The organism is Bacillus sp. FSL K6-3176 (genome assembly GCF_038003325.1).
Lineage (GTDB): Bacteria > Bacillota > Bacilli > Bacillales > Bacillaceae > Bacillus > Bacillus altitudinis.
The window spans coordinates 1-57,671 of the sequence record NZ_JBBOOX010000001.1; the positions used below are offsets into that span (position 1 = coordinate 1).

48 protein-coding genes, 5 tRNA genes, 6 rRNA genes, 1 other RNA gene, 1 pseudogene and 1 other annotated feature are annotated in these 57,671 nt (G+C 42.5%); of the genes and pseudogenes, 54 read left to right on the forward strand and 7 right to left on the reverse strand.

Annotated features, from left to right (window positions below; genetic code table 11):
- The 12 genes from dnaA (at position 1) to rrf (MHB38_RS00060) (ending at position 14,528) form a co-directional block, all read left to right on the forward strand.
- Positions 1-1,341, forward strand: a complete 1,341-nt coding sequence (dnaA, locus tag MHB38_RS00005; RefSeq protein ID WP_008347594.1) for a chromosomal replication initiator protein DnaA — start codon at positions 1-3, stop codon at positions 1,339-1,341.
- A 196-nt stretch (positions 1,342-1,537) separates the two neighbouring features.
- The gene (gene dnaN / locus MHB38_RS00010) at positions 1,538-2,674 is read left to right on the forward strand and encodes a DNA polymerase III subunit beta (protein WP_008347596.1); all 1,137 of its coding nucleotides are present in this window, start codon (positions 1,538-1,540) and stop codon (positions 2,672-2,674) included.
- A gap of 150 nt (positions 2,675-2,824) precedes the next feature.
- Entirely contained in the window at positions 2,825-3,040 is a 216-nt protein-coding gene (yaaA, locus tag MHB38_RS00015) for a S4 domain-containing protein YaaA (protein WP_008347598.1), read from the forward strand.
- Between the two features lie 16 nt (positions 3,041-3,056).
- The gene (gene recF / locus MHB38_RS00020; protein ID WP_007497487.1) at positions 3,057-4,169 is read left to right on the forward strand and encodes a DNA replication/repair protein RecF; all 1,113 of its coding nucleotides are present in this window, start codon (positions 3,057-3,059) and stop codon (positions 4,167-4,169) included.
- Positions 4,170-4,186: 17 nt separating this feature from the next.
- Positions 4,187-4,432, forward strand: a complete 246-nt coding sequence (gene remB, locus MHB38_RS00025) for an extracellular matrix regulator RemB (RefSeq protein WP_008360920.1) — start codon at positions 4,187-4,189, stop codon at positions 4,430-4,432.
- A 57-nt stretch (positions 4,433-4,489) separates the two neighbouring features.
- Positions 4,490-6,406: a DNA topoisomerase (ATP-hydrolyzing) subunit B gene (gyrB, locus tag MHB38_RS00030; RefSeq protein ID WP_026050185.1), complete on the forward strand. Its 1,917-nt coding sequence runs from the start codon at positions 4,490-4,492 to the stop codon at positions 6,404-6,406.
- A gap of 233 nt (positions 6,407-6,639) precedes the next feature.
- Entirely contained in the window at positions 6,640-9,144 is a 2,505-nt protein-coding gene (gyrA, locus tag MHB38_RS00035) for a DNA gyrase subunit A (RefSeq protein WP_046526899.1), read from the forward strand.
- A gap of 366 nt (positions 9,145-9,510) precedes the next feature.
- A 16S ribosomal RNA gene (locus tag MHB38_RS00040) occupies positions 9,511-11,059 on the forward strand.
- Positions 11,060-11,155: 96 nt separating this feature from the next.
- Positions 11,156-11,232, forward strand: a tRNA-Ile gene (locus tag MHB38_RS00045).
- A 14-nt stretch (positions 11,233-11,246) separates the two neighbouring features.
- Positions 11,247-11,322 (forward strand) — tRNA-Ala (locus MHB38_RS00050).
- A 98-nt stretch (positions 11,323-11,420) separates the two neighbouring features.
- A 23S ribosomal RNA gene (locus MHB38_RS00055) occupies positions 11,421-14,351 on the forward strand.
- A gap of 61 nt (positions 14,352-14,412) precedes the next feature.
- Positions 14,413-14,528: ribosomal RNA gene (gene rrf / locus MHB38_RS00060) — 5S ribosomal RNA — on the forward strand.
- The 16S, 23S and 5S rRNA genes sit together here with 2 tRNA genes alongside, the layout of an rRNA operon.
- An 11-nt stretch (positions 14,529-14,539) precedes the next feature.
- On the opposite strand, the gene MHB38_RS00065 is transcribed toward rrf (MHB38_RS00060), so the two are convergent.
- On the reverse strand, positions 14,540-15,508 hold the full coding sequence (locus MHB38_RS00065) for a YaaC family protein (RefSeq protein ID WP_072368517.1): 969 nt from the start codon (positions 15,506-15,508) through the stop codon (positions 14,540-14,542).
- Between the two features lie 121 nt (positions 15,509-15,629).
- On the opposite strand from MHB38_RS00065, the gene guaB reads away from it, so the two are divergent.
- Both guaB and MHB38_RS00075 read left to right on the forward strand, forming a co-directional pair.
- Entirely contained in the window at positions 15,630-17,096 is a 1,467-nt protein-coding gene (gene guaB, locus MHB38_RS00070; RefSeq protein ID WP_008342039.1) for an IMP dehydrogenase, read from the forward strand.
- A gap of 160 nt (positions 17,097-17,256) precedes the next feature.
- A complete protein-coding gene (locus tag MHB38_RS00075; protein ID WP_008342036.1) occupies positions 17,257-18,582 on the forward strand; it encodes a D-alanyl-D-alanine carboxypeptidase family protein in 1,326 nt (441 codons plus the stop codon).
- A gap of 41 nt (positions 18,583-18,623) precedes the next feature.
- On the opposite strand, the gene pdxR is transcribed toward MHB38_RS00075, so the two are convergent.
- Positions 18,624-20,102 (reverse strand): MocR-like pyridoxine biosynthesis transcription factor PdxR, encoded by a 1,479-nt coding sequence (gene pdxR / locus MHB38_RS00080; protein WP_202734072.1) that lies wholly within the window; start codon positions 20,100-20,102, stop codon positions 18,624-18,626.
- A gap of 246 nt (positions 20,103-20,348) precedes the next feature.
- On the opposite strand from pdxR, the gene pdxS reads away from it, so the two are divergent.
- The 5 genes and pseudogenes from pdxS (at position 20,349) to MHB38_RS00105 (ending at position 24,750) form a co-directional block, all read left to right on the forward strand.
- A complete protein-coding gene (gene pdxS, locus MHB38_RS00085) occupies positions 20,349-21,233 on the forward strand; it encodes a pyridoxal 5'-phosphate synthase lyase subunit PdxS (protein WP_008342033.1) in 885 nt (294 codons plus the stop codon).
- A gap of 20 nt (positions 21,234-21,253) precedes the next feature.
- Positions 21,254-21,844 (forward strand): pyridoxal 5'-phosphate synthase glutaminase subunit PdxT, encoded by a 591-nt coding sequence (gene pdxT / locus MHB38_RS00090; protein WP_008342030.1) that lies wholly within the window; start codon positions 21,254-21,256, stop codon positions 21,842-21,844.
- Positions 21,845-21,897: 53 nt separating this feature from the next.
- Positions 21,898-22,113 (forward strand) — a binding site (T-box leader).
- 48 nt (positions 22,114-22,161) lie between these two features.
- Positions 22,162-23,436, forward strand: coding sequence for a serine--tRNA ligase (gene serS / locus MHB38_RS00095; RefSeq protein ID WP_008342028.1), 1,275 nt, complete (start codon positions 22,162-22,164; stop codon positions 23,434-23,436).
- 596 nt (positions 23,437-24,032) lie between these two features.
- A pseudogene (locus MHB38_RS19530) lies at positions 24,033-24,365 on the forward strand (methyl-accepting chemotaxis protein); the annotation flags it as partial.
- A gap of 292 nt (positions 24,366-24,657) precedes the next feature.
- Positions 24,658-24,750: transfer RNA gene (locus MHB38_RS00105), tRNA-Ser, on the forward strand.
- A gap of 84 nt (positions 24,751-24,834) precedes the next feature.
- On the opposite strand, the gene MHB38_RS00110 is transcribed toward MHB38_RS00105, so the two are convergent.
- The 4 genes from MHB38_RS00110 to MHB38_RS00125 form a co-directional block, all read right to left on the reverse strand.
- Positions 24,835-25,494, reverse strand: a complete 660-nt coding sequence (locus MHB38_RS00110) for a deoxynucleoside kinase (RefSeq protein WP_024719578.1) — start codon at positions 25,492-25,494, stop codon at positions 24,835-24,837.
- Positions 25,491-26,114, reverse strand: coding sequence for a deoxynucleoside kinase (locus tag MHB38_RS00115; protein ID WP_017366700.1), 624 nt, complete (start codon positions 26,112-26,114; stop codon positions 25,491-25,493). The genes MHB38_RS00110 and MHB38_RS00115 overlap by 4 nt, the downstream gene beginning before the upstream one ends.
- 79 nt (positions 26,115-26,193) lie before the next feature.
- Complete coding sequence (locus MHB38_RS00120; RefSeq protein WP_231947239.1) at positions 26,194-27,441, reverse strand: glycoside hydrolase family 18 protein; 1,248 nt, start codon at positions 27,439-27,441, stop codon at positions 26,194-26,196.
- Positions 27,442-27,540: 99 nt separating this feature from the next.
- Positions 27,541-28,095 carry an isochorismatase family cysteine hydrolase gene (locus tag MHB38_RS00125; RefSeq protein ID WP_017359012.1) on the reverse strand — a complete coding sequence of 185 codons (555 nt, stop codon included), beginning with the start codon at positions 28,093-28,095 and terminating at the stop codon, positions 27,541-27,543.
- 79 nt (positions 28,096-28,174) lie between these two features.
- Here MHB38_RS00125 and tadA point away from each other — a divergent pair, with 79 nt between their 5' ends.
- The 25 genes from tadA (at position 28,175) to rsmI (ending at position 47,172) form a co-directional block, all read left to right on the forward strand.
- Positions 28,175-28,651, forward strand: coding sequence for a tRNA adenosine(34) deaminase TadA (gene tadA, locus MHB38_RS00130; protein WP_008342015.1), 477 nt, complete (start codon positions 28,175-28,177; stop codon positions 28,649-28,651).
- 76 nt (positions 28,652-28,727) lie between these two features.
- Positions 28,728-28,992, forward strand: an RNA gene (gene ffs, locus MHB38_RS00135) — signal recognition particle sRNA large type.
- Positions 28,993-29,322: 330 nt separating this feature from the next.
- Positions 29,323-31,035, forward strand: coding sequence for a DNA polymerase III subunit gamma/tau (dnaX, locus tag MHB38_RS00140; protein ID WP_135227204.1), 1,713 nt, complete (start codon positions 29,323-29,325; stop codon positions 31,033-31,035).
- Positions 31,036-31,060: 25 nt separating this feature from the next.
- Positions 31,061-31,384 (forward strand): YbaB/EbfC family nucleoid-associated protein, encoded by a 324-nt coding sequence (locus tag MHB38_RS00145; RefSeq protein WP_008342011.1) that lies wholly within the window; start codon positions 31,061-31,063, stop codon positions 31,382-31,384.
- A 15-nt stretch (positions 31,385-31,399) separates the two neighbouring features.
- Positions 31,400-31,996: a recombination protein RecR gene (gene recR, locus MHB38_RS00150; protein WP_003218094.1), complete on the forward strand. Its 597-nt coding sequence runs from the start codon at positions 31,400-31,402 to the stop codon at positions 31,994-31,996.
- An 18-nt stretch (positions 31,997-32,014) separates the two neighbouring features.
- Positions 32,015-32,239, forward strand: a complete 225-nt coding sequence (locus MHB38_RS00155; protein ID WP_008342008.1) for a YaaL family protein — start codon at positions 32,015-32,017, stop codon at positions 32,237-32,239.
- A 66-nt stretch (positions 32,240-32,305) separates the two neighbouring features.
- The gene (locus MHB38_RS00160) at positions 32,306-32,569 is read left to right on the forward strand and encodes a pro-sigmaK processing inhibitor BofA family protein (protein WP_008342006.1); all 264 of its coding nucleotides are present in this window, start codon (positions 32,306-32,308) and stop codon (positions 32,567-32,569) included.
- 274 nt (positions 32,570-32,843) lie between these two features.
- Positions 32,844-34,392, forward strand: a 16S ribosomal RNA gene (locus MHB38_RS00165).
- Between the two features lie 95 nt (positions 34,393-34,487).
- Positions 34,488-34,564 (forward strand) — tRNA-Ile (locus MHB38_RS00170).
- 14 nt (positions 34,565-34,578) lie between these two features.
- A tRNA-Ala gene (locus tag MHB38_RS00175) sits at positions 34,579-34,654 on the forward strand.
- A 98-nt stretch (positions 34,655-34,752) separates the two neighbouring features.
- Positions 34,753-37,683: ribosomal RNA gene (locus tag MHB38_RS00180) — 23S ribosomal RNA — on the forward strand.
- A 61-nt stretch (positions 37,684-37,744) separates the two neighbouring features.
- Positions 37,745-37,860, forward strand: a 5S ribosomal RNA gene (rrf, locus tag MHB38_RS00185).
- A gap of 170 nt (positions 37,861-38,030) precedes the next feature.
- On the forward strand, positions 38,031-38,222 hold the full coding sequence (locus MHB38_RS00190; RefSeq protein WP_017359334.1) for a sigma factor G inhibitor Gin: 192 nt from the start codon (positions 38,031-38,033) through the stop codon (positions 38,220-38,222).
- A gap of 128 nt (positions 38,223-38,350) precedes the next feature.
- On the forward strand, positions 38,351-38,965 hold the full coding sequence (locus MHB38_RS00195) for a 5-bromo-4-chloroindolyl phosphate hydrolysis family protein (protein WP_046342403.1): 615 nt from the start codon (positions 38,351-38,353) through the stop codon (positions 38,963-38,965).
- A 21-nt stretch (positions 38,966-38,986) separates the two neighbouring features.
- Positions 38,987-40,051 carry a toxic anion resistance protein gene (locus MHB38_RS00200; protein WP_081114840.1) on the forward strand — a complete coding sequence of 355 codons (1,065 nt, stop codon included), beginning with the start codon at positions 38,987-38,989 and terminating at the stop codon, positions 40,049-40,051.
- Between the two features lie 77 nt (positions 40,052-40,128).
- On the forward strand, positions 40,129-41,535 hold the full coding sequence (locus MHB38_RS00205) for an aminotransferase class I/II-fold pyridoxal phosphate-dependent enzyme (RefSeq protein WP_341002018.1): 1,407 nt from the start codon (positions 40,129-40,131) through the stop codon (positions 41,533-41,535).
- Positions 41,532-42,170 (forward strand): dTMP kinase, encoded by a 639-nt coding sequence (gene tmk, locus MHB38_RS00210; RefSeq protein ID WP_017366431.1) that lies wholly within the window; start codon positions 41,532-41,534, stop codon positions 42,168-42,170. The genes MHB38_RS00205 and tmk overlap by 4 nt, the downstream gene beginning before the upstream one ends.
- A 79-nt stretch (positions 42,171-42,249) precedes the next feature.
- Positions 42,250-42,579 (forward strand): cyclic-di-AMP receptor, encoded by a 330-nt coding sequence (locus MHB38_RS00215; RefSeq protein WP_012008640.1) that lies wholly within the window; start codon positions 42,250-42,252, stop codon positions 42,577-42,579.
- Between the two features lie 12 nt (positions 42,580-42,591).
- Positions 42,592-43,032, forward strand: a complete 441-nt coding sequence (locus tag MHB38_RS00220; RefSeq protein ID WP_008341898.1) for a YaaR family protein — start codon at positions 42,592-42,594, stop codon at positions 43,030-43,032.
- A gap of 11 nt (positions 43,033-43,043) precedes the next feature.
- A complete protein-coding gene (gene holB / locus MHB38_RS00225) occupies positions 43,044-44,033 on the forward strand; it encodes a DNA polymerase III subunit delta' (RefSeq protein ID WP_017359329.1) in 990 nt (329 codons plus the stop codon).
- A 2-nt stretch (positions 44,034-44,035) separates the two neighbouring features.
- Positions 44,036-44,863, forward strand: coding sequence for a PSP1 domain-containing protein (locus MHB38_RS00230; RefSeq protein WP_007496230.1), 828 nt, complete (start codon positions 44,036-44,038; stop codon positions 44,861-44,863).
- A 14-nt stretch (positions 44,864-44,877) separates the two neighbouring features.
- Entirely contained in the window at positions 44,878-45,231 is a 354-nt protein-coding gene (gene yabA / locus MHB38_RS00235; protein WP_341002022.1) for a DNA replication initiation control protein YabA, read from the forward strand.
- A 55-nt stretch (positions 45,232-45,286) separates the two neighbouring features.
- A complete protein-coding gene (locus tag MHB38_RS00240; protein WP_046527641.1) occupies positions 45,287-46,030 on the forward strand; it encodes a tRNA1(Val) (adenine(37)-N6)-methyltransferase in 744 nt (247 codons plus the stop codon).
- On the forward strand, positions 46,017-46,316 hold the full coding sequence (locus MHB38_RS00245; RefSeq protein WP_017359327.1) for a GIY-YIG nuclease family protein: 300 nt from the start codon (positions 46,017-46,019) through the stop codon (positions 46,314-46,316). The genes MHB38_RS00240 and MHB38_RS00245 overlap by 14 nt, the downstream gene beginning before the upstream one ends.
- On the forward strand, positions 46,291-47,172 hold the full coding sequence (gene rsmI, locus MHB38_RS00250; protein WP_008341890.1) for a 16S rRNA (cytidine(1402)-2'-O)-methyltransferase: 882 nt from the start codon (positions 46,291-46,293) through the stop codon (positions 47,170-47,172). Before MHB38_RS00245 ends, rsmI begins: the two co-directional genes overlap by 26 nt.
- A 44-nt stretch (positions 47,173-47,216) precedes the next feature.
- Here the strand turns inward: rsmI and MHB38_RS00255 are convergent, their stop codons facing one another.
- Positions 47,217-47,507: an AbrB/MazE/SpoVT family DNA-binding domain-containing protein gene (locus MHB38_RS00255; RefSeq protein ID WP_087975202.1), complete on the reverse strand. Its 291-nt coding sequence runs from the start codon at positions 47,505-47,507 to the stop codon at positions 47,217-47,219.
- A gap of 519 nt (positions 47,508-48,026) precedes the next feature.
- Between MHB38_RS00255 and metG the strand changes: the two genes are divergently transcribed.
- From metG to purR, 10 genes are all read left to right on the forward strand, one after another.
- Positions 48,027-50,027 (forward strand): methionine--tRNA ligase, encoded by a 2,001-nt coding sequence (gene metG, locus MHB38_RS00260; RefSeq protein WP_008341884.1) that lies wholly within the window; start codon positions 48,027-48,029, stop codon positions 50,025-50,027.
- A gap of 81 nt (positions 50,028-50,108) precedes the next feature.
- Positions 50,109-50,876: a TatD family hydrolase gene (locus MHB38_RS00265; protein WP_341002023.1), complete on the forward strand. Its 768-nt coding sequence runs from the start codon at positions 50,109-50,111 to the stop codon at positions 50,874-50,876.
- Positions 50,877-51,120: 244 nt separating this feature from the next.
- The gene (locus MHB38_RS00270) at positions 51,121-52,323 is read left to right on the forward strand and encodes a G5 and 3D domain-containing protein (RefSeq protein WP_017359324.1); all 1,203 of its coding nucleotides are present in this window, start codon (positions 51,121-51,123) and stop codon (positions 52,321-52,323) included.
- A 160-nt stretch (positions 52,324-52,483) separates the two neighbouring features.
- On the forward strand, positions 52,484-53,044 hold the full coding sequence (gene rnmV / locus MHB38_RS00275; protein ID WP_008341876.1) for a ribonuclease M5: 561 nt from the start codon (positions 52,484-52,486) through the stop codon (positions 53,042-53,044).
- Positions 53,037-53,915 carry a 16S rRNA (adenine(1518)-N(6)/adenine(1519)-N(6))-dimethyltransferase RsmA gene (gene rsmA / locus MHB38_RS00280; protein ID WP_008341873.1) on the forward strand — a complete coding sequence of 293 codons (879 nt, stop codon included), beginning with the start codon at positions 53,037-53,039 and terminating at the stop codon, positions 53,913-53,915. The genes rnmV and rsmA overlap by 8 nt, the downstream gene beginning before the upstream one ends.
- 134 nt (positions 53,916-54,049) lie before the next feature.
- Positions 54,050-54,934, forward strand: coding sequence for a sporulation peptidase YabG (gene yabG / locus MHB38_RS00285; protein WP_007496216.1), 885 nt, complete (start codon positions 54,050-54,052; stop codon positions 54,932-54,934).
- A 213-nt stretch (positions 54,935-55,147) separates the two neighbouring features.
- Positions 55,148-55,405 (forward strand): biofilm formation stimulator Veg, encoded by a 258-nt coding sequence (gene veg / locus MHB38_RS00290; protein ID WP_003217979.1) that lies wholly within the window; start codon positions 55,148-55,150, stop codon positions 55,403-55,405.
- Between the two features lie 161 nt (positions 55,406-55,566).
- Positions 55,567-55,752 carry a small, acid-soluble spore protein, alpha/beta type gene (locus MHB38_RS00295; protein WP_017366434.1) on the forward strand — a complete coding sequence of 62 codons (186 nt, stop codon included), beginning with the start codon at positions 55,567-55,569 and terminating at the stop codon, positions 55,750-55,752.
- A 147-nt stretch (positions 55,753-55,899) separates the two neighbouring features.
- Positions 55,900-56,769: a 4-(cytidine 5'-diphospho)-2-C-methyl-D-erythritol kinase gene (gene ispE / locus MHB38_RS00300; RefSeq protein WP_017366435.1), complete on the forward strand. Its 870-nt coding sequence runs from the start codon at positions 55,900-55,902 to the stop codon at positions 56,767-56,769.
- Between the two features lie 55 nt (positions 56,770-56,824).
- A complete protein-coding gene (gene purR / locus MHB38_RS00305) occupies positions 56,825-57,658 on the forward strand; it encodes a pur operon repressor (protein ID WP_007496210.1) in 834 nt (277 codons plus the stop codon).
- Positions 57,659-57,671: the final 13 nt, after the last annotated feature.

Here is a 57,671-nt window from a genome sequence, read left to right on the forward strand (position 1 = left end):
ATGGAAAATATTTTGGATCTGTGGAATAAAGCACTTCAAAAAATAGAGACAAAATTGAGCAAACCTAGTTTTGAAACATGGATGAAGTCCACTAAAGCCCATTCTCTTCAAGGAGATACGCTGACTATTACTGCACCTAATGAATTTGCAAGAGACTGGCTCGAGTCAAGATACCTTCACTTAATTGCAGATACCATCTATGAACTGACAGGCGAAGAGCTCAGCATCAAATTTATCATTCCTCAAAATCAGGACGAAGAGGAAGCCATGCCAAAATCTCCAATCAAAAAAATGTCGAAAGAAGAACCCGTTGAAATTCCACAAAATATGCTGAATCCAAAATATACATTTGATACTTTTGTTATTGGTTCAGGCAACCGTTTTGCTCATGCCGCTTCACTTGCAGTCGCAGAAGCACCAGCAAAAGCATATAACCCGCTTTTTATTTATGGGGGCGTTGGTTTAGGAAAGACTCACTTAATGCATGCGATCGGTCATTACGTCATCGACCATAATCCATCAGCCAAAGTGGTCTATCTATCATCTGAAAAATTTACAAATGAATTTATCAACTCAATCCGAGACAACAAAGCAGTCGATTTCCGTAATCGCTATCGGAATGTAGATGTGCTTTTGATAGATGATATTCAATTTTTAGCAGGAAAAGAACAAACACAAGAAGAGTTTTTCCATACATTCAACACACTTCACGAAGAAAGTAAGCAAATCGTCATTTCTAGTGACCGTCCGCCAAAGGAAATTCCGACACTTGAAGACAGATTACGCTCTCGATTCGAATGGGGCTTAATTACAGACATTACCCCGCCAGATCTAGAAACGCGTATTGCGATCTTACGTAAAAAAGCAAAAGCAGAAGGTTTAGACATTCCGAATGAAGTCATGCTTTATATTGCCAATCAAATCGACAGCAACATTCGGGAACTGGAAGGTGCTTTGATTCGTGTTGTTGCTTACTCTTCTTTAATCAATAAAGACATCAATGCTGATCTAGCAGCTGAAGCCCTAAAGGACATCATTCCTTCATCAAAACCTAAGGTAATTACAATTAAAGATATTCAAAGAATTGTAGGGCAGCAATTTAATATTCGATTAGAAGATTTCAAAGCGAAGAAACGTACGAAATCAGTTGCTTATCCAAGACAAATTGCGATGTATCTCTCTAGAGAAATGACAGATTCCTCTCTACCTAAAATCGGAGAAGAATTTGGTGGACGAGATCATACGACCGTCATTCATGCTCATGAGAAAATTTCAAAATTAATCGTTGAAGATGAACAGCTTCAGCAGCATGTCAAAGAGATCAAAGAACAACTAAAATAATCAAGCTGATAAGATAAGTACGGGAAAATGTGAATAACTAGAGCATAGTCATACACAGTCTGTCCACATGTGGATAGGCTGTCTTTCCTTTCTTTCTACTGACTTATCCACATATTCACAGGCCCTACTAGTACTTCTACGATTTTTATTAAATAAATATATATTCATGTCATTAAGAAAAATTAGGAGGACCACTATGAAATTCACGATTCAAAAAGATCGTCTTGTTGAAAGTGTCCAAGATGTATTAAAGGCCGTATCCTCTAGAACAACGATTCCTATTTTGACAGGGATTAAAATTGTTGCATCTGACGAAGGGGTTTCTCTCACAGGGAGCGATTCTGATATCTCAATCGAATCTTTTATTCCTCAAAGAGATGGAGATTTAGAAGTCATTACAATTGATCGACCAGGAAGTATTGTGCTGCAAGCCCGCTTCTTTAGCGAAATCGTTAAGAAACTGCCTATGTCTACTGTCGAAATTGAGGTAGAACAAAATCATCTGACCATCATCCGCTCTGGTTCAGCAGAATTTAATTTAAACGGCTTAGATGCTGAAGAATATCCGCATCTGCCACAAATTGAAGAGCATCATGCTTTTCAAATTCCAACAGATTTGCTTAAAAACCTTATCCGTCAAACGGTTTTCGCAGTGTCCACCTCAGAAACACGACCTATCTTGACAGGTGTAAACTGGAAGGTTGAAAAAGGTGAATTAATATGCACAGCAACGGATAGTCATCGTCTTGCTTTAAGAAAAGCGAAGTTGGATATTAACGAGGAAAGCTCGTACAATGTGGTCATTCCTGGAAAGAGTTTAACAGAGCTAAGTAAAATTCTTGATGATGGACAAGATCTTGTGAGCATCGTCATTACGGAGACACAGGTTCTCTTTAAAGCACAGAACGTGCTGTTCTTCTCAAGATTGCTGGATGGTAATTACCCAGATACAGCTCGCCTCATTCCGCAAGAAAGTAAAACGGATGTAGTGGTGAATACGAAAGAATTCCTTCAAGCGATTGATCGCGCGTCACTTTTAGCAAGAGAAGGGCGTAACAACGTTGTGAAGCTTTCTGCTGATCCTGCGCAAAGCCTTGAAATTTCTTCTAATTCGCCTGAAATCGGTAAAGTAGTTGAAACGGTGCAAGCAGATGACATTAAAGGGGAGGATCTCAAAATCTCTTTCAGTCCGAAATATATGCTTGATGCTTTAAAAGTATTAGAGGGAACAGAGATTCATGTCAGTTTCACTGGCGCAATGAGACCATTCCTATTACGCACGCCAAATGATGATTCCATTTTGCAATTGATTCTTCCAGTTAGAACGTATTAATTTGGTCTAAAATGGCTGCTGTGTGAGCGCACAGCAGCTTTTTTCCTCATTTCCTCAGCTTTCTTTCATCCCAGTTCGCTTTCCCCCTTTCCTTCTTGTCTTGTTTTTTAGTACAATTAGATATTAGTGATATTGAAAGAGGTCGATACAATGCCTAATCTGATAACGATTGAAACAGAAATGATTACATTAGGGCAGTTTTTGAAATTAGCCGAAGTCATTCAATCTGGTGGAATGGCGAAGTGGTTTTTAAGTGAACATGAGGTGTTCATCAATCAAGAGCCAGATAATAGACGGGGACGCAAATTATACCCAGGTGATGTTGTCGAGATAGAAGGTCACGGCACATTTCAAGTTGTGAATTAGAAACGGGTGACAATACATGTACATTCAAAGTCTGGCGTTAACTTCATACCGAAACTATGAACACACCGAGCTTCAATTCGACAATAAGGTGAATGTGATGATTGGTGAGAACGCCCAAGGTAAAACGAACCTGATGGAAGCGATCTATGTATTGTCGATGGCAAAGTCTCATCGTACGTCAAATGATAAAGAACTTATCCGATGGGACGAAGACTATGCTAAAATAGAAGGTAGAGTCATCAAAAAAAATGGTCCACTCCCCATGCAGCTCGTGATCTCAAAAAAAGGAAAAAAGGGCAAGGTCAATCACATTGAACAACAGAAACTCAGTCATTATGTTGGTGCCTTGAACACCATCATGTTTGCACCAGAGGATCTCAGCCTTGTGAAAGGTAGCCCGCAAATCCGCAGAAGATTCCTCGACATGGAGATTGGACAAGTGTCTGCTGTCTACTTGCATGATTTATCGCTCTATCAAAAAATCCTCACTCAGCGAAATCATTACTTGAAACAATTGCAAACAAGAAAGCAAACGGATCAAGCGATGCTGGAGATTTTAACAGAGCAGTTGATTGATGCGGCAGCGAAGGTTGTCAAAAGACGACTGACTTTTACGAAACAGCTCGAAAAATGGGCGCAGCCGCTGCATTTTGGGATTTCAAGAGAGCTGGAAACGCTCACGCTCCAATACCAGACGGCCATAGAGGTATCAGAAGCGTCAGACTTGTCGAAAATAAAAAATAGCTATGAAGAATCGTTTCAGAAACTAAGAGACAGAGAAATAGACCGAGGGGTGACGCTATGGGGGCCTCACAGAGATGATCTTCTTTTCTTTGTGAATGGTCGGGATGTTCAGACATATGGCTCTCAAGGGCAGCAAAGAACAACAGCTCTTTCACTAAAGCTGGCAGAAATTGATCTGATTCATGAAGAAATCGGTGAATACCCAATTCTTCTACTCGATGATGTTTTATCTGAACTTGATGATTACAGACAGTCTCATTTGCTCCATACCATTCAGGGACGTGTACAGACCTTTGTCACCACTACGAGTGTTGAAGGCATCGACCACGCCACCCTGAAAGAAGCGGAAATTTTCAGAGTAGCCAGTGGAAAAGTAATTGACTGATAAATGAGGTGTGAGTCTTGTATATTCATTTAGGTGATGATTGTGTTGTTTCTACACGAGAGATTGTCGCAATTGTTGATTACAAAATGAGGTCATCTTCTGTTGTAGAGGAATTTCTTCAAAAACAAGAAGAACAAATCATTTCGTTGTCACAAGGGACACCCAAATCCATCGTCGTCACAACTGAATCCGTGTATTACTCTCCTCTTTCCTCAAGCACGCTCAAAAAACGTGCTTCATTTGTGATTGAAATTGAAGTCTAAAAGCTCAATTCATATAAATATATCGTTTAAGAAAAGTGTAGGTGAATGTACGTGGCAATGGAACAGCAACATAATAGTTATGATGAAAATCAGATACAGGTGCTCGAAGGACTAGAAGCGGTTAGAAAACGTCCAGGAATGTACATTGGGTCAACCAGTGCAAAAGGACTTCACCATCTTGTATGGGAAATTGTCGACAACAGTATTGATGAGGCTTTAGCTGGTTATTGTACAGACATTACAGTGCAAATTGAAAAAGATAATAGCATCACAGTGAAAGATAACGGCCGCGGAATTCCTGTTGGGATTCACGAAAAAATGGGACGTCCTGCTGTAGAAGTCATTATGACGGTTCTTCACGCTGGTGGTAAATTTGACGGCAGCGGTTATAAAGTATCTGGCGGTCTGCATGGTGTAGGGGCATCTGTTGTTAATGCGTTATCTACGACCTTAGACGTGACCGTATATCGTGATGGGAAAATTCATTATCAACAATTCAAACGCGGTGTTCCAGTTGGAGATTTAGAGGTCATTGGTGAAACAGATGTAACAGGGACAACCACTCATTTTGTGCCAGATCCAGAAATTTTCACTGAAACCATTGAATTTGATTACGACACACTTGCTAACCGTGTACGTGAGTTAGCTTTCTTAACAAAAGGCGTCAACATCATCATTGAAGACTTACGTGAAGGCAAAGAGCGAAGAAACGAATACTGCTATGAAGGCGGTATTAAGAGCTATGTAGAACATTTGAATCGCTCGAAGGAAGTCGTTCATGAAGAACCAGTTTACATCGAGGGTGAAAAAGACGGAATCACCGTTGAAGTTGCACTGCAATACAACGATTCCTATACAAGCAATATTTATTCTTTCGCCAATAACATCAACACATATGAAGGTGGATCACACGAAGCTGGCTTTAAAACCGGTCTGACGCGTGTCATCAATGATTATGCTCGTAAAAATGGCGTATTCAAAGATGGTGACTCGAATTTGAGCGGAGAAGATGTACGAGAAGGCTTAACAGCCATTATCTCTATCAAACATCCAGACCCTCAGTTCGAAGGACAAACGAAGACAAAGCTCGGTAACTCAGAAGCAAGAACCATTACCGACTCCCTCTTCTCCGAAGCACTTGAGAAATTCCTCTTAGAGAACCCTGATGCTGCAAAGAAAATTGTGGAGAAAGGTGTGATGGCAGCTCGTGCAAGAATGGCTGCCAAAAAGGCACGTGAGCTGACAAGACGTAAAAGTGCACTGGAAGTCTCTAGCTTGCCTGGGAAACTGGCAGACTGTTCTTCTAAAGATCCTTCCATCTCTGAGCTTTATATCGTAGAGGGAGATTCTGCGGGCGGATCTGCTAAACAAGGTCGTGATCGACATTTCCAAGCGATCTTACCGTTAAGAGGGAAGATCCTAAACGTTGAAAAAGCCCGACTAGATAAAATTTTATCCAACAACGAGGTTCGTTCAATGATTACAGCGCTAGGGACTGGAATCGGAGAAGACTTCACTTTAGAGAAAGCACGTTATCACAAAATTGTGATCATGACTGATGCTGATGTTGATGGAGCGCATATACGGACGCTACTCCTAACATTCTTCTATCGCTACATGCGTGAAATTATTGAAAATGGTTATGTGTATATTGCACAGCCGCCTTTATATAAAGTGCAGCAAGGAAAACGTGTTGAATACGTGTATAACGATAAACAGCTAGATGAACTGTTAAAAACACTGCCTCAAACACCGAAACCTGGACTTCAGCGTTATAAAGGTCTTGGAGAGATGAATGCTACTCAGCTTTGGGAAACAACAATGGATCCTGATGCGAGAACACTTCTTCAAGTGACACTTGAGGATGCAATCGATGCTGATGAGACTTTTGAAATGCTAATGGGAGATAAAGTAGAGCCGAGACGTAACTTTATCGAAGAAAATGCACAATACGTAAAAAATCTTGATATTTAGATAGGTATCCCCCTTGAGAGCAACCTTATTTCTTGTTTGGAATAAGGTTGTTTTTCAAGAAACAGGGGCGTGAAACGAATGTCCTGGTTTTCTGCGTTTCGTTGATTTTCTAGTAAATAAATGTGTATAAAGGCAAGATTATTGATATAATGGAGAATAGTCTTGTGAAGATAAATACATATTTTACTCCCACATAATTTATTTCATGTGATACGTAAAGGGAGGTTCTTATAGTGAGTGAACAACATACACCAAATGTACGCGAAGTGAATATTAGCCATGAAATGCGTACGTCCTTTTTAGATTATGCAATGAGTGTTATTGTTTCGCGTGCATTACCAGATGTGCGAGACGGATTGAAGCCCGTGCATCGAAGAATTTTGTATGCGATGAATGACCTAGGTATGACAAGTGATAAACCATTTAAGAAATCTGCACGTATCGTTGGGGAAGTTATCGGTAAGTACCACCCTCACGGTGATAGCGCTGTATATGAAGCGATGGTTCGGATGGCGCAAGATTTCAACTATCGTAATATGCTGGTTGAAGGGCACGGGAACTTTGGTTCTGTCGATGGAGACGGTGCAGCAGCCATGCGTTATACCGAGGCACGTCTTTCTAAAATTTCGATGGAGATCCTGCGTGATATCACAAAGGACACCATTGATTATCAAGATAACTACGATGGCAGTGAAAGAGAGCCAGTCGTTATGCCTGCTAGGTTCCCGAACTTATTAGTGAACGGGGCAACTGGAATCGCTGTAGGGATGGCAACGAATATCCCGCCTCACCAACTAGGTGAAGTGATTGATGGGGTATTGGCAATTAGTCAAAATCCTGAAATGACGACACAGGAACTAATGGACATCATTCCAGGTCCAGACTTCCCAACTGCGGGACAAATCATTGGCCGAAGTGGTATTCGTAAAGCGTATGAAACAGGACGAGGCTCTATTACATTACGTGCAAAGTCAAATATCGAAGAAACATCTAGTGGTAAGCAGCGCATTGTCATCAACGAGATTCCTTATCAGGTTAACAAAGCTCGTTTGATCGAAAAAATCGCTGATCTTGTCCGTGATAAAAAGATTGATGGCATTACAGATCTTCGTGATGAATCTGACCGTAATGGAATGAGAATTGTCATTGAACTACGAAGAGACGCAAACGTCCATGTTCTATTAAACAATCTTTATAAACAAACGACACTTCAAACGTCCTTCGGTATTAACTTGCTTGCACTTGTTGATGGACAGCCGAAAGTGTTGTCTCTCAAACAATGTCTCGAATATTACCTTGAGCATCAGAAAGTGATCATTCGTCGAAGAACGGCGTATGAATTGCGTAAAGCGGAAGCAAGAGCTCATATTTTAGAAGGCTTAAGAATTGCGCTTGATCACTTAGATGAGGTCATTGCCTTAATTAGAGGCTCTCAAACTGCTGAAATTGCAAGAAATGGTTTGATGGAAAACTATAGCTTGTCTGAAAAACAAGCACAGGCCATTCTCGATATGCGACTCCAGCGTTTGACTGGTTTAGAAAGAGAGAAAATAGAAGATGAATACAAAGGGCTTGTTGACTTGATTGCTGAATTGAAAGCCATTCTAGCAGACAATGAGAAAGTTCTAGAAATCATTAGAGAAGAATTAACAGAAATCAAAGAACGCTTCAATGATACGCGCCGCACAGAAATTGTGACAGCGGGTATAGAAACAATCGAAGACGAAGATTTGATTCCTGTTGAAAATATTGTGATCACACTGACTCATAATGGTTATATTAAGCGCCTGCCTGCATCAACATACCGCAGTCAAAAAAGAGGCGGTAAAGGTGTACAAGGAATGGGAACCAACGAAGATGATTTCGTTGAACAGCTGATCTCAACATCTACGCACGATACGATTCTCTTCTTCTCTAATAAAGGGAAGGTTTATCGAGCGAAGGGCTATGAGATCCCTGAATTCGGACGAACAGCGAAAGGGATTCCGATTATTAACCTTCTTGAAGTAGAAAAGGGAGAGTGGATAAACGCCATTATTCCAGTCAGCGAATTTGATGAAGATTCGTATCTCTTCTTTACAACAAGACACGGTGTATCGAAACGAACGTCATTGTCTCAATTTGCAAACATCCGAAACAATGGTTTGATTGCACTCAGCCTGCGTGATGAAGATGAATTGATGGCTGTTCGTTTAACCAATGGTGAAAAACAAATCATCATCGGAACGAAAAAAGGAATGCTCATTCGTTTCGACGAGACAGATGTTCGTGAAATGGGACGTACAGCAGCTGGAGTTAAAGGGATCACACTTTCTGAGGATGACATCGTCGTTGGAATGGAAATCCTTGAGCCAGATGCAAACGTATTGATCGTAACTGAAAAAGGTTATGGTAAATTAACGCCTGAAAAAGAATATCGTGTCCAAAGCCGTGGTGGTAAAGGTCTGAAAACATGCAAGATCACTGACAACAACGGTCCGCTTGTTGCAGTGAAGGCGACTAACGCTGAAGCTGAAGAAGACTTGATGATTATTACAGGTAGTGGTGTCATCATCCGTATGGCTGTTTCAGATATCTCCACAACAGGCCGAGTCACTCAAGGTGTCCGCCTGATCCGTCTAGGTGATGATGAACATGTCGCTACAGTGGCATTAGTAGAACAATCACCAGAAGACGATGAAGAGAATAGTGAAGAAAACGTAGAAAATGTAGAGTCAGATCAAGAGCAATCTGAGTAAAGATAAAGCCGGTTTTTCACCGGCTTTATTTTTTTTTGAAAAAACATGATTTTTTTTGAAGTTTATAATGCTTTTTTCATAGATATGTGTTAATCTTTCAAAGGAGCAAAAAGAGGCTCTATTTTTTATCTCTTTCATAACAAAAACTTCTTAAAAAAATAAAATGTTTTTCAAGAAAAATGTTGACTATTGATAGAGATATATGATATATTTAAGTGGTCGCTTTGAGAGAGTGACAAACAAGTTCTTTGAAAACTAAACAAGACAAAACGTACCTGTTAATTCGAGTTTTTATAAAAAAATCCTATGATACTTCATAGGTAGTCAGTCAAACGCTGACGAAAAACAAAACTTCGGTTTTGTACTTTTTCGGAGAGTTTGATCCTGGCTCAGGACGAACGCTGGCGGCGTGCCTAATACATGCAAGTCGAGCGGACAGAAGGGAGCTTGCTCCCGGATGTTAGCGGCGGACGGGTGAGTAACACGTGGGTAACCTGCCTGTAAGACTGGGATAACTCCGGGAAACCGGAGCTAATACCGGATAGTTCCTTGAACCGCATGGTTCAAGGATGAAAGACGGTTTCGGCTGTCACTTACAGATGGACCCGCGGCGCATTAGCTAGTTGGTGAGGTAACGGCTCACCAAGGCGACGATGCGTAGCCGACCTGAGAGGGTGATCGGCCACACTGGGACTGAGACACGGCCCAGACTCCTACGGGAGGCAGCAGTAGGGAATCTTCCGCAATGGACGAAAGTCTGACGGAGCAACGCCGCGTGAGTGATGAAGGTTTTCGGATCGTAAAGCTCTGTTGTTAGGGAAGAACAAGTGCAAGAGTAACTGCTTGCACCTTGACGGTACCTAACCAGAAAGCCACGGCTAACTACGTGCCAGCAGCCGCGGTAATACGTAGGTGGCAAGCGTTGTCCGGAATTATTGGGCGTAAAGGGCTCGCAGGCGGTTTCTTAAGTCTGATGTGAAAGCCCCCGGCTCAACCGGGGAGGGTCATTGGAAACTGGGAAACTTGAGTGCAGAAGAGGAGAGTGGAATTCCACGTGTAGCGGTGAAATGCGTAGAGATGTGGAGGAACACCAGTGGCGAAGGCGACTCTCTGGTCTGTAACTGACGCTGAGGAGCGAAAGCGTGGGGAGCGAACAGGATTAGATACCCTGGTAGTCCACGCCGTAAACGATGAGTGCTAAGTGTTAGGGGGTTTCCGCCCCTTAGTGCTGCAGCTAACGCATTAAGCACTCCGCCTGGGGAGTACGGTCGCAAGACTGAAACTCAAAGGAATTGACGGGGGCCCGCACAAGCGGTGGAGCATGTGGTTTAATTCGAAGCAACGCGAAGAACCTTACCAGGTCTTGACATCCTCTGACAACCCTAGAGATAGGGCTTTCCCTTCGGGGACAGAGTGACAGGTGGTGCATGGTTGTCGTCAGCTCGTGTCGTGAGATGTTGGGTTAAGTCCCGCAACGAGCGCAACCCTTGATCTTAGTTGCCAGCATTCAGTTGGGCACTCTAAGGTGACTGCCGGTGACAAACCGGAGGAAGGTGGGGATGACGTCAAATCATCATGCCCCTTATGACCTGGGCTACACACGTGCTACAATGGACAGAACAAAGGGCTGCGAGACCGCAAGGTTTAGCCAATCCCACAAATCTGTTCTCAGTTCGGATCGCAGTCTGCAACTCGACTGCGTGAAGCTGGAATCGCTAGTAATCGCGGATCAGCATGCCGCGGTGAATACGTTCCCGGGCCTTGTACACACCGCCCGTCACACCACGAGAGTTTGCAACACCCGAAGTCGGTGAGGTAACCTTTATGGAGCCAGCCGCCGAAGGTGGGGCAGATGATTGGGGTGAAGTCGTAACAAGGTAGCCGTATCGGAAGGTGCGGCTGGATCACCTCCTTTCTAAGGATATATGGAGCAGCGTACGTTTTTCGTCTTGTTTAGTTTTGAAGGAACTTGCAAAAGATCCTACAACATCATATCTTCGATATGAAAGATGGGCCTGTAGCTCAGCTGGTTAGAGCGCACGCCTGATAAGCGTGAGGTCGGTGGTTCGAGTCCACTCAGGCCCACCATCTTCTATTAAATCGGGGCCTTAGCTCAGCTGGGAGAGCGCCTGCCTTGCACGCAGGAGGTCAGCGGTTCGATCCCGCTAGGCTCCACCAACGTGTTCTTTGAAAACTAGATAACAATAAGTAATACATTCACATTGAATGCAATGCAAAGTTCATCACACATAGTGATTCTTTCTAAAGTAAGAAATGGTTAAGTTAGAAAGGGCGCACGGTGGATGCCTTGGCACTAGGAGCCGATGAAGGACGGGACGAACACCGATATGCTTCGGGGAGCTGTAAGCAAGCTTTGATCCGGAGATTTCCGAATGGGGAAACCCACTGCTCGTAATGGAGTAGTATCCATACTTGAATACATAGAGTATGAGAAGGCATACCCGGGGAACTGAAACATCTAAGTACCCGGAGGAAGAGAAAGCAAATGCGATTCCCTGAGTAGCGGCGAGCGAAACGGGAACAGCCCAAACCAAGAGGCTTGCCTCTTGGGGTTGTAGGACACTCTATACGGAGTTACAAAGGAACGATATAAGCGAAGAGGTCTGGAAAGGCCCGCCAAAGAAGGTAACAGCCCTGTAACTGAAATGTTGTTCTCTCCAGAGTGGATCCTGAGTACGGCGGAACACGTGAAATTCCGTCGGAATCCGGGAGGACCATCTCCCAAGGCTAAATACTCCCTAGTGACCGATAGTGAACCAGTACCGTGAGGGAAAGGTGAAAAGCACCCCGGAAGGGGAGTGAAATAGATCCTGAAACCGTGTGCCTACAAGTAGTCAGAGCCCGTTAACGGGTGATGGCGTGCCTTTTGTAGAATGAACCGGCGAGTTACGATCCCGTGCAAGGTTAAGCAGAAGATGCGGAGCCGCAGCGAAAGCGAGTCTGAATAGGGCGCATGAGTACGTGGTCGTAGACCCGAAACCAGGTGATCTACCCATGTCCAGGGTGAAGTTCAGGTAACACTGAATGGAGGCCCGAACCCACGCACGTTGAAAAGTGCGGGGATGAGGTGTGGGTAGGGGTGAAATGCCAATCGAACCTGGAGATAGCTGGTTCTCTCCGAAATAGCTTTAGGGCTAGCCTCAAGGTAAGAGTCTCGGAGGTAGAGCACTGATTGGACTAGGGGCCCCTACCGGGTTACCGAATTCAGTCAAACTCCGAATGCCGATGACTTATCCTTGGGAGTCAGACTGCGAGTGATAAGATCCGTAGTCGAAAGGGAAACAGCCCAGACCGCCAGCTAAGGTCCCAAAGTATACGTTAAGTGGAAAAGGATGTGGAGTTGCTTAGACAACCAGGATGTTGGCTTAGAAGCAGCCACCATTTAAAGAGTGCGTAATAGCTCACTGGTCGAGTGACTCTGCGCCGAAAATGTACCGGGGCTAAACGTATCACCGAAGCTGCGGACTGTTCTTACGAACAGTGGTAGGAGAGCGTTCTAAGTGCAGTGAAGTCAGACCGGAAGGACTGGTGGAGCGCTTAGAAGTGAGAATGCCGGTATGAGTAGCGAAAGACGGGTGAGAATCCCGTCCACCGAATGCCTAAGGTTTCCTGAGGAAGGCTCGTCCGCTCAGGGTTAGTCGGGACCTAAGCCGAGGCCGAAAGGCGTAGGCGATGGACAACAGGTTGATATTCCTGTACCACCTCCTCACCATTTGAGCAATGGGGGGACGCAGGAGGATAGGGTAAGCGCGGTATTGGATATCCGCGTCCAAGCAGTTAGGCTGGGAAATAGGCAAATCCGTTTCCCGTGAAGGCTGAGCTGTGATGGCGAGCGAAATTTAGTAGCGAAGTTCCTGATTCCACACTGCCAAGAAAAGCCTCTAGCGAGGTGAGAGGTGCCCGTACCGCAAACCGACACAGGTAGGCGAGGAGAGAATCCTAAGGTGATCGAGAGAACTCTCGTTAAGGAACTCGGCAAAATGACCCCGTAACTTCGGGAGAAGGGGTGCTTCTTAGGGTGTTAAAGCCCCGAGAAGCCGCAGTGAATAGGCCCAGGCGACTGTTTAGCAAAAACACAGGTCTCTGCGAAGCCGTAAGGCGAAGTATAGGGGCTGACGCCTGCCCGGTGCTGGAAGGTTAAGAGGAGCGCTTAGCGTAAGCGAAGGTGCGAATTGAAGCCCCAGTAAACGGCGGCCGTAACTATAACGGTCCTAAGGTAGCGAAATTCCTTGTCGGGTAAGTTCCGACCCGCACGAAAGGCGCAACGATCTGGGCACTGTCTCAACGAGAGACTCGGTGAAATTATAGTACCTGTGAAGATGCAGGTTACCCGCGACAGGACGGAAAGACCCCGTGGAGCTTTACTGCAGCCTGATATTGAATGTTGGTACAGCTTGTACAGGATAGGTAGGAGCCTTGGAAACCGGAGCGCTAGCTTCGGTGGAGGCATCGGTGGGATACTACCCTGGCTGTATTGACCTTCTAACCCGCTGCCCTTATCGGGCAGGGAGACAGTGTCAGGTGGGCAGTTTGACTGGGGCGGTCGCCTCCTAAAATGTAACGGAGGCGCCCAAAGGTTCCCTCAGAATGGTTGGAAATCATTCGCAGAGTGTAAAGGCACAAGGGAGCTTGACTGCGAGACCTACAAGTCGAGCAGGGACGAAAGTCGGGCTTAGTGATCCGGTGGTTCCGCATGGAAGGGCCATCGCTCAACGGATAAAAGCTACCCCGGGGATAACAGGCTTATCTCCCCCAAGAGTCCACATCGACGGGGAGGTTTGGCACCTCGATGTCGGCTCATCGCATCCTGGGGCTGTAGTCGGTCCCAAGGGTTGGGCTGTTCGCCCATTAAAGCGGTACGCGAGCTGGGTTCAGAACGTCGTGAGACAGTTCGGTCCCTATCCGTCGCGGGCGCAGGAAATTTGAGAGGAGCTGTCCTTAGTACGAGAGGACCGGGATGGACGCACCGCTGGTGTACCAGTTGTTCTGCCAAGGGCATCGCTGGGTAGCTATGTGCGGACGGGATAAGTGCTGAAAGCATCTAAGCATGAAGCCCCCCTCAAGATGAGATTTCCCATTCCGCAAGGAAGTAAGATCCCTGAAAGATGATCAGGTTGATAGGTCTGAGGTGGAAGCGTGGTGACACGTGGAGCTGACAGATACTAATAGATCGAGGACTTAACCTATATTCTAATGTGAAAAATGAACATTGTTATCTAGTTTTGAGAGAACATTCTCTCCATCAGGTTTGGTGGCGATAGCGAAGAGGTCACACCCGTTCCCATACCGAACACGGAAGTTAAGCTCTTCAGCGCCGATGGTAGTTGGGGGTTTCCCCCTGTGAGAGTAGGACGCCGCCAAGCTTTTCAAAGGATCAGTTCCAGTCGGAACTGGTCTTTTTTGTGTTTTCTTCTAGCAGCATCATGATATAAGCCGGAAACTTGTCCTCTGCAATCTCCATATAACGTTCAATCATGACATAATCATCACTAATGTATTGAGATAAAAGCTCGTACCACCATTCTGTTTCGTAGCGGGCAATCATACTGAGGTTATACATTAACAAGTAATGGCTGATGATCTCAGGAATCCCTAAAAAGGCATCTCGTGTTGCTGGAATGAACCATTGATTCATTTCTAAATCATAATGAAGATGAGTAGCAAGAGCAGGGTTTTCTTCTGAAAATACATCAAATGTTAGTTTTTTAGCCTCTCGTTGCTTAAGCTTCCAAGTTGTATGGAACTCAAAATATTCAATAAAACGTTCGGCAGACATATTATAGAGCAAGGGAATATGATCTTGAATCAACATGCCATTGGCTTGCTCTACTTTCACTAAAGTCGCGGGCTGTTTTTGAAACTCAAGAATATGACCCATTTCAGGTATTTTTGAAAGGAGATTGATCATCGTAAATCGTTCATCTTCAAGACCATTTAAATGAAATAAGTGCTTTAATACATGCATACATAATCCGTTTCGCTGAATCTTGACTTCATCCTCACTAAAACGATAATGTTGCTTCTTTCTTTTTCTTGAGGTGACGCCATGAGCTAAGACAGAGGTTTGAGAAGGATAGTCGGGATCCACTGTCAGCAAACATGCTTTTAACAGCTGTGCCATTCCATAAAACAATAAAATCGGTTTTAGTTCAAGTGGAGCTGATGCGGCTTGGTCATAAAATGTATGACCGTGCTTTAAAAAGTAAATAAATCGTTCACAGTTTTTATAGGCCTGCTGGTTTGCCTCCTGAATGTTCCGTTTCTCGTACTGTTGAAATAGAAACTTTTGGGAAGTTTCAAGTGAGTAAAAACGTTTTAAATCCTTCCATCCTGAACTTTTCATCTTCTTCCTCAACTCTCTTTATATTTTCTAAAAATTGCAACTGTTTGTTGCTTCCTTGACATGCTGTTTCCTAGTTGATAATCTACATATAATATTTTGCCGAAAAGAGGGGGATTTACTAATGTGGGAAAGTAAATTTTCAAAAGAAGGTTTGACGTTTGACGATGTGTTGCTTGTTCCAGCAAAGTCTGAGGTGCTTCCGCGTGATGTCAATTTATCAGTTGAGTTAACAAGCACTTTAAAGCTGAACATTCCAATTATTAGTGCAGGAATGGATACTGTGACGGAATCACAAATGGCGATTGCAATGGCACGTCAAGGTGGTCTTGGAATCATCCATAAGAACATGTCTATTGAGCAGCAAGCTGAACAAGTGGACAAGGTAAAACGTTCAGAGCGTGGTGTTATTACAAATCCATTTTTCTTAACACCGGATCATCAAGTATTCGATGCAGAACATTTAATGGGTAAATATCGTATTTCTGGTGTACCGATTGTTAATAACGAACAAGATCAAAAGCTTGTTGGGATTATTACCAACCGTGACCTTCGTTTTATTTCGGATTATTCAATGAAGATTAGCGACGTGATGACAAAAGAGGAACTTGTGACAGCTTCTGTTGGAACAACATTAGAAGAAGCTGAAAAAATCCTTCAGCAATATAAAATTGAAAAATTACCTCTTTTAGATGACGAAGGAACATTAAAAGGTCTCATCACCATCAAAGATATTGAAAAAGTGATCGAATTCCCTAACTCCTCTAAAGATGCACATGGCCGTTTAATTGTTGGTGCCGCTGTAGGTGTCACTGGCGATACAATGACTCGTGTGAAAAAATTAGTAGAAGCCAATGTTGATGTGATCGTCATTGATACAGCACACGGTCATTCTCAAGGTGTTCTAGACACTGTATCGAAAATCCGTGAAACGTATCCTTCTCTTAATATCATTGCTGGTAACGTTGCAACAGCTGAAGCAACAAAAGCATTGTTTGAAGCTGGAGCAGATATTGTAAAAGTGGGTATTGGACCAGGATCGATTTGTACAACACGTGTTGTTGCAGGGGTCGGTGTACCACAAATCACAGCGATTTATGACTGTGCAACAGAAGCAAGAAAGCATGGTAAATCTATTATTGCAGATGGTGGAATTAAATATTCAGGTGATATCGTGAAAGCATTAGCTTCTGGTGGACATGCTGTTATGCTGGGAAGCCTTCTTGCTGGTACATCTGAAAGCCCAGGAGAAACAGAAATTTTCCAAGGCAGACGTTTCAAAGTATATCGTGGTATGGGTTCTGTTGCTGCAATGGAAAAAGGAAGTAAAGATCGTTACTTCCAAGAAGATAACAAAAAATTCGTTCCAGAAGGTATCGAAGGACGTACACCGTATAAAGGACCAGTTGTTGACACTGTTTACCAACTCGTTGGCGGTATTCGCTCTGGTATGGGCTACTGTGGAACACAGGACTTACGTACTCTTAGAGAAGAAGCACAATTCATTCGCATGACAGGTGCAGGTCTTCGTGAGAGCCATCCACATGATGTACAAATTACAAAAGAATCACCAAACTACACAATTTCTTGATAAATTGTGACAATCAAATTACATTTGACAGGGTCTATGACTCTGTCTATTTTTTTTGTCTTTATTGTGATAAAATTTATACTGTTGTGTCGAAATAAGCCCTTGTGGATTAAATATATATGAAAAACGTCGAAAAAAGATGAATACGGAGGTATGACGATTGAACAGCAAGATGTTGAAACAGCTTATGGTCTCTATCCTTGCATTGGCATTGATTGTTACTGCATTTACCCCAATGTCCAAAGCAAAAGCGGCTGAAGATCCATTCAATGTGAATGCGAAAGCAGCCATCCTTATTGAAGCTTCTACAGGTAAAATTCTTTATAGTAAAAACGCAGAACAAAGACTGCCTATTGCAAGTATGGCAAAGATGATGACAGAGTATCTATTACTAGAGGCGATTGCTGAAGGCAAAGTGAAATGGGATCAAACATATACGCCAGATGATTACGTGTACGAAATTTCTCAGGACCGTAGTTTATCCAATGTTCCATTGAGAAAAGATGGTTCGTATACTGTCAAAGAACTTTATCAAGCAACGGCTATTTATTCAGCAAATGCAGCAGCAATTGGTCTAGCAGAGGTAATCGCTGGATCAGAATCAAAGTTTGTTGAAAAAATGAATGCAAAAGCAAAAGAACTTGGCTTAACCAATTACAAATTCGTGAATGCAACTGGATTAGAAAATAAAGACTTACATGGCAAACAGCCAAAAGGTACGGGACCTGATGAAGAAAGCGAAGTTTCTGCAAAGGATATGGCTTTGCTTGCACAGCATCTCATCAAAGATCATCCAGAAATTCTTGAAACAGCAAGCATCGCGAAAACAAAGTTCAGAGAAGGCACAGATGACGAAATGGACATGCCAAACTGGAACTTTATGCTTAAAGGACTTGTGAAAGAATATGAAGGCGTAGACGGTCTGAAAACGGGCTCTACTGATTCAGCTGGTTCTAGCTTCACAGGTACAGCAAAACGTGGTGACATGCGTGTGATCGCAGTTGTCCTGAATGCTAAAGGAAATCTTCATACAGCTCGTTTTGATGTGGCGAAAAAATTGTTCGATTATGCCTTTAAAAACTTCACGATGAAAGAAATGTACAAAAAAGGCCAACAAATCAAGGGACATGAAAACATCGAAGTTGATAAAGGGAAAGATAAAGAAGTACCCGTCGTGACGAAAGAAGCTTTCTCTGTACCGGTTAAAAATGGTGATGAGAAGAGCTATAAAGCGAAAGTAAATATTGATAAAAAGAACCTAGAAGCTCCTATTAAAAAAGGAACGAAGGTTGGCATGCTGACGACTTCTTATTCTGGTGATGAGAAGGACTACGGCTATTTGAGTAAAGACCAATCAGGTGTTGAGCTTGTGACGAAAACAGGTGATGAAAAAGCAAACTGGTTCATCCTTGCAATGCGTGGTGTAGGAGGATTCTTCGCTGGCATTTGGGGCGGAATCGTCGACACAGTAAAAGGTTGGTTCTAATAAAAAACTGCTCTCTATATGTGAGAGCAGTTTTTTTATCGTTAAAAGAAAAGAGATTGTTTGTGATTTTGAGGTGTAGACAAGGCCTGCTGAAAAATACCACATAACTTTTCCATCCCTTCTGTCAGTGACTTTTCATTCACATAAGAAAAACTGAGACGTATATAATTCTGCTTCGGCTCCCCAGGATAGCAGACAGAGCCAGGCAGAAAGGTGATTTGCTGCTTCCGTGCCTCATGTAATAGGGCACGTGTATCGACCCAGGAAGGAAAGCTAAGCCACAAATTGAGCCCGCCCTGTGGGATTTGCCACGTGACGTCCTTTGGCGCATGCTTTGTCAACACATCCATCATCAAATCGCGTCTCACCTTCAAGGCAGTTCTTAATTTTTTCGTATGATCGATCATTTTCTTGGATGTGAGAAACGGTAAAATAGCCTTTTGGGTGAGAAGTGGGCTCCCTAAATCATTATTGGCCTTTGCTGCTAATAAACGGTTAAATATAGAGCCTGACGCAGTAATAATTCCAATTCTGCATCCTGGAGCCAGTGTCTTGCTTAATCCTCGTAAATAAATGACGTGTCCATCGTGATCCAGGCTTTTAATAGGTGCCGGCGGTTTCTTTTCAAAATAAAGCTCACGATAAGGATCATCTTCTACAATGAGACAATCAATGCTTTGTGCCAGTAAAAGCAGCTGTTTTCTTCGTTTCAACGACATACTGGCGCCTGTAGGACTGTGAAAAGTAGGAATGGTATAGATGAGCTTTGGTTTATATTTATCACAAATGCTTTGAAGCTGTTTCATGTTCATTCCTTCATGATCGACAGGAACCGTAATAATTCGTGCCCCTCTCCCCATAAAGACATCAATTGCGCCTGGATAGGTGGGCGCCTCCATGACAACTACATCATCCGGCCCGATAAATGTACGTGCTACTAAATCAAGCCCTTGCTGAGAACCGCTAGTGACAAGGATATTTTCAGGAGTAGAAGGGACATCTAATTTTTCTAGAAATGATTGAATGACCTGACGAAGCTGAAGGTCACCTTGTATTTCTCCGTATTTTGACATGATTTGAGGATGCCGGGCTAGGACATGCTGCATTTCTTTTTCTAAATACCGGTTAGGTAAAAGACCAGGATCAATCATAGAGGAAGAAAGATTAATGGCTTCTTCGACATAGTGATACTGAGCAAATTGAGACCTTGGTAAATAATCAGGGATCGATAACTGCCAATCGAAAGAAGTAGATGACTGAACCGGGATGTCAGTGTGCTCATGCTGCTCATTCACAAACGTACCTTTTCCTTGTACAGTCGTTAAAAATCCGTCGTCCTTAAGCCGTGTATAGGCTTTTGCTGCTGTGACAAGACTTACATTCAGCTGTTTCGCTAGATCACGTACAGTCGGCAGCTTATCGCCTTGCTGAAGCAGACCTGATTGAATGTGATCAACGATGGAAAAGTAAATCTGATTCGAAAGAGATGTATCTGAATGTCGATGGATATCAATATGCATGAAAATCCTCCAATGGGTGTGGAATTGTTATAGATGTTTTCGAATTGTTATAGATGCATTATAACATGTTAATAACACTTAAAAGAGGGAATGATGCCTTTTTTACTATGAAACCTTGATATATAAGGGTTTCTTCTTTTTTGTGAGCTGATTGAATTGTTATACTATTCTCTTTATTGTTATACTCTATCGCTTGTATGATAAAGGTGTTGAATCAATCGAATAGACAAATGGGAGGAAACAATTGTGAGCAATAAGGGAACTGAACGAGTTAAACGTGGAATGGCAGAAATGCAAAAAGGTGGCGTCATTATGGATGTCGTCAATGCTGAGCAGGCAAAAATCGCAGAAGAAGCAGGCGCAGTGGCAGTAATGGCACTAGAACGAGTACCAGCTGACATCCGTGCAGCAGGCGGTGTTGCCCGTATGGCAGACCCAAGAATCGTGGAAGAAGTACAAAATGCAGTAACGATTCCAGTCATGGCAAAAGCACGTATCGGTCACATCGTGGAAGCTCGTGTTCTTGAAGCACTTGGTGTTGATTATATTGATGAGAGTGAAGTGCTGACGCCCGCAGATGAGGAATTCCATTTAAATAAAAATGAATACACGGTTCCTTTCGTATGTGGCTGCCGTGATCTAGGTGAGGCGACTCGTCGTATTGCAGAAGGTGCATCTATGCTTCGTACAAAAGGTGAGCCTGGTACAGGAAATATTGTAGAAGCTGTTCGTCATATGAGAAAGGTCAATGCTCAAATTCGTAAAGTGGCGGCAATGAGTGAAGATGAATTGATGACAGAAGCCAAGAATCTGGGCGCACCTTATGAATTATTGCTTCAAATTAAAAAAGAAGGCAAATTGCCAGTTGTAAACTTTGCAGCTGGAGGTGTTGCGACACCAGCAGATGCAGCACTCATGATGCAGCTTGGAGCAGATGGTGTATTTGTCGGCTCTGGTATCTTCAAATCAGACAATCCAGCTAAATTTGCAAAAGCGATCGTAGAAGCAACGACTCATTTCACAGATTACCGTCTAATTGCAGAGCTTTCTAAAGAGCTTGGAACAGCGATGAAAGGAATTGAAATTTCAAATCTATTGCCAGAAGAGCGTATGCAAGAGCGTGGCTGGTAATTAAGGGAGCGCAAACGAACATGCTAACAATTGGTGTACTAGGGCTTCAAGGAGCGGTGAGAGAGCATATTCAATCGATTGAAGCTTGTGGCGCAGCGGGAAAGATCATCAAGCGGGTAGAGGAGTTAGAAATTGTTGACGGTCTCATTATCCCTGGTGGTGAAAGTACGACGATGAGAAGACTCATGGATACGTACCAATTCATTGAACCGATTAAAGCGTTCGCTGCTCAAGGTAAACCGATATTTGGGACTTGTGCCGGTTTGATTATGCTGGCAAAGCATATAGAAGATCGAGAAGATGCTCATCTTGGCCTGTTAAATGTATCTGTTGCACGTAATTCGTTTGGCAGACAGGTAGACAGCTTTGAAGCAGATGTAGAAGTGAAAGGACTGGATGCGCCGTTTACAGGAGTGTTCATCCGTGCGCCTCATATCATCAGCGCAGATGAGAGCGTAGAGGTCATGGCTGAGTATGACGGCAGGATTGTGATGGCGAAAGAAAACAATATCTTAGGTTGTTCTTTTCATCCAGAGCTGACAGATGACCACCGGTTAACACAGCTGTTTGTTGAGATGGTGGAGTCCTATAAAACGAAGCTTGCTGTATAAAACGGTTGAAAAGAGATAAAACTTATAGTACATTAAAATCACAATCAAAGATCGAAAAAGCGTTGACGGGAAATAGTAAGAAGCCCCTCTTTCTCAGAGAGCCGATGGTTGGTGAGAATCGGTGAAAGATGCATTCTGAATCCATCCTTGAGCGAAATGCTGAAACACGAAGTAAGCATTTACGGTGATGCCGTTACAGAGGAAAGAGGAAAGCATGCTTTTGGCGTGTTTTCAATCAGGGTGGCAACGCGAGAGCTCTCGTCCCTTTCATGGGATGAGGGCTCTTTTTATTTTTCGATAAAAAAGGAGTGTTACACATGCTGGATATTAAACAACTGCGCACGGATTTTGATCAAATCAAAGAAAAATTAGCCCATCGAGGTGAAGATTTAGCGGATTTTGATAAGTTTGGTGAGCTGGATCAAAAAAGAAGAGAATTAATCGGCAAAACAGAAGTATTAAAGAGCCGAAGAAATGAAGTATCACAGCAAGTGGCTGTTCTAAAAAGAGAAAAGAAAGACGCCGATCACATTATTCAAGAAATGCGTGAGGTAGGCGATGAGATTAAGAAGTTGGATGATGAATTAAGAACAGTAGAGGAAAGCCTGCAAACCATCCTGTTCTCAATTCCAAACATCCCTCATGATTCTGTACCAGTCGGTGAAACAGAAGATGACAACATTGAAGTGAGAAAATGGGGCGAACAGCCAGCCTTCTCATTTGAACCAAAGCCGCATTGGGATGTAGCGGATGAACTGAAAATTTTGGATTTTGAACGTGCAGGAAAAGTGACAGGAAGCCGTTTCGTTTTTTATAAAGGGCTAGGCGCACGGTTAGAGCGTGCACTTTATAACTTTATGCTGGATTTACACGTAGATGAATTTGGTTTTACTGAAGTACTACCACCTTATATGGTCAACAGAGCAAGCATGACAGGAACCGGACAGCTTCCAAAGTTTGAAGAGGATGCTTTTAAAATTCGAGAAGAAGATTATTTCCTCATTCCAACGGCTGAAGTGCCAATTACGAATATGCACCGTGACGAAATTCTTGAAGGAGAGCAGCTGCCAATCAATTATGCAGCGTTTAGTGCTTGCTTTAGATCAGAAGCTGGTTCTGCCGGCAGAGATACGCGCGGACTCATCCGTCAGCACCAATTTAACAAAGTAGAGCTTGTGAAATTTGTCAGACCAGAAGATTCTTATGAAGAATTAGAGAAACTAACAAACCAAGCAGAAAAAGTTCTTCAATTATTGAACCTGCCATACCGTGTCATGAGTATGTGTACAGGAGATTTAGGCTTTACGGCTGCGAAGAAATATGATATCGAAGTATGGATTCCAAGCCAAAATACGTATCGTGAAATTTCTTCTTGCAGTAACTTTGAAGCGTTCCAAGCGAGACGAGCAAACATTCGTTTCCGCCCTGAGCCTAAAGCCAAGCCAGAACACGTCCATACATTAAATGGATCTGGTTTAGCAGTAGGAAGAACTGTTGCAGCCATTTTAGAAAACTATCAACAAGAGGATGGAACAGTGATCATTCCTGAGGTGTTACGTCCTTATATGGGAAATAAAGAAGTGATAAAATAAGATGCCGTCATGGCATCTTATTCTTTTTACCTAAACTTCTACAGCTTTTCTAAAATAAGCCGATAAAAGAACTAAAAGCATCTAGGAAAGAAGGAATAACCTTGAATAGGCTTGACTATTATGTTGAAATGGCTCAATTACTCAGAAAAGTTCTAGATGAAAGTGTCCTTTTCGGCATCACTGATACAGAAAAGGTACTTTGCTATTATCCATCGACCACAGTAGATTTTGGCATTAAAGTAGGGGACGCTTTAAACCCAGAGGACCAAAACGTGGCGACGACATTAAGAGGACAAGAATATGATGGGCATTTGCCAGAGTCTTTATATGGTTATGAAATTGCTGTAAAAGGTTATCCGATTTTTGATGAAGATAGAAAAGTGATTGGCTCTTTTTTAGTGGCTTTTTCACATCATCGTGAGAAGAAATTAAGCGGCTATATGGAACATATCAATAAAGTAGCGAAAGAGTTACAAGGTGGAATTGAGCAAATTGCTGCTCATTCTCAAGAACTGGCTGCGACAAGCTTAGAAATTAGTGAGCAGGCCGGAAGAGCAGAAGAGAAATCCGCAAACATTGAAGAAGTCGTCAAAACCATTGGCGGTATTGCGAGACAAACAAACCTGTTAGGACTCAATGCTGCAATTGAAGCGGCAAGAGCAGGTGAAAATGGAAAAGGCTTTGCTGTTGTTGCAGACGAGGTACGAAAGTTATCAGATGGATCAAAGGAAGCAGCTGAAACCATTAATGCATTTTTAAAAGAAATCCAAGACAGCATTGGCACTTTATCTGAAAATATCTCACAAATCAGCAGTTCAACAAACGAACAAGCTAAACAAGTGACAGACTTTACAAAGATTATTGAGTCATTAAATGATTTTAAAGAAGAGATGAATCTTTTTATAGAAGAAATTAGACAGGATACGTAATAGATGAAGAGCAGCCGATAATCGGCTGCTTCAGCGTGTAGACAAACCCTCGCATTCTTTGTCAGTCCTGCGTGCTGGTGCTCACGAATGCCAAATTCGCTCCGCGCCAGTACTCGTCCTTCCTAGACTTCAAAGGTTTTCTATTACGCTGAAAAGAAGACAAAAGGCTAAAATAAAGTTCATTTTAGCTTTTTATAGGCTAAACATCATACCAAAATCAAATGTTGAAATTTTTTTCGAAAAGATGTTGACTTAAAATAAGATGATATGATATATTAATTCTTGTCGATACGGAGGAATACCCAAGTCCGGCTGAAGGGATCGGTCTTGAAAACCGACAGGGGTGTCAAAGCCCGCGGGGGTTCGAATCCCTCTTCCTCCGCCATATTGATTTTACCTTAGTTGAATTGAAACGCATAAAAATTGGAAATTGTCAAACCGCTGCATTCGAGAAATGCAGCGGTTTTTTTTATTTTGTGTTAGAGCGATTTTTTTGAATAACAGAAGCAATTTCATGAAGAATTGGATCAAGTGAGCTTTCATCATGAAGTAAGTCGTAATCTTCAATATTAATTTTAATCACAGGGCACAGATCAAATTGTTCAATCCATTCCGTATATCGAGTGTACATTTCTTCCCAATATGCTCGATCGGTTTGAGTTTCCATCTCTCTCCCGCGCTCTTCAATACGATGTAATATATGATCTAAATCCCCATGTAAGTAAATGAGGACATCTGGGTGAGGGAAGTAAGGTGTCATCACCATCGCCTCAAATAGACTTGTATACGTTTCATAGTCTACCTCTGACATGGTACCTTTGTCTGCGTGCATTTTAGCAAAAATACCAGTGTCCTCATAAATTGACCGATCTTGTACATAACCTCCACCAGACTCGAAGATTCGTTTCTGTTCCTTAAAACGTTCAGCTAGAAAATAGACCTGTAAATGAAAGCTCCATCTTTGGAAATCTGAATAAAAAGGCTCTAAGTATGGATTATCATCTACTTTTTCGAGAGAAGTTTGAAACCCTAGCTTGTCCGCTATTGTTTTCGTCATGGTCGATTTTCCGACACCAACTGTACCTGCAATTGTAATGACAGCATCCTTTGGTATTTCAATATTTTTCATAGTACTTGCTCCTTTATGTTCTGTACAATTTGCTGGTAATCTTGCTGTGAGGAAACGAAGTCTGTATGATCGCCTTCAATTGTAATGATAGGAAGCCCTGGGTCAGTTTGTTTTAAATGCTCGATGGCCAACTCATAATCTTCAATCAGGGTTTTTAAATAAGCTGGATCAATGTCTTCTTCAAAAGATCGGCCTCTCATCTTTATTCTATCAAGTAAGGTGGGAAGGCTGGCTTTTATATAGATCATGGCATTTGGTTTAGGAAGATCATCTGTCAGCAAGTGATAGATCTTTCTGTATTTATCCATATGCTTTTTGGATAAGGTTCTTTCTGCAAATATCATATTTTTATAGACATGATAATCAGTGACAATCGGCTGCTGTTTTTTGACATAGTTCTCTTCAATAGATTCTAACTGTTTAAACCGATTACATAGAAAAAACATCTCAAGCTGAAAGCTCCATTGTTCCATATCTTCATAAAATTTATCTAAGAATGGATTTTCTTCTACAATTTCTTTTACTAAAGGAAATTGAAATTCCTTTGAAAGCATTGTAGCCAAGGTTGTTTTTCCGGCTCCAATTGGGCCTTCCACTGCAATAAAAGGGGCAGGATACATAGGCGTTCTCCTCTATCTATAAAGTTGTCAAACCAATGTATATTGTACCATACCCCTTCTGAGAGATAGAGCGAATGAATTACGATGTCGTTCTTTTTTCAATATTAAATTGATCTGATAACAACAACCAGTTTTGTGGGAAGGATAGACCTAATTTCCAGTAAGCAATTCCATTTAGGTTTAACTCTTTAATGAGATTAAATTTGGCTTGAATGGATCTTGCGTCTTCAAACCAAACCTCGTGTTCTTTGTTGTTAGCATCTGTATAACGGAAATAAGGTGCTTGTGCTGTTTCGTCATATAGAATGGATACATTATTCTCTCTAGCAATGGCGATCGCTTGTTGAGGGCTGACGGCTTTGGCGATAGGGCCTCCTTGAACATAAGGAAGCGTCCAATCATAACCATATAAATTCTGCCCCATCACAATTTTATTGGCAGGTATGACAGTCAGTGCATATTCAATGACTTGGCGGACAGGGCCGATCGGAGAGACGGCTTGTGCAGGCCCGCCGCTGTAGCCCCACTCATAAGTCATCAGTACAACATGATCAACAATCTTACCAATTGCTTCATAGTCATGCGCCTCATACCACTTTCCTTTCTGTTCACTGCTTGTTTTAGGAGCGAGTGCCACAGAAATAGTCCAACCCTGTTGATGAAAACGAGTTGTTGCCTCTCTTAAAAATTGAAGGTAAGCTTCTTTATCAACAGGGCGTAAATATTCAAAGTCAAAATGGATTTCTTTTAATTGATACTTTTGAGCAACGCGGACGATTTCATTTAATAATGTCGTTTTGACAGCTTGATTTGTTAAAAGAATTCGCCCGAGTTCATCACTAAATTTATCATTCTCTAGATTTGTGACTACCATGGTTAAAACCGTTCTGCTTTGAGCGGCAATCTGAGGTAATTGATCTAAAGGTGGCTCGCGAAGTGTGCCGTCTCTTTGTGCTTGAAAACTAAAGGCACCGAGATGTGTTAAGTATGGAGATGCCTCTCTGGCTGCTTGCTTTAAATTTTCGCTGACTTGGTTTCCGCGAGGTTCTATATAAGCATTAGAATTAATATTTCTTTTCGGTCTTTGTGGAATATAAAGCAAAAAACGAATAGGCAATATGGCTTCAGGCCGAATCCGATTCACACGTGCCAATTCTTCTACCGGAATTTGAAATCTTCTTCCAATTTGATAAAGTGTATCATTTTGTTTGACCTCATAAAATTGACCTCTAATAGGGATGACAATTGTTTGTCCAACGACTAGTTGATTTGGTGTTTCGATGTCGTTGGTCCGAATGATTTCATTTGCCGTTGTTTTAAAACGCATGGCAATTTCATTTAATGTATCTCCTCTTTTGACAACATAAATTTGAATGGTCAACGCCCCCTTTGTTATTGCTAACAATTTATGAGGGTGATGGATAAATCATGTTTGATTTTCATCCGTGATCTCTTTAGTTGTTGTGATTTTGGCAAGAAGAACGTTCTCCATCATCGTTAAAGCGTACTCGTTGTCCCTATCATCATTTGAAGCAATACAATCTTTAGGTACAGTAAGGTTGTACTCTCGCATGTAAGCGTCATTTGCAGTGAACAGGACACAGATGTTTCCGGCAATTCCAGTTAAAATAAGATCTTGCACACCTAATTCATTTAGGAGTGTCTCTAGTGCTGTTCCGTAAAAGGCAGAGTGCTTAGGTTTAATTAAGAAGTAATCATCTTTAGATGGTGCCATTTGCTCTAAAATAGGGGCACTTCTTTCGTTTTTGCATGTTTCCATAACAGCTTTGATATCAGCCTTCCAGAGTCCATAGTGGTCGTTGATATAGATAATTGGCCAATTTTTCTTGAAAGCGTGTTGTTTAAGGGCTAAAATTTTATTGGTCATTTGCTCTGTTTTTTCAGCGAGCACATGTCCCATTTCGAAATCAAAATTATTGATCATGTCAATAATAAGCAGTGCCTTTTGTTGTTTTGGCAAATCAAGACCCCCTTTAAAAGATTGTGATAATATGTTAACCTCAATATCCTTTAAAAAAACATGAAAAGAGAGCCGTGCTATGACGAAAGATGAACAGTTTATGCAAGAAGCTATTTCTGAAGCTTTGAAAGCAAAACAAATAGGAGAAGTTCCAATCGGTGCCGTCATCGTTGTTGATGATCAAATTGTAAGCCGTGCTCACAATTTAAGGGAAAGTGAACAGCGATCAATTGCTCATGCGGAATTACTTGCTATTGATGAAGCGTGTAAAATGACTGGTAGCTGGCGTTTAGAAGATGCTGTACTTTATGTTACACTCGAACCGTGCCCAATGTGTGCAGGCGCTATTGTACTTTCAAGAGTGAAAAAGGTCGTTTTTGGTGCCTATGATCCTAAAGGTGGATGTGCTGGTACTTTAATGAATTTATTGGACGATGAGCGGTTCAATCATCAGTCTGAAGTCATTGGTGGTGTGCTTGAAAATGAGTGTGGTGAGCTGTTAAGTCAGTTCTTTCGAGACCTCCGTCAGCGGAAGAAGCAGGCGAAAAGTAAATGAATGGATGTCGTTTGCAATTTTATCACTTAGAAGGTATACTTATGTCTGCGTCACCAACAATTTAATATTCATTTTGCCGTGCTAAGCGGGGAGGTAGCGGTGCCCTGTACTCGCAATCCGCTCTAGCGAGGCCGAATCCCTTCTCAAGGTTCGTTTACTTCAAGGTCTGCCTTAAATAAGTGGTGTTGACGTCTGGGTCCTGCGCAATGGGAATTCATGAACCATGTCAGGTCCGGAAGGAAGCAGCATTAAGTGAAACCTCTCATGTGCCGCAGGGTTGCCTGGGCCGAGCTAACTGTTTAAGTAACGCTTGGGGTAGCGAATCGACAGAAGGTGCACGGTAAATCAATATTAAATGTAACTCATCTAGTTTATCTAGGTGAGTTTTTTGTTGCTATTGAAAGAATATATCAGTTGTTTTGTTTATACAAATAGTAAAAAAGCCATTTTCGGGTGAGGTATTTTTGAAGCAATTCATAAAGGGAACAAATGTTCTTGTTGATCTGACAGACATTTTCAGAAAGCAGGAAAACACGTTTTTTAATCAAGAAAAGTAAAAAGTTTTTAAAGGAAATGCCCTTTTTCGTTTATTAGAAAATAAAGGTGTACTTTTGAATTGATCGTTGCATCATGTATAATGAACATGATGATAAATGGAGGAGGGCGTATTTGTGAGTTATCAAGCTTTATACCGAGTGTTCAGACCTCAAGTTTTTGAGGATGTTGTTGGACAAGAACACATCACAAAAACGTTGCAAAATGCCCTTTTGCAGAAAAAGTTTTCTCATGCTTACTTATTTTCAGGTCCTAGAGGAACAGGTAAAACAAGTGCTGCCAAGATTTTTGCGAAAGCAGTGAACTGTGAAAAGTCACCTGTTAGTGAGCCGTGTAATGAGTGTGATGCCTGTAGAGGGATTACGACCGGTTCGATTTCAGACGTGATTGAAATAGATGCTGCCTCAAATAACGGGGTAGATGAAATTCGGGATATACGTGATAAAGTGAAATTTGCTCCTTCAGCGGTTACATATAAGGTTTATATTATAGATGAGGTACATATGCTCTCTATCGGGGCATTTAATGCACTTCTTAAAACGCTAGAGGAACCACCTGCTCATTGTATCTTTATTTTGGCTACCACAGAGCCTCATAAGATTCCTCTTACCATCATATCAAGATGTCAGAGATTTGATTTTAAACGGATCACGACAAAAGATATTGTTGGACGAATGGAGAAAATTGTAGATGCAGAAAGCCTAAATATACAAGAGGGTTCACTCGAGATTATTGCTAGTGCGGCAGATGGAGGCATGCGTGACGCACTCAGTCTCCTTGACCAAGCGATCTCATTTAGTGGTGAACAGCTCACAATTGATGATGCACTGCTCATTACAGGTGCTGTATCTCAGCATTTCATTAGTCAGCTTGCTGAAGCCATTTTTGAGCAAAATATTGCGATAGCGCTGGATACGTTAAATGAATTGCTTCAACAGGGGAAAGATGCCGCAAAATTAATAGAGGATATGATCTTCTACTTTAGAGATATGCTTCTTTACAAAACAGCACCGGATCTTGAAGGTGTCCTTGAAAAAGTCAAAGTCGACGATAAGTTTGTGGCTCTTTCAGAACGTGTGGCACCTCAGTTTCTTTATGAAACGATTGAAGTGCTGAATAAAAGCCATCAGGAAATGAAATGGACAAACCATCCTAGAATTTTCTTTGAAGTAGCTGTGGTTAAGCTCTGTCAGGCAACGGCTGGTGCTGTATCATCTCCGGCTGATTCCGACCTAACAGCGTTAACGAATAAAATAGACAGGCTGGAACAGGAGCTATCTAGGCTAAAAGCTGAGGGTGTTCCAATGCCTCAGTCTCAGAGTCCTCAAGTAAAAACGGAAGCACCTCGACCTCAAACGAGTAATAAAAATGGCTATCGTGCACCTGTCGGTCGAATTCATGAGATTTTAAAAGAAGCGAAGCGACCGGAACTAGAAAAAATAAAAGGCAAATGGGGAGAGCTTCTTGCCCAATTAAAACAGCAAAATAAGGTATCTCACGCTGCGCTATTAACAGATAGTGAACCAGTTGCGGCGGCAACTCATGCCTTTGTTTTAAAATTCAAATTTGAAATACATTGTAAGATGGTGGCCGAAGATAAAAGTGGTGTTCGAACCAATCTTGAGCAACTGCTAGAATCTATGCTAGGAAAAAGAGTGGAATTAGTTGGCGTTCCTGACGCTCAATGGGGTAAAATAAGAGAAGAATTTTTAAGAGATCATCAGCCTGAAGAACAAGCAGATGGTCAGGCAGCTTCTGCTGAAGAAGATCCATTAATTGCGGAAGCAAAGAAGTTAGTAGGAACCGATTTAATTGAAATTAAAGATTAACAATTTGAAAGAGAGTGGTGTTCATATGCGCGGTGGAATGGGAAATATGCAAAAAATGATGAAACAAATGCAAAAAATGCAGAAGGATATGGCTAAGGCTCAAGAAGAGCTTGCAGAAAAAGTCCTTGAAGGTACGGCAGGTGGCGGCATGGTCACTGTAAAAGTAAATGGACAAAAAGAAGTCGTTGATGTGGCGATTAATGAAGAAGTTGTTGATCCTGAAGACATCGATATGCTTCAAGACCTTGTACTTGCAGCAACAAATGATGCATTGAAAAAAGTTGATGAACTAACGAATGAAACAATGGGTCAATTCACAAAAGGAATGAACATGCCAGGTTTATTCTAGGAGGAATAACTGAAGATGCAATATCCTGAACCAATATCAAAGCTGATTGATAGCTTTATGAAATTGCCAGGAATCGGACCTAAAACTGCGGTCCGTCTGGCTTTTTTTGTTCTTAGTATGCAAGAAGATGTCGTGCTGGATTTTGCGAAGGCACTTGTTAATGCAAAGCGTAATTTAACTTATTGTTCTGTTTGCGGACATATCACCGATCAGGATCCTTGCTATATTTGTGAAGATACAAGAAGAGATCAATCTGTGATCTGTGTCGTGCAGGATCCAAAAGATGTGATCGCAATGGAAAAAATGAAAGAATACAACGGCTTATATCATGTGCTTCATGGTGCTATTTCACCAATGGACGGAATTGGACCAGAGGATATTAAAATTCCTGACCTATTAAAAAGATTGCAAGACGATCAAGTCACAGAGGTCATTCTTGCAACCAACCCAAACATTGAGGGAGAAGCGACAGCCATGTATATCTCTAGATTGTTGAAACCATCAGGAATTAAACTCTCTCGCATTGCTCACGGACTCCCAGTAGGTGGAGATTTAGAGTATGCGGATGAAGTCACACTTTCTAAGGCTCTAGAAGGCAGACGTGAGATGTAGGAAGGAGAAGTACGGTACATGGGTTTTCTTCGCAGAAAATCAATTCGAAAAGAATTCGATGAGATATTAATTCAACAGCTTTTTAAGCAAAAGGAAGAATGGAACAGACAAAAAAAGCTTGTCGCAAATAGCGTTGAGCCTTCACCGGACATTCTATTCGAATTAAAGCTTGCTCAAGCGAAGTACTTTTTCTATCTGAGAGAAGCGAAAAAGAGAAATTTACGTTTAAACAACTGGAGATAGCAGGTCTATTTTCCATAATCCTCTCATATGCTTGTACTATTCATATGAAGAGGAGATGAGAGGATTATGGAACCTGTTATTGTGATTGGTTCAATTTTGTTAGCTGTTTTATTGTTGTTTATGTCGGGTGTTCAAGCGAATCCATTCAAATGGTTAGGGCTTATTGGAGTTAAGTTTGTCGCAGGTGCTCTTTTTTTATTTTGTCTCAATTTATTCGGTGAGAGTTTAGGGCTTCATGTTTCCATTAACCCTGTAACGAGTGGAATTAGTGGTTTGTTGGGCATTCCAGGTGTAGCAGCTTTAGTCGTAATTGAAAAGTTTATTATTTAATGCAAAATATTGTTGACTTTGATTATATATGGTGGTAAATTAATATACGTCGCTGATGACGAAGAAACGAAAAAACATAATAACAAAAAAGTTGTTGACACTAACAACTTGGACGTGATAAGATGTTCTAGTCGCTTCTGAAGCGGTAAACAAGTTCTTTGAAAACTAAACAAGACAAAACGTACCTGTTAATTCGAGTTTTTATAAAAAAATCCTATGATACATCATAGGTAGTCAGTCAAACTGGCGAAAAACAAAACTTCGGTTTTGAACTTTTTCGGAGAGTTTGATCCTGGCTCAGGACGAACGCTGGCGGCGTGCCTAATACATGCAAGTCGAGCGGACAGAAGGGAGCTTGCTCCCGGATGTTAGCGGCGGACGGGTGAGTAACACGTGGGTAACCTGCCTGTAAGACTGGGATAACTCCGGGAAACCGGAGCTAATACCGGATAGTTCCTTGAACCGCATGGTTCAAGGATGAAAGACGGTTTCGGCTGTCACTTACAGATGGACCCGCGGCGCATTAGCTAGTTGGTGAGGTAACGGCTCACCAAGGCGACGATGCGTAGCCGACCTGAGAGGGTGATCGGCCACACTGGGACTGAGACACGGCCCAGACTCCTACGGGAGGCAGCAGTAGGGAATCTTCCGCAATGGACGAAAGTCTGACGGAGCAACGCCGCGTGAGTGATGAAGGTTTTCGGATCGTAAAGCTCTGTTGTTAGGGAAGAACAAGTGCAAGAGTAACTGCTTGCACCTTGACGGTACCTAACCAGAAAGCCACGGCTAACTACGTGCCAGCAGCCGCGGTAATACGTAGGTGGCAAGCGTTGTCCGGAATTATTGGGCGTAAAGGGCTCGCAGGCGGTTTCTTAAGTCTGATGTGAAAGCCCCCGGCTCAACCGGGGAGGGTCATTGGAAACTGGGAAACTTGAGTGCAGAAGAGGAGAGTGGAATTCCACGTGTAGCGGTGAAATGCGTAGAGATGTGGAGGAACACCAGTGGCGAAGGCGACTCTCTGGTCTGTAACTGACGCTGAGGAGCGAAAGCGTGGGGAGCGAACAGGATTAGATACCCTGGTAGTCCACGCCGTAAACGATGAGTGCTAAGTGTTAGGGGGTTTCCGCCCCTTAGTGCTGCAGCTAACGCATTAAGCACTCCGCCTGGGGAGTACGGTCGCAAGACTGAAACTCAAAGGAATTGACGGGGGCCCGCACAAGCGGTGGAGCATGTGGTTTAATTCGAAGCAACGCGAAGAACCTTACCAGGTCTTGACATCCTCTGACAACCCTAGAGATAGGGCTTTCCCTTCGGGGACAGAGTGACAGGTGGTGCATGGTTGTCGTCAGCTCGTGTCGTGAGATGTTGGGTTAAGTCCCGCAACGAGCGCAACCCTTGATCTTAGTTGCCAGCATTCAGTTGGGCACTCTAAGGTGACTGCCGGTGACAAACCGGAGGAAGGTGGGGATGACGTCAAATCATCATGCCCCTTATGACCTGGGCTACACACGTGCTACAATGGACAGAACAAAGGGCTGCGAGACCGCAAGGTTTAGCCAATCCCACAAATCTGTTCTCAGTTCGGATCGCAGTCTGCAACTCGACTGCGTGAAGCTGGAATCGCTAGTAATCGCGGATCAGCATGCCGCGGTGAATACGTTCCCGGGCCTTGTACACACCGCCCGTCACACCACGAGAGTTTGCAACACCCGAAGTCGGTGAGGTAACCTTTATGGAGCCAGCCGCCGAAGGTGGGGCAGATGATTGGGGTGAAGTCGTAACAAGGTAGCCGTATCGGAAGGTGCGGCTGGATCACCTCCTTTCTAAGGATATATGGAGCAGCGTATGTTTTCGTCTTGTTTAGTTTTGAAGGAACTTGCAAAAGATCCTACAACATCATATCTTCGATATGAAAGATGGGCCTGTAGCTCAGCTGGTTAGAGCGCACGCCTGATAAGCGTGAGGTCGGTGGTTCGAGTCCACTCAGGCCCACCATCTTCTATTAAATCGGGGCCTTAGCTCAGCTGGGAGAGCGCCTGCCTTGCACGCAGGAGGTCAGCGGTTCGATCCCGCTAGGCTCCACCAACGTGTTCTTTGAAAACTAGATAACAATAAGTAATACATTCACATTGAATGCAATGCAAAGTTCATCACACATAGTGATTCTTTCTAAAGTAAGAAATGGTTAAGTTAGAAAGGGCGCACGGTGGATGCCTTGGCACTAGGAGCCGATGAAGGACGGGACGAACACCGATATGCTTCGGGGAGCTGTAAGCAAGCTTTGATCCGGAGATTTCCGAATGGGGAAACCCACTGCTCGTAATGGAGTAGTATCCATACTTGAATACATAGAGTATGAGAAGGCATACCCGGGGAACTGAAACATCTAAGTACCCGGAGGAAGAGAAAGCAAATGCGATTCCCTGAGTAGCGGCGAGCGAAACGGGAACAGCCCAAACCAAGAGGCTTGCCTCTTGGGGTTGTAGGACACTCTATACGGAGTTACAAAGGAACGATATAAGCGAAGAGGTCTGGAAAGGCCCGCCAAAGAAGGTAACAGCCCTGTAACTGAAATGTTGTTCTCTCCAGAGTGGATCCTGAGTACGGCGGAACACGTGAAATTCCGTCGGAATCCGGGAGGACCATCTCCCAAGGCTAAATACTCCCTAGTGACCGATAGTGAACCAGTACCGTGAGGGAAAGGTGAAAAGCACCCCGGAAGGGGAGTGAAATAGATCCTGAAACCGTGTGCCTACAAGTAGTCAGAGCCCGTTAACGGGTGATGGCGTGCCTTTTGTAGAATGAACCGGCGAGTTACGATCCCGTGCAAGGTTAAGCAGAAGATGCGGAGCCGCAGCGAAAGCGAGTCTGAATAGGGCGCATGAGTACGTGGTCGTAGACCCGAAACCAGGTGATCTACCCATGTCCAGGGTGAAGTTCAGGTAACACTGAATGGAGGCCCGAACCCACGCACGTTGAAAAGTGCGGGGATGAGGTGTGGGTAGGGGTGAAATGCCAATCGAACCTGGAGATAGCTGGTTCTCTCCGAAATAGCTTTAGGGCTAGCCTCAAGGTAAGAGTCTCGGAGGTAGAGCACTGATTGGACTAGGGGCCCCTACCGGGTTACCGAATTCAGTCAAACTCCGAATGCCGATGACTTATCCTTGGGAGTCAGACTGCGAGTGATAAGATCCGTAGTCGAAAGGGAAACAGCCCAGACCGCCAGCTAAGGTCCCAAAGTATACGTTAAGTGGAAAAGGATGTGGAGTTGCTTAGACAACCAGGATGTTGGCTTAGAAGCAGCCACCATTTAAAGAGTGCGTAATAGCTCACTGGTCGAGTGACTCTGCGCCGAAAATGTACCGGGGCTAAACGTATCACCGAAGCTGCGGACTGTTCTTACGAACAGTGGTAGGAGAGCGTTCTAAGTGCAGTGAAGTCAGACCGGAAGGACTGGTGGAGCGCTTAGAAGTGAGAATGCCGGTATGAGTAGCGAAAGACGGGTGAGAATCCCGTCCACCGAATGCCTAAGGTTTCCTGAGGAAGGCTCGTCCGCTCAGGGTTAGTCGGGACCTAAGCCGAGGCCGAAAGGCGTAGGCGATGGACAACAGGTTGATATTCCTGTACCACCTCCTCACCATTTGAGCAATGGGGGGACGCAGGAGGATAGGGTAAGCGCGGTATTGGATATCCGCGTCCAAGCAGTTAGGCTGGGAAATAGGCAAATCCGTTTCCCGTGAAGGCTGAGCTGTGATGGCGAGCGAAATTTAGTAGCGAAGTTCCTGATTCCACACTGCCAAGAAAAGCCTCTAGCGAGGTGAGAGGTGCCCGTACCGCAAACCGACACAGGTAGGCGAGGAGAGAATCCTAAGGTGATCGAGAGAACTCTCGTTAAGGAACTCGGCAAAATGACCCCGTAACTTCGGGAGAAGGGGTGCTTCTTAGGGTGTTAAAGCCCCGAGAAGCCGCAGTGAATAGGCCCAGGCGACTGTTTAGCAAAAACACAGGTCTCTGCGAAGCCGTAAGGCGAAGTATAGGGGCTGACGCCTGCCCGGTGCTGGAAGGTTAAGAGGAGCGCTTAGCGTAAGCGAAGGTGCGAATTGAAGCCCCAGTAAACGGCGGCCGTAACTATAACGGTCCTAAGGTAGCGAAATTCCTTGTCGGGTAAGTTCCGACCCGCACGAAAGGCGCAACGATCTGGGCACTGTCTCAACGAGAGACTCGGTGAAATTATAGTACCTGTGAAGATGCAGGTTACCCGCGACAGGACGGAAAGACCCCGTGGAGCTTTACTGCAGCCTGATATTGAATGTTGGTACAGCTTGTACAGGATAGGTAGGAGCCTTGGAAACCGGAGCGCTAGCTTCGGTGGAGGCATCGGTGGGATACTACCCTGGCTGTATTGACCTTCTAACCCGCTGCCCTTATCGGGCAGGGAGACAGTGTCAGGTGGGCAGTTTGACTGGGGCGGTCGCCTCCTAAAATGTAACGGAGGCGCCCAAAGGTTCCCTCAGAATGGTTGGAAATCATTCGCAGAGTGTAAAGGCACAAGGGAGCTTGACTGCGAGACCTACAAGTCGAGCAGGGACGAAAGTCGGGCTTAGTGATCCGGTGGTTCCGCATGGAAGGGCCATCGCTCAACGGATAAAAGCTACCCCGGGGATAACAGGCTTATCTCCCCCAAGAGTCCACATCGACGGGGAGGTTTGGCACCTCGATGTCGGCTCATCGCATCCTGGGGCTGTAGTCGGTCCCAAGGGTTGGGCTGTTCGCCCATTAAAGCGGTACGCGAGCTGGGTTCAGAACGTCGTGAGACAGTTCGGTCCCTATCCGTCGCGGGCGCAGGAAATTTGAGAGGAGCTGTCCTTAGTACGAGAGGACCGGGATGGACGCACCGCTGGTGTACCAGTTGTTCTGCCAAGGGCATCGCTGGGTAGCTATGTGCGGACGGGATAAGTGCTGAAAGCATCTAAGCATGAAGCCCCCCTCAAGATGAGATTTCCCATTCCGCAAGGAAGTAAGATCCCTGAAAGATGATCAGGTTGATAGGTCTGAGGTGGAAGCGTGGTGACACGTGGAGCTGACAGATACTAATAGATCGAGGACTTAACCTATATTCTAATGTGAAAAATGAACATTGTTATCTAGTTTTGAGAGAACATTCTCTCCATCAGGTTTGGTGGCGATAGCGAAGAGGTCACACCCGTTCCCATACCGAACACGGAAGTTAAGCTCTTCAGCGCCGATGGTAGTTGGGGGTTTCCCCCTGTGAGAGTAGGACGCCGCCAAGCTTTTCAAAGGATCAGTTCCAGTCGGAACTGGTCTTTTTTGTATTTTAAAAAAGGAACAAACACTCGATCTGGCATGGATACATATACTAAACTATCATCTAAAACATTCTTAATTTTGTATACAATTGAAAGCGCTAGGGCATACTGAAGCTATAAGTGGAGGTGTCACAATGAGCAAAAAAGAGCGAGAAGCAATTTGTTTGATTTGTGAAGAGAAAAAAACAAAGGGAATTTATTTATATCATCAGTTTTTATGCCGAGATTGTGAACGGAAGTTAATTTCTACATCAACCTCGGATCCTAGTTATGCTGATTATGTAAGAAAGCTTAAAAATCTTCATACGCCGCCTTTGTATTCATAGACCATTAGATGGTCTTTTTTTATGGGCAATCGGGGATTGGGCCTGTTTTTTGGAACTTAGTTTGGACATCAACCGTAATAAATAATAAGATAAACAGAGAGCCTGATTATTCATAGGAGTCGATGAACATGAAATCAATTTTTTACACATTTGTATGGGCCGTTCTCTCTACTCTTTTTTCGCTGGTGATTTTAACCGTCAGTATTGGTGTTTTCCATCATCATGTTGGATTGTCGATACTGTATGCGATGATTGGGTGGGGTGTGATGTTTGCAGGAAGCCGATGGGCTGCCTTCCAGTTGTTTTTGAAGAAACACGGACTGTCTCGCAGTGATTATGTATATATTAAACAGCATTTAAAAGAAGCCGGGCAAAAGCTGGTTCGTTTGAAGAAAGCTTTATTTGCTGTGAAGAACGTACAGACGATCAAGCATAATTATGAAATTCTTCGGCTTGCACGACGCATCTATACGATAACAAAAAAGGAACCGAACCGGTTTTATGATGCACAGCGGTTTTATTTTGAGAGTTTGGATTCTGTTGTTGAATTAACTGAGAAATATGCACTGCTGTATAATCAGCCCAATCGTAGCCATGAGCTTGAAATGACATTAAGCCAAACTCGAGTCACGCTGACTGAACTGCAAAAGCAATTAACGATTGATTTACAGCAAGTTTTAGGAAGAGATATAGAAGCACTTCATATTGAACTTGAAGTGGCCGATAAAATGATTAAAAAATAGACATGAAAGGAGTCAAACTCGATGAAACCAGAAGATCAAGTCATACCACCAGCCCCATCTACTACAGATCTTCCGTTTCGGGTGTTTGATACCTTATCTGATGAGGAAAAGCAGGAGGCGCTACAGCGAGCTGAGAAGATCCCTGACCATCTACAAAAACTGCTTTTCTATGGCACACGTGTGCAGGAACGATTGTTAGAACAATCAAAACAAATGATGCAATATGTGGAGAAAAAAGATATTGATCAAATCGGAGACGTTCTAGAAGCTTTTTTGCAGCAACTGCATTTAGTGGAGCCAGAGGATTTATTGCCAAAGAAGCGAGGCTTTTTTTTAAGGTTATTTCAGCGAGAAAAGCGTTCTACTCAGGAGATCATATCTCGTTTTAAACAAGCAGAAGCACAGATAGAGAGATTGTCAGCAAGGCTTCGTTACGCCAGAGGCGTGTTAATTTCGGACCATAAGTTATTGGAGCGTTTATTTGAAGAAAATCAATCATACTTTCAAGAGATGACGTTACAGGTTGCAGCAGTTGAAGCAAAATTGACGCTGTTAGAGCGACATGCCCTAACAGAATCAACACAGTCACATGATCGGACATTAGAGGAGCAATTGATGAGTCGGGAAGTCGATGAAGAAGAATATATGGAGAGATTAAAAGAACGGAAGTATGATTTGCTGTTGAGCCGTCAAATTGCACTGCAATGTAATGCCCAAATTCGAATGATTCAGCATACAAACCATACATTAGCCAATCATATTCAATCAACTGTTTCCGCATCAATTCCTTTATGGATCAACCAAATGTCGATTGCGTTCAATCATATTCAGCAGCGAGCCAATTCAGCGCTTGAGCAGCGTATCCAGCAAACATATGAACAGGTATCGAAGCAGCAAGGACAGCTTCTTGAAGATGCATCCTTAACGCCTATAGATACGTTGAAAAAGGTTCAGCGCCAATTGGCCGAAACATTGCAGGAAACGTTGCAGGTAAAAGAACATGGGAGCCAAGAACGAGCTCAATTAAAAAGCAGCATGTATGAGGCAGAGCAGAAGCTGGTGAATCATAAACCAATAAAGGAATGAGAATCCATCTTTCAGTTCACTTGTTTGAACGTTATAATAGATATAAGATATCGTTTAAGTGAAAAGGGTCGATTTGTTTGAAAACACCTTTATATACAGCATTATCACAACATGCGGAAAAGAAGCCCTATTCTTTTCACGTTCCGGGACATCACAATGGAGATGTCTTTTTTGATGAGGCACGGTCCTATTATGCATCTATTCTTCAGCTGGATGTGACAGAACTTGAAGGTCTAGATGATCTTCACCATCCGACTGGGGTGATTCAAGAGGCAGAGGATTTATTGGCAAAGTTATATGGAGCTAAACAAAGTTTTTTCCTTGTGAATGGCACAACCGTTGGCAATTTGGCAATGGTGATGTCTGCGTGTCAGGCTGGGGAGGGCATTTTCGTTCAGCGAAATTGTCATAAGTCTGTGTTCCATGCGATTGAGCTTGCGGGAGCGACGCCTATTATGTTAGAAACTGAGAGTGATCCGTACTTGCACGTCCCAACCCATGTGACGGAGGAAACAGTCAAACAAGCTATGGCTACACATCCTAACTGCCGGGCAATCGTTTTGACATATCCGAACTACTACGGACATGCAGCTGATTTATCAGGGCTCATTCAAATGTGTCATGAAGCTGGCATCATTGTATTAGTTGATGAGGCACATGGTGCTCATTTTGTATTAGGCGGTGCCTTTCCTCCATCTGCCCTTTCCTATGGAGCAGACGTGGTGGTACAATCAGCACATAAAACCCTTCCGGCAATGACGATGGGGTCTTATCTTCATCTTCAAGGAGACCGAATTGATATGAAGCGGATAAAGACGTTATTAACGATGCTTCAAAGCAGTTCACCTTCCTATCCAATTATGGCTTCGTTAGATGTGGCGAGAGCTTATGTGGAGGAGTTGAAGGGAAAAGGGTTAATGGACGAAATCATGAGAGACTTGGCAAATCTGAAAGCACAGTTCAATATGATCTCCAATCTCGAAGTGGTTGAGTCTGACTCTTTACCTATGGATCCATTAAAATGTGTCATTCGTTCAACAAAAGGGCTGACAGGCTATGAACTAAAAAAGTGTCTTGAGTCGGTGGAGGTTCACCCAGAACTTGCGGATGAACATCAAGTGTTACTCGTTTTTGGTCTAAGACATACAAAGGACATTCCTTTTACAGCTATAGAGCAGGCTCTTCAGCAAAGTGATTCATTGCTTGTAAAAAAAGAGCCTCAAACGGGATCGCTCTTCTTAGAGGACGATCAGCAAAAGCGAGATGTAGAAGCTGTTCCATTCGAAAAAGCAGCAGGCCGGATTAGTGCAGAATCGGTCATTCCCTATCCGCCTGGCATTCCTTTGATGATCAAAGGAGAACCGATTGAATCAGATCAAGTTGCGACGTTAAGCCGTTTGCTTGGGCATCAAGTTCATGTGCAAGCAAGTCAGGTGATTCACCAGAGAAAATTATATGTTTATATAGAAGAGGAGACACTATGAGCGGTATGTTTATTACGTTTGAAGGGCCAGAGGGTGCTGGAAAAACGACAGTGATTCGAAAAGTGTACGAAGAAATGGAACGTCAAGGCTATGCAGTGATGGCGACACGTGAGCCCGGAGGCATTGATATTGCAGAGCAAATTCGTGAAGTCATTTTAAATGAAAAAAATACAAAAATGGACGCAAAAACAGAGGCATTGCTTTATGCAGCAGCTAGAAGACAGCATTTGGCTGAGAAAGTAGAACCGGCATTGAAGCGGGGGGAAACTGTTTTATGTGATCGTTTTGTAGACAGCTCCCTTGCTTATCAGGGCTATGCGAGAGGGCTTGGGATTGAAGAAGTCAAATCCATTAATGATTTTGCCATTAATGGCACGATGCCGCAAATGACCATTTACTTTTCCATTACACCAGAGGAAGGTCTAAAGCGAATTGATGCCAATCAAGGAAGAGAAAAAAATCGATTAGACATGGAAACACTGAATTTTCATCAAATGGTCAGAGAAGGATATGAGCAGGTGATTGCGCAATCACCAGAACGATTCCGTGTAGTAGATGCGTCTCAGCCTGTTCAGGATGTCTTTAATGAAGTGTTTCAGCTGGTTCAGGACACATTAAAGAAAAATCAAATATGACCTCATTCCCAATCGTTGTTATAATATAGAGGAAGACATCGGCATGTCACCTGTGCCTAAAATGAAGGAGGCCAATCAAATGAAATTAATTGTTGCCGTTGTACAGGATCAAGATAGCAGCAAGTTATTGAAAATATTGACCGAACATCAATTCGGCGTGACAAAATTAGCTTCGACTGGTGGATTTCTAAAGTCTGGTAATACGACTTTTATCATTGGTTGCGATGATGTCCGAGTGGATAAAGCGTTACAGCTAATCAAGGAAAATTGCCGTAAACGTGATCAAATGATCGCGCCTGTATCACCAATGGGTGGAAATGCAGATTCATATGTACCATACCCTGTTGAGGTTGAAGTTGGTGGAGCTACCGTCTTTATTCTGCCAGTTGAACAATTTCATCAATTTTAAGGATGGGTTGCTGTGAAAATTAATCAAGATATGCGGCTGCTTTTAGAAAAGCGTGAACTTCAAGCGATGAAAGGAAGCCAAACTTCAGCATCGTTTAAATCATCGATGGAGACACAAAGTGGTAAAATGCGTTTAGAGCAGCTGACAGTCATGCTGAGCGATATCGAAGTCTTCGGCAAGAAACTGACAAAGTCACGAAACCTTAAAGATTTGGCTAGGTTTAAAGGACTTGTGAAACGCTTTGTAAAAGAAACAGTCGATAATGGATTAAATATAGAGACATCAAGGAGCTTTGACATTTATGGCAACACGCGAACACTCGCTTTAGTCAAAGCATTAGATGAAAAGCTGATTGAGTTAACAGAGGATATGATGAATCAGGAGAAACCCTCGATTGATTTGCTTGAACGTATTGGAGAAATAAAAGGTTTATTGATTAACCTTTACACATAGAGAGTGATAACATGGCAATTAGCTGGGATGACATGAATGATTTACAGCCGCGCGTCATGCGGCTGATTTTTAATAGTATTGATAAAGACCGACTGGCTCATGCTTACTTATTTGAAGGAAAAAAAGGGACCGGAAAGCTAGATGCTGCGATGCTTTTAGCGAAGAGCTTTTTTTGTTTGGAAGCAGGAGTGAAACCATGTGAGTCCTGTCAAAACTGCAAAAGAATTCAGTCTGGCAACCATCCAGATTTACATCTAGTGCAGCCTGACGGTCAATCAATTAAGAAGGCGCAAGTGCAGGCTTTGCAGGAGGAATTTACAAAAGCAGGCGTAGAATCGCATCGGAAAATGTATATCATTCTCCATGCGGACAAAATGACGGTCAATGCTGCGAACAGTTTATTAAAGTTCCTAGAGGAGCCCAACCGGGAAACGATGGCAGTTTTAATCACTGAACAATCGCATAAAATGCTGGATACGATTATTTCAAGATGTCAGATGCTTAGCTTTAAGCCGCTGCAGCCGCAATCTTTGGAGCAGCAGCTTTTACAAGAAGGCGTGTCTCAGGATCTTGCAAGGCTTTTGTCGAATTTAACCAATAATTTAGCAGAAGCACTCGAATTAAGTCGAAATGATCAGTTTGCAGAGTCTAGAGCGAAAGTGATAAAATTGTATGAAGTCTTACACCAGCGAAAAGAACATGCATTTTTTTATATACAAGATCAATGGATGCCTTTTTTCAAAGAGAAAGACCTTCAAGAAACTGGTCTTGATATGCTTTTATTTATATATCGTGATGTATTGTCGATTCAAATAGGAAATGAAGATAAAGTCATTTATCAAGACTTATTCCAGACAATGAAGCAGCACGCGCTGCATTCCACACAGCAGATGGTGACGAATCAGATCCTTGCTGTATTAGAAGCGAAAAAGAGACTTCAATCCAACGTGAATGCCCAAGGGCTAATGGAGCAATTGGTGTTGATGTTGCAGGAGGGATAAGCTTGTACAACGTAATTGGTGTTCGCTTTAAAAAAGCGGGCAAAATCTATTATTTCGATCCTAATGGATTTCATATAGAAAATGATAGTTGTGTCATTGTAGAAACAGTCAGAGGTGTTGAGTACGGGCAAGTGGTCATCGCCAATAAAAAAGTAGATGAACACGATGTGGTTCTCCCTTTGCGTAAGGTGATTCGCGTCGCAGACGAACGAGACCGGCTCATCGTTGAGGAGAACAAAGAAGCAGCGATGGCAGCCTTTGACACATGTCTTCAGAAAGTAAGTGAACACGGCCTAGAAATGAAGCTGGTTGATGTCGAATTTACATTCGACCGCAACAAGGTCATCTTCTATTTTACAGCGGATGGCAGAGTAGATTTCCGTGAGCTGGTCAAGGATCTTGCATCTATTTTTAAGACGAGAATTGAACTTCGTCAAATCGGTGTAAGAGACGAGGCAAAAATGCTAGGCGGCATTGGTCCGTGTGGACGTATGCTTTGCTGTTCAACTTTCTTAGGAGATTTTGAACCTGTGTCCATTAAAATGGCAAAAGATCAAAACCTCTCGTTAAACCCTACCAAAATTTCAGGGCTTTGCGGCCGTTTAATGTGCTGCTTGAAATATGAGAATGATGAGTACGAAACAGCAAAAGAACAATTACCGGACATCGGTGAAACGATTCAGACGTCTAATGGCTCTGCAAAGGTAGTAGGGCTTAATATTTTAGAACGAATTTTGCAAGTTGAATTAACCGGGCAAGAAAAAGTGATAGAATATACTTGGGAAGAATTATTACAAGAAGGCGTTGTATCTGCACAAACAACTGAGTAACGAGGTGTGCCACCTTGGATAAAAAGGAACTATTTGATACGGTGATTAATTTAGAAGAACAAATCGGTTCTCTTTATCGCCAGCTAGGTGATTTGAAAAATCATATCGGTGAAGTGATTGAAGAAAATCATCAGCTGCAGATGGAGAATCAGCACTTGCGTGAACGTCTGGATCAATCCGATCGAGATAAATCGTCTGAGGCAGAGCATGATTCTGGCCAGAAGCCAAGTCATTCTGATATAGGAGAAGGTCATGATAACCTCGCTCGTTTATATCAGGAGGGCTTCCATATTTGTAATGTACATTATGGGAGCATTCGGAAAGAGGGAGACTGTTTGTTCTGTCTGTCATTTTTAAATAAAAAATGAGAAAAGGCTTCCGCTGAATCGGGAGCCTTTTTCACAGGAAAAGAAAGGATACATCATGGTTTCGTTAAGAGAAGATGAACGTTTAGACTACTTGCTTGCAGAAGATATGAAAATTATTCAAAGTAAAACGGTGTTCGCCTTTTCATTGGATGCAGTGTTATTAGCAAAATTTGCGTATGTGCCGATTCAAAAAGGGGAGATTATTGATCTTTGTACGGGAAATGGCATCGTTCCATTGCTGCTTTCGACGAGATCTAAAGCCTCTATTACAGGGGTTGAAATTCAAGAACGCCTATATGATATGGCAAAGAGAAGTGTGGCGCATAATCAACTGGAGCAGCAGATTGAGTTGATCCATGGTGATTTAAATGATATGCCTAAACGGTACGGAAACCACAAAGTAGACGTGATTACTTGTAATCCGCCATATTTTAAGACTCCTTCTAAGGATGAAATCAATGAAAATGAGTATTTGGCGATCGCACGTCATGAGATTCATTGTACATTAGAAGATGTCATTCGTGTTTCTTCCACTTTGCTAAAGCAAGGAGGCAAACTGGCAATGGTTCACCGTCCTGGACGGCTGCTTGAGATTGTTGAAATGATGAAGAAATACCGAATTGAGCCAAAACGAATTCAATTTGTATATCCGAAACAAGGAAAAGAAGCGAATACCATTTTAGTGGAAGGCATGAAAGATGGAAAGCCGGATTTGAAAATTCTCCCGCCGCTTTTTGTTTATGGAGAAGACCAAGAGTATACAAAAGAAATCAGGACGATACTGTATGGAGAAGCATAGTCATTATTTCTATGTATTGAAATGTGCAGATGGTAGTTTGTACGCTGGGTATACAAATGATTTACAAAAAAGGCTGACTGCCCATAATAGTGGGAAGGGTGCAAAGTATACGAGAGCCAGACGACCGGTGGAACTTTATTATCACGAATGTTTTTCAACCAAAAGAGAAGCCATGCAACAGGAATATCGTTTCAAAACGTGGACACGTCGAAAAAAGGACATGTATATAGAAGAAAAGCGAATCAAAAAGGAGGCGGCACATGAAAAAGACACAGAAAAGCTTTGATGGTCAATCAGAAATGGGTATTCTTTATCTCGTACCAACCCCGATTGGAAACTTAGAAGATATGACGTTTCGAGCGATACAAACGTTAAAGGATGTAGACTATATTGCCGCAGAAGATACGAGACAAACGAAAAAGCTTTGTCATGTCTATGAAATTGATACCCCATTAACGAGTTATCATGAACATAACAAAGATAGCAGTGGTCACAAGTTAATCGAATGGTTAAAAGAAGGAAAGAATATTGCACTCGTGAGCGATGCCGGTTTACCGACGATCTCTGATCCAGGAGCCGAAGTGGTTCGAGACTTTACGAACATCGGAGGCTATGTCATTCCGTTACCTGGTGCAAACGCAGCACTTACGGCGCTCATTGCGTCAGGAATCGCACCACAGCCATTTTTCTTTTACGGTTTTCTTGATCGTCAAAAAAAGGAAAAGAAAAAACAGCTGGAAGCATTGAAGAAACGCCAAGAAACAATTATTTTCTATGAAGCGCCCCATCGGTTAAAAGAAACGCTGACTGTGATGAAAGAAGTGTGGGGGAACCGGAATATTGCCATTACGAGAGAACTGACAAAGAAATTTGAAGAGTTTATTCGTGGAGATTTAGAATACGCGCTGACTTGGGTGACAGAACAACAAATCCGTGGTGAGTTCTGTCTCGTCGTACAAGGAAATGATCAGGATGAAGAAGAACTGAATGAAGAAGCTTGGTGGAATTCTTTATCTGAAAAAGAGCACGTGATCCATTACATAGAGGAAGGGTTAACGTCAAAAGAGGCTATTAAACGTACTGCGGTCGAACGTGGTGTGCCAAAGCGGACGATCTATGATGCGTATCATATTGAACAATAAAGAAAGGTTCTTGCAAACGGTGCAAGAACCTTTTTATATAAAACTTATTTTTGTGATTGAAGTTGGTTTTGGATTTCGTTAATGATTTGCTCTGCACCTTCACGGCTAAGAACTAATTTACCATTAGCAAGTTTAAGGTTATCGTCTGATACTTCACCTGTTACTTGGCAAGTCATGTTTGGTTTATATTTTTTTAGGATAATTTTTTCATCGTCAACATAAATTTCCAAAGCGTCTTTTTCTGCGATTCCTAACGTACGGCGAAGCTCGATTGGAATCACCACGCGTCCTAATTCGTCAACTTTACGTACAATACCTGTAGATTTCATCTTCATTCTCCTCCCAAAAAGTTCTTATTCTTAATATAATATTATCTTCGTCATTATTCGACAAATTCCTTACATTCCTAGCATAACAAGGTTTCCATAAATCGTCAATCATTTTGTTTACTATTGTTTGTAAAATATGACTCTTAAAGTCAAAGGACCTTGAAACTACCGGTGTATAAGGATTTTTCAGAATTTATCTATAAAAATATGAAAAATGACGATAACAGATTAACAAGACTTTTGCCCTAATTTAGCCAAATGTAAATCTGGAAATAGATTTCATACGACAATATTCGACAAAATGTCGAGTGGTTTGTCGTTTTTTTCGAAAAACTCATCTTTTTCGTTCATTTCAATCTGTTCTATGTATATATGCTTGATCTTAAAGGCTAAGATGGTATCATAGAGAAAGCACAAGTGCAAAACATAATGAAATGATCTGACACATTTTAATGAAGTATGATGACCGCTCTCGTCCATTGGGCGGGAGTTTTTGACATTTACACACAAGCAGGAGGTTCCGACATGCCGGAAAAGAAAAAAACGTTTTATCTGACTACACCAATTTACTATCCGAGCGGAAAATTACATATTGGACATGCTTATACGACAGTGGCAGGGGATGCCATGGCTCGTTATAAACGTCTGCAAGGCTATGATGTGATGTATTTAACGGGTACTGATGAGCACGGACAAAAAATTCAGCAAAAAGCTGAAGAACAAAATATTACACCGATTGAGTATTTAGATCCGGTCGTTGCTGACATTAAATCATTATGGAAGAAACTCGACATTTCAAACGATGATTTCATTCGTACAACGGAAAAAAGACATACGAAAATCATTGAGCAAGTCTTTCAAAAGCTGCTTGATCAAGGAGATATTTATTTAGATCAATATGAGGGCTGGTACAGTATTCCTGATGAAACATTCTATACGGAAACACAGCTTGTTGATGTTGAGCGAAATGAGAAAGGGGAAGTCATTGGAGGGAAAAGCCCAGACAGTGGACACCCTGTTGAATTGATTAAAGAGGAATCATATTTCTTCCGTATGAGTAAGTATGCTGATCGCTTACTAGACTATTACGAAAAGAACCCGTCGTTCATTCAGCCTGAATCAAGAAAGAATGAAATGATTAATAACTTCATTAAACCGGGGTTAGAGGATTTAGCTGTATCAAGAACAACCTTTGATTGGGGCATTAAAGTACCTAATAATCCGAAGCACGTCATCTATGTATGGATTGATGCGTTATTCAACTACTTAACAGCGATTGGCTACGGAACCGATCAAGATGAAAAATATAAAAAATATTGGCCTGCCAACGTACACCTAGTCGGGAAAGAAATTGTACGATTCCATACAATTTACTGGCCAATTATGCTGATGGCACTTGATCTGCCGTTGCCAAAACAAATTTTTGCACATGGCTGGCTACTCATGAAAGATGGCAAAATGTCTAAATCAAAAGGGAACGTAGTAGATCCTGTTACATTAATTGATCGCTATGGTCTTGATGCTCTTCGTTATTACCTGCTACGCGAAGTACCATTTGGTGCAGACGGTGTGTTTACACCAGAAGGATTCGTGGAACGTGTAAACTATGACCTTGCCAATGATTTAGGAAACTTGCTTAATCGTACAGTGGCGATGGTGCAAAAATACTTCGACGGTACATTAAGCAGCTATAAGGGACCAGTCAATGAGTTTGATGAGGAACTAAAAGCTGTAGCTGAACAAACGGTGAAAGCCTATGAAGAAGCGATGGAAAACCTCGAATTCTCAGTGGCTCTTTCAAATGTTTGGACATTAATCAGCAGAACGAATAAATATATTGATCAAACAGCTCCTTGGGTATTAGCGAAGGATGAAACAAAACGAAAAGAACTGCATTCTGTGATGTACCATTTAGCAGAATCACTTCGAATCACAGCTGTATTGTTAACACCATTCTTAACAAAAACACCTGAGAAAATCTTCTTCCAGCTTGGAATTGAAGAAGAGAAACTCAAAAGCTGGGAAAGCATTCTTTCTTTCGGTGCGATTCAAAAAGCGACGGTACAAAAAGGTGAGCCATTGTTCCCTCGTTTAGAAGTTGAAGAAGAAGTGGCATACATTAAAGAGAAGATGCAGGGAAGTGCGCCTAAGGTAGAAGAAGAGACAGTTGAAATAGAAGAAACTGAATTACCTGAGCTGGGTGCCGAAATCGCCTTCGATGATTTTTCGAAAGTTGACCTTCGTGTAGCACAAGTATTGGAAGCAGCACCAGTGAAAAAAGCTGATCGTCTCTTAAAGCTTCAGCTTGATTTTGGATTTGAAAAGAGACAAATTGTCTCAGGGATTGCCAAGCATTATCAACCAGAAGAATTGGTAGGGAAGAAGCTCGTCTGCGTAGCGAATCTCACACCAGTTAAACTAAGAGGGGAAATTTCCCAGGGAATGATTTTAACTGGAGAAACTGGTGGTAAATTGCAGGTTCTTGAAGTAGATCAATCTCTAGCAAATGGAACAAAAATTTTATAATTCAACAAAGGTGTTCCACGTGTAACATTTCGTCGAACACCTTTTGTTTTTCAGAAGAATTGTCGAAAGGAGCAATCAACCATGTTATTTGATACACATGCCCACTTAAATGCTGAACAATATAATGAAGACTTAGAGCAGGTGATTGAAAGAGCCAAAAGTGAAAAGGTAGAGAAGGTTGTGGTGGTCGGGTTTGATCGTCCAACCATTACGAGAGCGATGGAGCTAATTGAAGCATATGATTTTATTTATGCAGCCATCGGCTGGCATCCTGTTGATGCCATTGATATGACAGATGAAGATTTGGCTTGGATCAAAGAATTATCTCAGCATGAAAAGGTTGTTGCCATTGGAGAAATGGGTCTAGATTACTATTGGGACAAGTCGCCAAAAGATGTGCAAAAAGAAGTCTTTAGACGTCAAATTGCTCTTGCGAAAGAAGTGAATCTGCCAATTATCATTCATAACCGTGACGCTACGGAAGATGTAGTGACGATCTTAAAAGAAGAAGGAGCGGCAGAAGTTGGAGGAATTATGCACTGCTTTACTGGCAGCCTCGAAATTGCAAAAGCGTGTATGGAAATGAACTTTTATATCTCATTTGGTGGACCTGTGACATTTAAAAATGCAAAAAAACCAAAGGAAGTTGTAAAGGATATTCCAAGTGATCGTCTGTTGATTGAAACAGACTGTCCATATTTAACTCCAGCGCCATTTAGAGGGAAACGGAATGAGCCGAGCTATGTGAAATATATCGCAGAACAAATTGCTGAATTGCGAGAAATGAGCTTTGAAGAGCTTGCTGCATTGACAACAGAAAATGCGAAAAAAGTTTTCCGTATAAACTGACAGTATATGATGTCAATCCTTGTTTAAGCTTGTCCAATTGTGAAACATAACGAAAAAGTTCTACACCTTTGCGCCTCCTCATAGGATAAGTTGTCGATAAGTCTTTCTTCCCTTCCTTCCAAAAATCTCCCATAATAGGTTTACAATCGAGCATTTTTGTACAGTGGGTGGAAGGGTTGACAGGTTTTGAGATACTCTATATAATCTCTCCGAGGAGAAGGAGGCGTTTTTCATCGTACAAAAAATGAAAAATCTGTTTTCTGTCAAGCTAGGAAAAGGCAAGGTTTTATTTCTAGTCGCTTGCTTGCTTTTAGCTGGAACTGGGACGGCTTACGGTGCGCATGAGCTCACTAAGCAGTCTATTACCATTTCAATCAATGGCAAAGAGAAGACAATTCGTACACATGAAGAGACAGTAGCACAGCTGCTTTCAGACCTTGGAATAAGGACCAGGGCGGAGGATCATATCTCTCCAAGTCTAAATACAAAGATTCAAGACAACATGAACATTGTGTATGATGCGGCTATACCGGTTCATCTCACCCTAGATGGGAAAGAGAAAACGATATGGACAACAGATCAGACGGTTGGAGCATTATTGAAGAATGAGAAGATAGATATTGGGAAGCACGATCAAGTAACTCCAGGAAAGAATGACAAGATTAAAAAGAATATGGATCTTGTGGTTCAGCAGGCCTTCCAGGTCAGCTTAAACGATGGAGGAAAGGATAAGAAAGTGTGGACCACTTCGACTACGGTCGCTGACTTTTTAAAGCAACAAGAGCTGAAGCTCAAGAAGCACGATAAGATCAAACCTGCGTTACATAGTCACCTTTCTAAAAAAAGCGCAGATGTGAAGATCACTCGGGTGGAAAAAGTCACCGATGTAGTGGAAGAGAAAATTGCTTTTGATACCAAACATAAAAAGGATCGATCTCTTGAAAAAGGAAAAGAGAAGGTGCTTGAAAAAGGTGAAGAAGGTAAATTAAAGAAGCACTATGCCATTGTGAAAGAAAACGGCAAAGTGGTGTCTAAAGAATTAATTAAAGAGGTTACTGCAAAAGACAGTAAGGATCGTTTAGTGGCCGTTGGTACACAAGTGTCCAAGAAGGAACCTAAAGCGTCACCTGCGGTTTCAAGAAGTAATGAATCTTCAGGAAAAGAGTTCTATGTGACGTCTACAGCCTATACAGCGAGCTGTGCTGGATGTACGGGCAGAACGTCTACAGGCTTTAATTTAAAAGCAAATCCAGGTGCAAAGGTCATAGCAGTAGATCCGAGTGTCATTCCGCTGGGCTCTAAAGTGTATGTGGAAGGCTATGGGTATGCCGTTGCATCAGACACTGGATCTGCTATAAAAGGGAATAAAATTGATGTGTTCGTCCCAAGTAAGTCGGCAGCTTATCAATGGGGAAATAAACGAGTGAAAATTAGAGTGCTCAAATAAACACATCAAATCATTTATATGAACAGAGGGCTTTGCGCACCCTCTGTTTTTTTGGTTATAATAGAAGCACTGTTTTCTAATTAATTAGACGCAAAAGCAGCATGGAAGGTTTCATTTTTTGACAAAAAAATGTAGATTGTTTTTGCAAGCGGAGGAATACATGAAAATCAAAGAAATCATTGTGGTGGAGGGTCGTGACGACACTGCTAGAGTAAAGATGGCAGTTGATGCAGATACGATTGAAACGAATGGATCTGCCATTGGCGATACAGTCATTCAACAAGTGCGTCTTGCTCAGGAGACGAGGGGGGTTATCATTTTAACTGATCCTGATTTCCCTGGGGAAAAGATCCGTAAAACCATCGCAGAGGCTGTCCCTGGCTGTAAGCACGCCTTTTTACCAAAACACCTTGCGAAAGCGAAGCGGGACAAAGGAATTGGTGTTGAGCATGCTTCCTTGGATAGTATTCGAGAATGCCTTGCTCATGTCCATGAGGAAATGGAAGAATCAGAAAGCGAGATTACGTTAGACGATTTATTTGACGCAGGCCTTATCGGAGGCGAAGCATCAAAACGCCGCCGCGAACGATTAGGTGTGCTTTTAAATATAGGATATACAAATGCGAAGCAGCTGCAAAAGCGTCTTCACATGTTCCAAATAACGAAAGAGGATTTTATTGCGGCCTTAAAGACCGTCATGCAGGAGGAAGCCGATGAATAAAGATATTGCGACGCCCATCAGAACGAAGGAAATACTGAAGAAGTACGGTTTCTCTTTTAAAAAGAGCTTAGGTCAAAACTTTTTAATTGATACGAATATTTTAGATCGCATTGTCGATCATGCAGAGATTACGGATGAGACAGGTGTGATTGAAATTGGCCCTGGTATCGGTGCGTTGACTGAACAGCTCGCCAAACGGGCAAAGAAAGTCACGGCTTTTGAAATCGACCAGCGCCTATTGCCGATTTTAAACGATACGCTTTCTCCATATGATAATGTCACCATTATTCATCAAGACGTATTGAAGGCAGATGTAAGAAAGGTGATTGAAGAACAGTTTGCTGACTGTAAAGAAGTAATGGTCGTAGCAAACCTTCCTTACTATGTGACGACACCAATTATTATGAAATTGCTTGAAGAAAACCTTCCATTGAAAGGAATCGTTGTCATGCTGCAAAAAGAAGTAGCAGATCGCATGGCTGCTGTTCCTTCATCAAAAGAATACAACTCTTTGTCGATTGCAGTGCAATTTTATACAGAAGCGAAGACGGTCATGGTTGTGCCGAAAACGGTTTTCGTCCCACAACCAAATGTGGATTCAGCGGTAATCAAACTAACTGTTCGTGAAACGCCTGCGGTCTCAGTAGACAATGATACGTTTTTCTTTCAACTGATTCGTGCGAGTTTTGGCCAGCGCCGGAAGACATTGATGAATAACTTGATGAACAATCTGCCAGATGGCAAGAAACATAAAGCCATCATTGAAGAAGCCCTTGTAACAGCTGAGGTTGATGGGAAACGCCGTGGTGAATCATTATCAATCGATGAATTTGCCCGTTTGTCCAATGTTTTACACAAAGCCCTTTCATAAGGGCTTTTTTCTTTTGGTTTTCACCACTTCACCTGTTCAGGCATAGGCTAGAAAGAACAACACACCTGAAAGAAGAACAAGTGTAGCGTAAGACGATACCAACAGGATAAGAGCCTGATTGTGGAGTGAAAAGCATGCAATTTCAAATAGGAGATATGGTGACGAGGGCATCCTATCAGATGGATATTATGTTTCGTATCATTCGAATTGATGAGACAGACCAGCACGAAGCCACCGCCATTTTGCATGGGAATGAAGTGAGGCTGATCGCCGATGCGAAGATGTCAGATTTGGTCTTGATTCAAAAAGAGGAGCAACTGACAAGAGAGAAAGACGATGAACGGAAAATTAACGAATCGCTCGACTTACTCAGGCAAGATTATCAGCTGCTTCGTGAAAAACAAGAGTATTATACGTCTGGACAATATCAGCATCAGGAGCAGTATTTTCATATGCCCGGAAAGGTTCTGCATTTAGATGGAGATGCTTCATACTTAAAGAAATGCTTAGATGTATATGAAAGAATTGGTGTACCTGTGTATGGTGTGCATTGCCACGAGAAGAAAATGCCAAGCATGATTGATTCATTAATTGATCAATACCGGCCTGATATTTTGGTCATCACAGGACATGATGCGTATTCTAAACAAAAGGGCGGTGTACACGATATCGGTGCATATCGTCATTCTCGTCATTTCGTTGAAACGGTTCAAAAGGCAAGAAGGAAGGTTCCGCATTTAGATCAGCTCGTGATCTTTGCAGGTGCCTGCCAATCTCATTTTGAATCATTAATTCAAGCAGGTGCTAATTTTGCAAGCTCACCCTCACGTGTCAACATTCATGCACTTGACCCCGTCTATATTGTTGCCAAGATCAGCTTCACTCCATTTGTAGATCGAATCAACGTGTGGGATGTGCTCCGAAATACACTGACGAGAGAAAAAGGTCTCGGAGGGATTGAAACAAGGGGTGTTTTAAGGGTAGGTATGCCATATAAAAGAGACCATGAATCGACATAACCCGACTGATTTCAGTCTGGTTTTTTTTATGCTCAAAAAGAAATTTCATATGAATACATAATTCACCGGAATTTGAGAAAAATAGGGAGGAGAAAAGGTAGAAGTTTGTCAAAATTATTTTGTTGACAATGGCTCGTGTTGGTTGATATAATTTAATTTTTATTTGACAAAAATGGGCCGTTGTTGTATAATTATCTCAGTGAGGTGGATGCAATGGCGAAGACTTTGTCCGACATCAAAAGATCGCTTGATGGTAACTTAGGTAAACGTTTGACGTTAAAGGCTAACGGAGGCCGCCGAAAAACAATTGAGCGTTCGGGCATTTTAGCTGAAACGTACCCTTCTGTTTTTGTGATTCAATTAGATCAAGATGAGAATTCGTTTGAAAGAGTTTCTTACAGTTATGCAGATATACTGACTGAGACGGTCGAATTAACGTTCGATGATACCGCTAGCTCAGTCGCCTATTAATGGGCAGTGAACTTTTTGTTTACTGCTTTTTGTTTTGCCTTTTTTCTGTATGGGAGGCTGTCCATTATTTGAAAGGGGTAAAAGGCAGGAATCGATGCAAAATAAGAAAGCCACAAATGAGTGGCGATGATTCGAATTCTCGACCAAAGGGGCTGTTTCGTTTGGGTAGACGCCGAGGCATTATGTCAGATGAGTTCAAATACGAGCTGGCGAAGGATCTTGGATTTTATGATACCGTCAAAAATGGAGGCTGGGGAGAGATTCGTGCGCGTGACGCAGGAAATATGGTCAAACGTGCCATTGAATTAGCTCAACAGCACATGGCTCAAGAAGAGAATCAACGATAAAGAAATGATCAGGGATACCTCGGGTGTCTCTGGTCTTTTTTGCTTGAAAAAGTGAGTGTGCTGGGGGCAAAAGCCAATATTCATCAGATCCATCAAATGTGATACAATATTGATACTTATGTTTAGATGGAGAAGTAGGTGAAATGTTTGCGTATTTTAGAAAAAGCACCGGCAAAAATTAATCTCTCACTTGATGTTCATGGAAAAAGACCGGATGGATATCACGAAGTGGAGATGGTGATGACAACAATAGATCTTGCAGATCGACTAGAGCTGACGGAGCTGGACAAAGACGAAATCCGTGTATCATCTCATAATCGTTTTGTGCCAGATGATCAACGGAATTTGGCTTATCAGGCAGCTAAATTATTAAAAACAAGATTCGGTATTCAAAAAGGCGTATCGATTGTCATCACAAAAGCAATTCCCGTCGCAGCAGGTTTAGCTGGAGGCAGCAGTGATGCCGCAGCAACGCTTCGCGGCTTAAACCGTTTGTGGAAGTTAAATCTCACGTTAGATGAACTAGCTGAGCTTGGAGCGGAGATCGGCTCAGATGTCTCTTTTTGTGTACACGGAGGGACAGCGCTAGCGACAGGACGTGGAGAGAAACTAAAGCATATTGCGACACCGCCGCATTGCTGGGTGATTTTAGCGAAGCCGGTGATTGGGGTATCTACAGCTGAGGTCTACAGACAATATGACGCAAGCAAAGTAGAACACCCAAATGTACAGCGTATGATTGAAGCAATTGAAGCGAAAGATTATAAAGAGATGTGCGGCTCACTCGGTAACGTGTTGGAATCTGTGACATTAAAGATGTATCCGGAAGTCGATATGATTAAGAGACAGATGAAGCGTTTCGGAGCAGATGCTGTATTAATGAGCGGCAGCGGGCCAACTGTATTTGGCTTGATTCAATATGAATCGAAGGTACAAAGAATATATAACGGACTGAGAGGATTTTGTGATCAGGTTTACGCTGTCCGCATGATCGGCGAACAAAATACCCTTGATTAAATCCGTATATTAAGTTATATTATTCATAAATTATTCGGGTTCTGGGGGTAAGTTCATGAAGTTTCGTCGAAGCGGCAGATTGGTGGACTTAACAAATTATTTGTTAACCCACCCGCACGTACTAGTACCTTTAACTTTTTTTGCAGAGCGATATCAATCTGCGAAGTCCTCTATTAGTGAAGACTTAACGATTATCAAACAGACCTTCGAACAGCAGGGAATAGGGACTTTACTTACTGTACCTGGCGCTGCTGGCGGAGTGAAATATATTCCAAAGATTCATCTAAAAGAAGCAGACGAAGTCGTCAACGATATCGGAGAGGCATTATCAACTCCTGAACGTGTGCTTCCTGGCGGTTATTTATATTTAACTGATGTTTTAGGCAATCCATCGATTCTTGCGAAAATCGGTAAGCTTTTTGCGACCATTTTTTCGGATCGACCGATTGATGTTGTCATGACTGTTGCGACGAAAGGTATTCCGATTGCCTATTCTGTTGCAGGTTATTTAAATGTGCCTGTTGTGATCGTTAGAAAAGATAATAAGGTAACTGAAGGATCAACTGTGAGTATTAATTATGCATCAGGTTCTTCTAACCGAATTCAAACCATGTCACTTGCAAAGCGGAGCTTAGATAAAGGATCCAATGTGTTGATTATTGATGACTTTATGAAAGCAGGCGGAACCATTAATGGCATGATGAATCTTCTAGAGGAATTTAATGCAAATGTTGCAGGGATCGGTGTTTTATTAGAAGATGAAGGCGTAGATGAACGTCTTGTCGATGAATATGTATCACTTTTAAAGCTTTCAACCATTGATATGAAGCAGAAAATCATTGAGATTAATGAAGGCAATTTCCACGAGTTTTTTCATTCGAAAGCTTAAGCTTTGATCAAAC

What these genes read in the sequence shown, in the direction of transcription:
- MHB38_RS00240 (WP_046527641.1), top strand. Translation starts at nt 45,287, where the DNA reads ATGGTTTCGTTAAGAGAAGATGAACGTTTAGACTACTTGCTTGCAGAA.
- gyrB (WP_026050185.1), top strand. Translation starts at nt 4,490, where the DNA reads ATGGAACAGCAACATAATAGTTATGATGAAAATCAGATACAGGTGCTC.
- recF (WP_007497487.1), top strand. Translation starts at nt 3,057, where the DNA reads ATGTACATTCAAAGTCTGGCGTTAACTTCATACCGAAACTATGAACAC.
- MHB38_RS00155 (WP_008342008.1), top strand. Translation starts at nt 32,015, where the DNA reads ATGGGTTTTCTTCGCAGAAAATCAATTCGAAAAGAATTCGATGAGATA.
- recR (WP_003218094.1), top strand. Translation starts at nt 31,400, where the DNA reads ATGCAATATCCTGAACCAATATCAAAGCTGATTGATAGCTTTATGAAA.
- rnmV (WP_008341876.1), top strand. Translation starts at nt 52,484, where the DNA reads ATGAAAATCAAAGAAATCATTGTGGTGGAGGGTCGTGACGACACTGCT.
- MHB38_RS00255 (WP_087975202.1), bottom strand. Translation starts at nt 47,507, where the DNA reads ATGAAGATGAAATCTACAGGTATTGTACGTAAAGTTGACGAATTAGGA.
- metG (WP_008341884.1), top strand. Translation starts at nt 48,027, where the DNA reads ATGCCGGAAAAGAAAAAAACGTTTTATCTGACTACACCAATTTACTAT.
- MHB38_RS00115 (WP_017366700.1), bottom strand. Translation starts at nt 26,114, where the DNA reads ATGTATCCTGCCCCTTTTATTGCAGTGGAAGGCCCAATTGGAGCCGGA.
- dnaN (WP_008347596.1), top strand. Translation starts at nt 1,538, where the DNA reads ATGAAATTCACGATTCAAAAAGATCGTCTTGTTGAAAGTGTCCAAGAT.
- MHB38_RS00145 (WP_008342011.1), top strand. Translation starts at nt 31,061, where the DNA reads ATGCGCGGTGGAATGGGAAATATGCAAAAAATGATGAAACAAATGCAA.
- yaaA (WP_008347598.1), top strand. Translation starts at nt 2,825, where the DNA reads ATGCCTAATCTGATAACGATTGAAACAGAAATGATTACATTAGGGCAG.
- MHB38_RS00265 (WP_341002023.1), top strand. Translation starts at nt 50,109, where the DNA reads ATGTTATTTGATACACATGCCCACTTAAATGCTGAACAATATAATGAA.
- MHB38_RS00270 (WP_017359324.1), top strand. Translation starts at nt 51,121, where the DNA reads ATGAAAAATCTGTTTTCTGTCAAGCTAGGAAAAGGCAAGGTTTTATTT.
- pdxR (WP_202734072.1), bottom strand. Translation starts at nt 20,102, where the DNA reads ATGCATATTGATATCCATCGACATTCAGATACATCTCTTTCGAATCAG.
- dnaA (WP_008347594.1), top strand. Translation starts at nt 1, where the DNA reads ATGGAAAATATTTTGGATCTGTGGAATAAAGCACTTCAAAAAATAGAG.
- MHB38_RS00215 (WP_012008640.1), top strand. Translation starts at nt 42,250, where the DNA reads ATGAAATTAATTGTTGCCGTTGTACAGGATCAAGATAGCAGCAAGTTA.
- MHB38_RS00110 (WP_024719578.1), bottom strand. Translation starts at nt 25,494, where the DNA reads ATGAAAAATATTGAAATACCAAAGGATGCTGTCATTACAATTGCAGGT.
- pdxT (WP_008342030.1), top strand. Translation starts at nt 21,254, where the DNA reads ATGCTAACAATTGGTGTACTAGGGCTTCAAGGAGCGGTGAGAGAGCAT.
- veg (WP_003217979.1), top strand. Translation starts at nt 55,148, where the DNA reads ATGGCGAAGACTTTGTCCGACATCAAAAGATCGCTTGATGGTAACTTA.
- rsmA (WP_008341873.1), top strand. Translation starts at nt 53,037, where the DNA reads ATGAATAAAGATATTGCGACGCCCATCAGAACGAAGGAAATACTGAAG.
- tmk (WP_017366431.1), top strand. Translation starts at nt 41,532, where the DNA reads ATGAGCGGTATGTTTATTACGTTTGAAGGGCCAGAGGGTGCTGGAAAA.
- MHB38_RS00120 (WP_231947239.1), bottom strand. Translation starts at nt 27,441, where the DNA reads ATGCGTTTTAAAACAACGGCAAATGAAATCATTCGGACCAACGACATC.
- holB (WP_017359329.1), top strand. Translation starts at nt 43,044, where the DNA reads ATGGCAATTAGCTGGGATGACATGAATGATTTACAGCCGCGCGTCATG.
- yabG (WP_007496216.1), top strand. Translation starts at nt 54,050, where the DNA reads ATGCAATTTCAAATAGGAGATATGGTGACGAGGGCATCCTATCAGATG.
- tadA (WP_008342015.1), top strand. Translation starts at nt 28,175, where the DNA reads ATGACGAAAGATGAACAGTTTATGCAAGAAGCTATTTCTGAAGCTTTG.
- MHB38_RS00195 (WP_046342403.1), top strand. Translation starts at nt 38,351, where the DNA reads ATGAAATCAATTTTTTACACATTTGTATGGGCCGTTCTCTCTACTCTT.
- rsmI (WP_008341890.1), top strand. Translation starts at nt 46,291, where the DNA reads ATGAAAAAGACACAGAAAAGCTTTGATGGTCAATCAGAAATGGGTATT.
- guaB (WP_008342039.1), top strand. Translation starts at nt 15,630, where the DNA reads ATGTGGGAAAGTAAATTTTCAAAAGAAGGTTTGACGTTTGACGATGTG.
- MHB38_RS00200 (WP_081114840.1), top strand. Translation starts at nt 38,987, where the DNA reads ATGAAACCAGAAGATCAAGTCATACCACCAGCCCCATCTACTACAGAT.
- MHB38_RS00065 (WP_072368517.1), bottom strand. Translation starts at nt 15,508, where the DNA reads ATGAAAAGTTCAGGATGGAAGGATTTAAAACGTTTTTACTCACTTGAA.
- MHB38_RS00160 (WP_008342006.1), top strand. Translation starts at nt 32,306, where the DNA reads ATGGAACCTGTTATTGTGATTGGTTCAATTTTGTTAGCTGTTTTATTG.
- MHB38_RS00245 (WP_017359327.1), top strand. Translation starts at nt 46,017, where the DNA reads ATGGAGAAGCATAGTCATTATTTCTATGTATTGAAATGTGCAGATGGT.
- MHB38_RS00190 (WP_017359334.1), top strand. Translation starts at nt 38,031, where the DNA reads ATGAGCAAAAAAGAGCGAGAAGCAATTTGTTTGATTTGTGAAGAGAAA.
- serS (WP_008342028.1), top strand. Translation starts at nt 22,162, where the DNA reads ATGCTGGATATTAAACAACTGCGCACGGATTTTGATCAAATCAAAGAA.
- purR (WP_007496210.1), top strand. Translation starts at nt 56,825, where the DNA reads ATGAAGTTTCGTCGAAGCGGCAGATTGGTGGACTTAACAAATTATTTG.